The sequence below is a fragment of the Ravibacter arvi genome, assembly GCF_039540405.1.
In the GTDB taxonomy this organism is placed as follows: Bacteria; Bacteroidota; Bacteroidia; order Cytophagales; family Spirosomataceae; genus Ravibacter; species Ravibacter arvi.
In genome coordinates, this window is sequence record NZ_BAABEY010000030.1 from 1 (window position 1) to 57671 (window position 57671).

At 51.3% G+C, this 57671-nt stretch carries 53 protein-coding genes (1 of these 53 running past the window's edge); 18 read left to right on the plus strand and 35 right to left on the minus strand.

The window, feature by feature from the left end; genetic code table 11:
- Positions 1-224: 224 nt before the first annotated feature.
- A complete protein-coding gene (locus tag ABD852_RS17005) occupies positions 225-3995 on the plus strand; it encodes a hydantoinase B/oxoprolinase family protein (protein WP_345031089.1) in 3771 nt (1256 codons plus the stop codon).
- A gap of 623 nt (positions 3996-4618) precedes the next feature.
- Here ABD852_RS17005 and ABD852_RS17010 read toward each other — a convergent pair.
- The gene (locus tag ABD852_RS17010; protein ID WP_345031092.1) at positions 4619-5452 is read right to left on the minus strand and encodes a sugar phosphate isomerase/epimerase family protein; all 834 of its coding nucleotides are present in this window, start codon (positions 5450-5452) and stop codon (positions 4619-4621) included.
- A 275-nt stretch (positions 5453-5727) separates the two neighbouring features.
- Between ABD852_RS17010 and ABD852_RS17015 the strand changes: the two genes are divergently transcribed.
- On the plus strand, positions 5728-6636 hold the full coding sequence (locus tag ABD852_RS17015) for a sugar phosphate isomerase/epimerase family protein (RefSeq protein WP_345031094.1): 909 nt from the start codon (positions 5728-5730) through the stop codon (positions 6634-6636).
- A 6-nt stretch (positions 6637-6642) separates the two neighbouring features.
- Here ABD852_RS17015 and ABD852_RS17020 read toward each other — a convergent pair whose 3' ends face one another.
- The 7 genes from ABD852_RS17020 to ABD852_RS17050 form a co-directional block, all read right to left on the minus strand.
- Positions 6643-7800, minus strand: coding sequence for a tetratricopeptide repeat protein (locus ABD852_RS17020; RefSeq protein ID WP_345031096.1), 1158 nt, complete (start codon positions 7798-7800; stop codon positions 6643-6645).
- 2 nt (positions 7801-7802) lie between these two features.
- Complete coding sequence (locus ABD852_RS17025; protein WP_345031097.1) at positions 7803-8687, minus strand: RsmD family RNA methyltransferase; 885 nt, start codon at positions 8685-8687, stop codon at positions 7803-7805.
- 15 nt (positions 8688-8702) lie between these two features.
- Positions 8703-10292: a hypothetical protein gene (locus ABD852_RS17030; RefSeq protein WP_345031099.1), complete on the minus strand. Its 1590-nt coding sequence runs from the start codon at positions 10290-10292 to the stop codon at positions 8703-8705.
- On the minus strand, positions 10285-10692 hold the full coding sequence (locus tag ABD852_RS17035; protein WP_345031100.1) for an EVE domain-containing protein: 408 nt from the start codon (positions 10690-10692) through the stop codon (positions 10285-10287). Before ABD852_RS17035 ends, ABD852_RS17030 begins: the two co-directional genes overlap by 8 nt.
- A 116-nt stretch (positions 10693-10808) precedes the next feature.
- Positions 10809-11633: a 1,4-dihydroxy-2-naphthoyl-CoA synthase gene (gene menB, locus ABD852_RS17040; RefSeq protein ID WP_345031102.1), complete on the minus strand. Its 825-nt coding sequence runs from the start codon at positions 11631-11633 to the stop codon at positions 10809-10811.
- 192 nt (positions 11634-11825) lie between these two features.
- The gene (locus tag ABD852_RS17045; protein WP_345031103.1) at positions 11826-13223 is read right to left on the minus strand and encodes a sugar transferase; all 1398 of its coding nucleotides are present in this window, start codon (positions 13221-13223) and stop codon (positions 11826-11828) included.
- A 138-nt stretch (positions 13224-13361) separates the two neighbouring features.
- A complete protein-coding gene (locus ABD852_RS17050) occupies positions 13362-13667 on the minus strand; it encodes a hypothetical protein (protein WP_345031104.1) in 306 nt (101 codons plus the stop codon).
- A 10-nt stretch (positions 13668-13677) separates the two neighbouring features.
- On the opposite strand from ABD852_RS17050, the gene ABD852_RS17055 reads away from it, so the two are divergent.
- Positions 13678-14913, plus strand: coding sequence for a PQQ-dependent sugar dehydrogenase (locus ABD852_RS17055; protein WP_345031105.1), 1236 nt, complete (start codon positions 13678-13680; stop codon positions 14911-14913).
- Positions 14914-14996: 83 nt separating this feature from the next.
- Here the strand turns inward: ABD852_RS17055 and ABD852_RS17060 are convergent, their stop codons facing one another.
- The 9 genes from ABD852_RS17060 to ABD852_RS17100 form a co-directional block, all read right to left on the minus strand.
- On the minus strand, positions 14997-16574 hold the full coding sequence (locus tag ABD852_RS17060) for a DHA2 family efflux MFS transporter permease subunit (protein WP_345031106.1): 1578 nt from the start codon (positions 16572-16574) through the stop codon (positions 14997-14999).
- 38 nt (positions 16575-16612) lie between these two features.
- Positions 16613-17707, minus strand: a complete 1095-nt coding sequence (locus ABD852_RS17065; protein WP_345031107.1) for an HlyD family secretion protein — start codon at positions 17705-17707, stop codon at positions 16613-16615.
- Between the two features lie 174 nt (positions 17708-17881).
- Positions 17882-19246: a TolC family protein gene (locus ABD852_RS17070; RefSeq protein WP_345031109.1), complete on the minus strand. Its 1365-nt coding sequence runs from the start codon at positions 19244-19246 to the stop codon at positions 17882-17884.
- Entirely contained in the window at positions 19236-19880 is a 645-nt protein-coding gene (locus ABD852_RS17075) for a TetR/AcrR family transcriptional regulator (RefSeq protein ID WP_345031110.1), read from the minus strand. The genes ABD852_RS17070 and ABD852_RS17075 overlap by 11 nt, the downstream gene beginning before the upstream one ends.
- Before the next feature lie 271 nt (positions 19881-20151).
- Positions 20152-20298: a hypothetical protein gene (locus ABD852_RS17080; protein WP_345031112.1), complete on the minus strand. Its 147-nt coding sequence runs from the start codon at positions 20296-20298 to the stop codon at positions 20152-20154.
- A 25-nt stretch (positions 20299-20323) separates the two neighbouring features.
- Positions 20324-20470, minus strand: a complete 147-nt coding sequence (locus ABD852_RS17085) for a hypothetical protein (protein WP_345031113.1) — start codon at positions 20468-20470, stop codon at positions 20324-20326.
- A gap of 25 nt (positions 20471-20495) precedes the next feature.
- Complete coding sequence (locus ABD852_RS17090; RefSeq protein WP_345031116.1) at positions 20496-20711, minus strand: hypothetical protein; 216 nt, start codon at positions 20709-20711, stop codon at positions 20496-20498.
- A 183-nt stretch (positions 20712-20894) separates the two neighbouring features.
- On the minus strand, positions 20895-21755 hold the full coding sequence (locus ABD852_RS17095) for an AraC family transcriptional regulator (RefSeq protein WP_345031317.1): 861 nt from the start codon (positions 21753-21755) through the stop codon (positions 20895-20897).
- 134 nt (positions 21756-21889) lie between these two features.
- Complete coding sequence (locus ABD852_RS17100) at positions 21890-22366, minus strand: DUF4822 domain-containing protein (RefSeq protein ID WP_345031117.1); 477 nt, start codon at positions 22364-22366, stop codon at positions 21890-21892.
- A 167-nt stretch (positions 22367-22533) separates the two neighbouring features.
- Here ABD852_RS17100 and ABD852_RS17105 point away from each other — a divergent pair, with 167 nt between their 5' ends.
- Positions 22534-23085, plus strand: coding sequence for a dihydrofolate reductase family protein (locus ABD852_RS17105; RefSeq protein ID WP_345031118.1), 552 nt, complete (start codon positions 22534-22536; stop codon positions 23083-23085).
- Positions 23086-23099: 14 nt separating this feature from the next.
- On the opposite strand, the gene ABD852_RS17110 is transcribed toward ABD852_RS17105, so the two are convergent.
- The 15 genes from ABD852_RS17110 to ABD852_RS17180 form a co-directional block, all read right to left on the minus strand.
- Entirely contained in the window at positions 23100-23747 is a 648-nt protein-coding gene (locus ABD852_RS17110; RefSeq protein WP_345031120.1) for a sigma-70 family RNA polymerase sigma factor, read from the minus strand.
- 3 nt (positions 23748-23750) lie between these two features.
- Positions 23751-24134 (minus strand): hypothetical protein, encoded by a 384-nt coding sequence (locus tag ABD852_RS17115; RefSeq protein WP_345031123.1) that lies wholly within the window; start codon positions 24132-24134, stop codon positions 23751-23753.
- 72 nt (positions 24135-24206) lie between these two features.
- Positions 24207-25094 (minus strand): helix-turn-helix domain-containing protein, encoded by an 888-nt coding sequence (locus ABD852_RS17120; RefSeq protein ID WP_345031125.1) that lies wholly within the window; start codon positions 25092-25094, stop codon positions 24207-24209.
- A 72-nt stretch (positions 25095-25166) separates the two neighbouring features.
- Positions 25167-27200, minus strand: coding sequence for a TonB-dependent receptor (locus ABD852_RS17125; protein ID WP_345031126.1), 2034 nt, complete (start codon positions 27198-27200; stop codon positions 25167-25169).
- A gap of 28 nt (positions 27201-27228) precedes the next feature.
- On the minus strand, positions 27229-28125 hold the full coding sequence (locus tag ABD852_RS17130) for an urea transporter (RefSeq protein WP_345031127.1): 897 nt from the start codon (positions 28123-28125) through the stop codon (positions 27229-27231).
- A gap of 79 nt (positions 28126-28204) precedes the next feature.
- The gene (locus ABD852_RS17135; RefSeq protein WP_345031129.1) at positions 28205-28903 is read right to left on the minus strand and encodes a hypothetical protein; all 699 of its coding nucleotides are present in this window, start codon (positions 28901-28903) and stop codon (positions 28205-28207) included.
- Positions 28900-29697: an urease accessory protein UreD gene (locus tag ABD852_RS17140; RefSeq protein ID WP_345031130.1), complete on the minus strand. Its 798-nt coding sequence runs from the start codon at positions 29695-29697 to the stop codon at positions 28900-28902. The genes ABD852_RS17135 and ABD852_RS17140 overlap by 4 nt, the downstream gene beginning before the upstream one ends.
- A complete protein-coding gene (gene ureG, locus ABD852_RS17145; RefSeq protein ID WP_345031131.1) occupies positions 29697-30335 on the minus strand; it encodes an urease accessory protein UreG in 639 nt (212 codons plus the stop codon). Before ureG ends, ABD852_RS17140 begins: the two co-directional genes overlap by 1 nt.
- A gap of 34 nt (positions 30336-30369) precedes the next feature.
- Positions 30370-31065, minus strand: coding sequence for an urease accessory protein UreF (locus tag ABD852_RS17150; RefSeq protein WP_345031132.1), 696 nt, complete (start codon positions 31063-31065; stop codon positions 30370-30372).
- Positions 31065-31580: an urease accessory protein UreE gene (ureE, locus tag ABD852_RS17155; RefSeq protein ID WP_345031133.1), complete on the minus strand. Its 516-nt coding sequence runs from the start codon at positions 31578-31580 to the stop codon at positions 31065-31067. Before ureE ends, ABD852_RS17150 begins: the two co-directional genes overlap by 1 nt.
- A 12-nt stretch (positions 31581-31592) precedes the next feature.
- Positions 31593-32222 carry a hypothetical protein gene (locus ABD852_RS17160; RefSeq protein WP_345031135.1) on the minus strand — a complete coding sequence of 210 codons (630 nt, stop codon included), beginning with the start codon at positions 32220-32222 and terminating at the stop codon, positions 31593-31595.
- A 35-nt stretch (positions 32223-32257) separates the two neighbouring features.
- A complete protein-coding gene (ureC, locus tag ABD852_RS17165; protein WP_345031137.1) occupies positions 32258-33979 on the minus strand; it encodes an urease subunit alpha in 1722 nt (573 codons plus the stop codon).
- Position 33980: 1 nt separating this feature from the next.
- A complete protein-coding gene (gene ureB / locus ABD852_RS17170; protein ID WP_345031139.1) occupies positions 33981-34352 on the minus strand; it encodes an urease subunit beta in 372 nt (123 codons plus the stop codon).
- Positions 34353-34370: 18 nt separating this feature from the next.
- Positions 34371-34673 carry an urease subunit gamma gene (ureA, locus tag ABD852_RS17175; RefSeq protein WP_345031140.1) on the minus strand — a complete coding sequence of 101 codons (303 nt, stop codon included), beginning with the start codon at positions 34671-34673 and terminating at the stop codon, positions 34371-34373.
- A gap of 187 nt (positions 34674-34860) precedes the next feature.
- Positions 34861-35259, minus strand: coding sequence for a hypothetical protein (locus tag ABD852_RS17180; protein WP_345031142.1), 399 nt, complete (start codon positions 35257-35259; stop codon positions 34861-34863).
- A 795-nt stretch (positions 35260-36054) separates the two neighbouring features.
- Between ABD852_RS17180 and ABD852_RS17185 the strand changes: the two genes are divergently transcribed.
- The 4 genes from ABD852_RS17185 (at position 36055) to ABD852_RS17200 (ending at position 42956) form a co-directional block, all read left to right on the plus strand.
- Entirely contained in the window at positions 36055-39312 is a 3258-nt protein-coding gene (locus tag ABD852_RS17185; protein ID WP_345031143.1) for a SusC/RagA family TonB-linked outer membrane protein, read from the plus strand.
- 86 nt (positions 39313-39398) lie between these two features.
- Positions 39399-40907 (plus strand): RagB/SusD family nutrient uptake outer membrane protein, encoded by a 1509-nt coding sequence (locus ABD852_RS17190; protein ID WP_345031145.1) that lies wholly within the window; start codon positions 39399-39401, stop codon positions 40905-40907.
- A gap of 436 nt (positions 40908-41343) precedes the next feature.
- The gene (locus ABD852_RS17195) at positions 41344-41736 is read left to right on the plus strand and encodes a response regulator transcription factor (RefSeq protein ID WP_345031148.1); all 393 of its coding nucleotides are present in this window, start codon (positions 41344-41346) and stop codon (positions 41734-41736) included.
- 8 nt (positions 41737-41744) lie between these two features.
- Positions 41745-42956, plus strand: coding sequence for a sugar transferase (locus tag ABD852_RS17200; protein WP_345031149.1), 1212 nt, complete (start codon positions 41745-41747; stop codon positions 42954-42956).
- A 16-nt stretch (positions 42957-42972) separates the two neighbouring features.
- Here ABD852_RS17200 and ABD852_RS17205 read toward each other — a convergent pair whose 3' ends face one another.
- Entirely contained in the window at positions 42973-43587 is a 615-nt protein-coding gene (locus ABD852_RS17205) for an acyltransferase (RefSeq protein ID WP_345031150.1), read from the minus strand.
- Positions 43588-43690: 103 nt separating this feature from the next.
- On the opposite strand from ABD852_RS17205, the gene ABD852_RS17210 reads away from it, so the two are divergent.
- From ABD852_RS17210 to ABD852_RS17250, 9 genes are all read left to right on the plus strand, one after another.
- Complete coding sequence (locus ABD852_RS17210) at positions 43691-44365, plus strand: TolC family protein (RefSeq protein ID WP_345031152.1); 675 nt, start codon at positions 43691-43693, stop codon at positions 44363-44365.
- Positions 44362-46521 (plus strand): lipopolysaccharide biosynthesis protein, encoded by a 2160-nt coding sequence (locus ABD852_RS17215; RefSeq protein WP_345031154.1) that lies wholly within the window; start codon positions 44362-44364, stop codon positions 46519-46521. Before ABD852_RS17210 ends, ABD852_RS17215 begins: the two co-directional genes overlap by 4 nt.
- A gap of 3 nt (positions 46522-46524) precedes the next feature.
- Positions 46525-47727 carry a glycosyltransferase gene (locus ABD852_RS17220; protein ID WP_345031156.1) on the plus strand — a complete coding sequence of 401 codons (1203 nt, stop codon included), beginning with the start codon at positions 46525-46527 and terminating at the stop codon, positions 47725-47727.
- Between the two features lie 34 nt (positions 47728-47761).
- Positions 47762-47911 (plus strand): hypothetical protein, encoded by a 150-nt coding sequence (locus tag ABD852_RS17225; RefSeq protein ID WP_345031157.1) that lies wholly within the window; start codon positions 47762-47764, stop codon positions 47909-47911.
- On the plus strand, positions 47911-49449 hold the full coding sequence (locus ABD852_RS17230) for an O-antigen ligase family protein (protein WP_345031158.1): 1539 nt from the start codon (positions 47911-47913) through the stop codon (positions 49447-49449). The genes ABD852_RS17225 and ABD852_RS17230 overlap by 1 nt, the downstream gene beginning before the upstream one ends.
- Positions 49446-50435 (plus strand): WaaS/CpsH family glycosyltransferase, encoded by a 990-nt coding sequence (locus tag ABD852_RS17235; protein WP_345031160.1) that lies wholly within the window; start codon positions 49446-49448, stop codon positions 50433-50435. Before ABD852_RS17230 ends, ABD852_RS17235 begins: the two co-directional genes overlap by 4 nt.
- A gap of 85 nt (positions 50436-50520) precedes the next feature.
- Entirely contained in the window at positions 50521-51492 is a 972-nt protein-coding gene (locus ABD852_RS17240) for a hypothetical protein (RefSeq protein ID WP_345031162.1), read from the plus strand.
- Positions 51489-52844, plus strand: a complete 1356-nt coding sequence (locus tag ABD852_RS17245) for a flippase (RefSeq protein ID WP_345031165.1) — start codon at positions 51489-51491, stop codon at positions 52842-52844. The genes ABD852_RS17240 and ABD852_RS17245 overlap by 4 nt, the downstream gene beginning before the upstream one ends.
- A gap of 3 nt (positions 52845-52847) precedes the next feature.
- Positions 52848-53657 carry an alpha-1,2-fucosyltransferase gene (locus tag ABD852_RS17250; protein ID WP_345031167.1) on the plus strand — a complete coding sequence of 270 codons (810 nt, stop codon included), beginning with the start codon at positions 52848-52850 and terminating at the stop codon, positions 53655-53657.
- Between the two features lie 4 nt (positions 53658-53661).
- Here ABD852_RS17250 and ABD852_RS17255 read toward each other — a convergent pair whose 3' ends face one another.
- Positions 53662-54771: a glycosyltransferase family 4 protein gene (locus ABD852_RS17255; RefSeq protein ID WP_345031170.1), complete on the minus strand. Its 1110-nt coding sequence runs from the start codon at positions 54769-54771 to the stop codon at positions 53662-53664.
- An 85-nt stretch (positions 54772-54856) separates the two neighbouring features.
- On the opposite strand from ABD852_RS17255, the gene ABD852_RS17260 reads away from it, so the two are divergent.
- Positions 54857-56062, plus strand: a complete 1206-nt coding sequence (locus ABD852_RS17260) for a glycosyltransferase (RefSeq protein ID WP_345031171.1) — start codon at positions 54857-54859, stop codon at positions 56060-56062.
- Positions 56063-56065: 3 nt separating this feature from the next.
- Here ABD852_RS17260 and ABD852_RS17265 read toward each other — a convergent pair whose 3' ends face one another.
- Positions 56066-57671 carry the 3' portion of an ATP-binding protein gene (locus ABD852_RS17265; protein WP_345031172.1) on the minus strand. Its footprint extends 1010 nt past the window's final position, so 1606 of the gene's 2616 nt are visible here — the last part of the coding sequence; the start codon falls outside the window, past its right edge — the gene reads right to left on this strand; it ends in the stop codon at positions 56066-56068.

Sequence of the window (57671 nt, forward strand, 5' to 3'; positions counted from 1 at the left end):
GCTGGAGGAGATCCACAAAAAGTCTTTAAAACATAAAAAAAGGTCGGAATTTCTTCCGACCACGACTGCTTTTCCAGCTCCCTTTTTTTGTAACCGTCCTGTCCCGGTTTTCTCCAATATCCTGCAGAGTTTGGTCCCGCAATATTTTCAGCCCGCCTTTTTGAACTTCGCTAAAAGTTATAAATTGACCTGCCTTTAGTTGAAACCCCAAAAAGACCAGCCATTTGTCAGACATTTATTGGAAACTGTGGATCGATACCGGGGGGACCTTTACAGACTGTATTGCCGTTGATCCGGCCGGGAGGAAGGATAGGGTGAAAGTGCTGAGCAAGGGGTGCCTCCGGGGTAGAATTTTGCGGAAAATTAACCCGCACGTATATCATTTTGAAGCCAACTGGGTGTATCCTTCTGCCCTGCTTGAGGGGTATACTTTCAGGGTACAGGGAAGCCGTGAAAGCAGCAGGCTGGTAGCGATCAATTTTAACGATCATACGCTCGTTATCGAAGAAAACCGCTCTTCTTTTACCGGGGCTGATTTTGAACTGAGCACGGGTGAAGAGGCGCCGGTGCTGGCTGCCAGGCTGGTAACCGGTACTCCGTTAGCTGCCAAATTGCCGCCCATGGAGCTGCGCCTGGGTACTACGAAAGGTACCAATGCGCTTCTCGAGCGGAAAGGTGCGAAAACGACGCTCTTCGTGACAAAAGGGTTCAGGGACCTGCTCGCAATCGGAACGCAGCAACGGCCTGACCTGTTCCAGTTGAACATTCCAGACCCGGTCCTGCTTTACGACGAGGTCGTAGAAGTGGATGAGCGCCTGGACGCTCGCGGGGAAATTGTGAAAGCACTCCGGCTTCCCGGAGAAAAGACCGGCGGTTTTGAATCGGCCGCCGTTTCTCTGCTTCATTCGTATGTGAACCCCGTGCACGAACAGAAGCTTGCCGCCTGGATCAGAAATACAAGCGGGGCGGCGGTTTCAGTTTCTTCGGAGCTTTTTCCAGCCGTACATTATCTCCGCCGAACGCAAACCGCGCTTGTCAATGCGTATCTGGAGCCGGTGCTGGGCCAGTTTATTGCCGGCATTACCCGGTCTTTAGGGCCCGACAGCAGTTTGAAGCTGATGATGAGCGGCGGCGGTCTTACCGGGCCCGACCGTTTTAAGGCCAAGGACAGCCTGCTAAGCGGACCGGCCGGCGGCGTAACCGCGGCTGCGGCTATTGGCGCCGCTTTCGGGCTGGAAAACTTATTTGCTTTTGATATGGGTGGAACGAGCACGGATGTTGCCAGGATTAACGGCCGGCCGGAACGCAGCTATCTGACCAGAATAGAAGGGCTCGAGCTACATAATCCCACTCTTGAGATAGAAACAGTGGCGGCCGGCGGAGGATCTGTCTGCTGGTTCGACGGGTTTAATCTTCGTGTAGGCCCTGAAAGTGCCGGGGCCAGTCCCGGTCCGGCATGTTATGGCGCCGGAGGACCGCTTACCATTACCGATGTAAACCTGCTTTTAGGGAAGCTTGAACCCAACCAGTTCGGGATACCCATCAGGGCTGACGCAGCGGAGAAAGCACTTAACGAACTTAAAGATACAATTTATCAGAAAACAGGCAGTTTTCTGAGCTCAAGGCAACTGCTGAAGGGCTTCGAGGTGATTGCCAATGAGCGGATGGCCGAAGCGATCCGCCGGATTTCAGTAGCAAAAGGAATTGACCCCGAAAAATATACATTGCTTGCCTACGGCGGCGCCGGTGGCTTGCATGGCTGCCAGCTGGCAGCGGTTTTGGGCATGCAGCGCGTCCTGGTTCCGTACGATGCCGGTTTGTTCAGCGCCTTGGGAATGGGGCTGGCACGTACCAGCCACCTCGCATCGCGGCAGATTCTGCGCCTGTGGGAAGAGACTGCCGGCGGACTGCCGGATATTTTTAAAGCGCTGGAAGCCGAAGCGATGCAGGTAATGATGAATGAAGGCGCCCTTTCGCCGGAAGTGGAGTTCAGATCGGTTTACCTTCGTTTTGCAGGACAGGAGAATGCGTTGGAGGTACCTTACACGGACCCGGAATCAACGCTTGCAGCATTCAAGATCCTTTACGAGGAAAGCTTTGGCTATTTGCCCGCCGACCGGAAAGTAGAGGTAACGAGCGTCCGGCTTGGTGCGGTGGAAGGCAGTGTCCAGCCGAAAAAGAGACAGGTAGCCGATACAGGTATTGCTATCGCGGCCGGCCGTAAACTTCTGACCAGGTTTCACGCAGAAGAGGAAATGGAGATACCGGTTTACGATTGGCAGCATCTTGTTCCGGGAAGTAAAATAGAAGGGGTCGCTTTGGTCGTCAATGAGTCGTCGAGTACGTATGTACCCGAGGGGTGGACCGGCGTTGTGCAGGAAGGAAACGACCTGATGATTTTTGCCAAAAACACAACCCAAACACCTCAAAATGAGGCGCCGGAAGAAATAGCCCTTGAGCTTTATACGAACCGGTTCAAGGCAATCGCCGAAGAAATGGGAGCGCAATTGCTAAGGACGGCTTTTTCGGTAAATGTCCGGGAACGCCTCGATTTTTCCTGTGCGGTATTGGACGCCGAGGGGGAATTACTGGTAAACGCACCCCATGTGCCGGTCCATCTGGGAAGTCTGGGGGTTTGCCTCCGCCAGGTCCTGGCCTTTATTTCTATTCGTCCGGGTGACGTGGTAATTACCAATCACCCGGGTTATGGCGGCTCGCATTTGCCTGATGTGACCTTGCTGGCCGGCGTCTTCACGAAAGAAAAGGAATTGGTCGGGTATGTGGTCAACCGCGCGCACCACGCTGAAATCGGGGGAATGACACCCGGTTCGATGCCGACGCAGGCGGTTCGCCTTTCTGAAGAGGGAGTAGTGATCGAACCACAATACCTGGTCAGAAAAGGGGTAGTTCAGTGGAAGTCCGTCGAGCGGTTGTTTACCCGTTGCAGGTATCCGACCCGGTCTTACGCCGAAAACGAAGCCGATATTGCCGCGGCGCTTTCATCTCTGAGAAAAGGGCAGCGGCAGTTACTTGCGCTTGTGACGGAAAACGGGCTTGAAACGGTACATAAGTATATGCGCCTGTTAAAAGACCGGGCGAGTATCCAATTGCGATCTGCATTGCAGGTTTACGAGGGCAAGGTGCTCAAGGCGGCGGAGTACCTGGATGACGGTCATCGAATCTACCTGAAGGCGACCGTAGCAGGTGGAAAGCTTACGCTCAATTTTACGGGGTCTTCAAAAGTACATCCGGGGAACCTGAACGGCAACCTGGCGATTTTATACAGCACGGTGCTCTATGTGCTGCGGTTACTGGTCGACAGGGACCTGCCGCTGAATGAAGGGCTCCTCAGGCAGGTCGAGCTTGTTCTTCCTTCGGACAGCTTGTTAAATCCGGTATTTCACCGGAACGGAGATAAATGTCCTGCGGTTGTGGGCGGCAACACCGAGCTTAGCCAGCGTCTGGTCGATACCTTGCTGAAGGCATTCGGGCTGGCAGCGGGAAGCCAGGGGACTATGAATAATTTTCTCTTCGGAAATGACCGGTTCGGGTACTACGAGACGGTCGGAGGGGGAGCGGGCGCCGGCGACGGCTTCGACGGGCGATCGGCGGTACATCAGCATATGACCAATACCAGAATAACAGATGCCGAGGAGTTGGAACGGCGCTACCCGGTACGGCTGATGGAATTCGGGATCCGGAAAGGGTCAGGGGGAAAAGGAAAATACCGCGGCGGCGACGGCATTGTACGGGCTTTTGAATTTTTGGAGCCACTGGAGGTAACCTTGCTGGGGCAGCATCGTTTTTTCCGGCCTTATGGACTGGCAGGTGGCAGTGGCGGTGCAACCGGCAGTAATTGGTGGTTTACAGCGCAGAAAAAATGGGTGCAACTTCCGGGGATCGCCGGAGTGTCGGTTCAGAAAGGTGAGATCATGATTATTGAAACGCCGGGAGGCGGAGGTTTCGGAGAGGCAGTTTCTGAAAATCAGAGATGAGGGGTTTAAGGGGAGCCACGAATTCCAGCGGGCCGGACGACCTGATTTAGGTGTACAACAAATTCTTCAAGTGTTTGATTTTGCCTTGTTTGAACTTCCGGAGGCTGTGAGTTTGGGGCATAAAAAGGGTTCGACGGGCTCACCCACCATCCGGATGGTGTCCTCCGGATGGTGTCCTCCGGACGGTGCCCTCCGGATGGTGTCCTCCGGATGGTGTCCTCCGGACGGTGCCCTCCGGATGGTGTCCTCCGGATGGTGTCCTCCGGACGGTGCCCTCCGGATGGTGTCCTCCGGATGGTGTCCTCCGGATGGTGCCTGAGCTTGTCGAAGGCCTTTTATCCTTGAACATAAACTCAATAGAAACCCGGCGTGTGACGATCGGGCACTTGCACCTCGTTGTACAGAATTCACGAATGGGCTTTTTTCGCGAATTCTGCACGACAAATTTACCGCCGCTTAAAGTCCGGCCATTCTTAAATCGAACCGTCATTAGGACCGTAGCGGAGGAATCTCCCCCTCCCAGTACTCAATCCTTCTGCAAGATTTTTTCTGACAGCGCGAGATCCCTCGGCTCCACTGCGTTCCGCCTGGAATGGCGGCTTTTTGCAGATTGCTTCCGGGGCTTAAATAGAATCTACCACTCCTTTATAGTAGCCTACGGACTCGGCGATACCTGCCAGCGGGTCTTTCATGTCTTTCTCGTATTCAAGACTGCACATACCGCTGTACTTCACTTTTCTTAATACCCTGATCAATCCCTGGATATCAATTACGCCGCGGCTGAGCTCGCAGGTTTTTCCTTCTGCTGAGGCAGAGGTAATGTTTTTAAGATGCAGGTCGAAGATACGGTCATGATAGCGGGCAATGTCTGCGATAGGATCTTTGCCATAGCGGAGGTTGTGCCCGATGTCGAAACAAAGTCCAAGACGTTTGTCCAGGTGTTTGATGCGGCTGTAAACGGAGGTTGCGTCCGGGTAAAGCTTGTCTTCCGGTCCGTGGTTGTGAATGGCATAGTGGAAATCGTATTCCTTGCATTTGTCGCTCAGGTATTCCAGGTCTTCATGCAGGGGGATTCCTACGATCAGCTTGACGCCTACCCGTTTTGCATATTCAAAGCCATTATCAATGTCCGCCCGGGTTTTCATATAAATAGGGCCGACCGCATAGCCGGTTACGTTCGACTGTGCGAGGGTTTCATGAAAAGCCTTGATTTCTTCCGGTGTACTTGTAAAGGGTAAATGGAAGTCTTTGATACACAGGTACCGTACATCTACCTTTCGCATCATCTCAAGTGCCTGGTCCAGTTTGAAATGAACAAAGGTGTAGCCTGCCATACCAAGCTTGAAAGGATCTGCTTTTTTTTGACTCACCTTCTGACCGAAAGTGTCGGTGGTGGCTAAAACAGCGCCGGCAATTGTTCCGGCCAAACTTTTTTTGATAAACTCTCTCTTGTTCATACGGTATTGTATCACTTTAATATGGAACCCTGTACTTTCTTTCCGGAATAATCGCGGACTGGCCGGCATTGCCGGAAATCGCCGGGCGATAAAAGTAGCAATATAAGGCAATAGTACTAATGGAGCGGCGGGCTGTATCAATAAATTAGAGACCGGCGGCACTTTTTTAAGGGAGAATTCGCGTTAAATTTCCTTTTCCTGACAGGATCTACGGGAAAAAAAAAGATTGTTCGTCTATTAAGTTACCAGATCCAGATTCAAAATTCGACGCGTGTATGAACTTAGAAGATAATCGTTTATCCAGGAGAAATTTTGTGAAGTCTGCTGCGGCTCTGGCCGGTGCAGCGGCGTTTTCCACAGAGTTTTTGTGGGCGGGAATTGAAAAAAAGGGCGGAATGATACCGCTCGGCGTATGTACCGGCTACAACAATGCCGCCCTGATAAAAGGGATGGGCTACACTTTTGTTGAGGAGGGCGTCGGCCGTTTTCTAATCCCGGATGAGAAAAACGGGGGAGACGCGCAATTTGAACGAAATCTAGCGCTGGTGAAAGAAGTGGGCGTACCGGTCCGGTCGTATACTTCTTTTTTCCCGAGTGACCTGAAGTCGGTGGGGCCTGAGCTGCACCACGAACAGATTCTTCAACGGACGGAACTTGCGCTTAAGCGTGCCAAGGCTATCGGTTCTAAGAACATCGTATTCGGAAGTGGTGGGTCGCGCCGGATCCCGGATGGTTTTGACCGGGAAACTGCCAAGCAGCAACATATTGAGCTGAGCAAAAAAATGGGGCCTATTGCCGAAAAGTACGGTATTACCATCTCGATAGAACCGCTGAACCGTTCGGAGACCAATTTTGTGAATAGCCTGGCCGACGGCGCCGAGATCGTTGAAGCCGCCAATAACCCCTGGTTCAGGCTCCTCGCTGATATTTACCATATGAAGAAGGATGACGAGGGACCCGAACAGATTGTGAGGTTTGGAAAACTGATTACCCATTGTCACATTGCCGAAAAGGCGAATCGTACGCCGCCGGGCGTGGATGGGGACGACTTCAGGCCCTATTTCAAAGCACTGAAAAAGATCAGGTACAAAAACGGCTTGTCGATGGAATGCCGCTGGAAAGATTTTGAACGCGAAGCGAAGACCGCCCTTGAGGTAGTCCGTACCCAATGGCTGGACGCCTAGGGAATTCTATTTTTGAATCTTTCTCGGTTGTATAGGCGAGATATTGAGGCGGGTATCGTCGAGGGTTTTGGCCGGCTCCGGCGATTCGCCCGTTGAACCCGCGTTCAGTTCACGTTCGTTTTCAAGCTGGCTGATGCGCCAGATACCATTGCGGGCGGGAACATAGCCGGGATTGATTTCCAATTCCTGCTCGTAATAGGATTTAGCGGTGTTGAGCCGCCACATTTTTTCCTGGCAGAAACCGATCAGGTAATTTATGGCGGTGTATTCGGGCTTACGACGTTGAATCGCCTCATAGACGGTCAATGCACTGCTGTAATTGCGCGCTCTTACGTAGAGATCGGCCATTTCGGCACGAAGTTCCAGGTCATCTTCACTGAGTTTGACCGCCCGCTCATAAAAGGGTAGCGCGCTGTCCGGAAGTGCCCGTTCCGCATATAGTTTTCCCATTCCAAGGATGAGCTCCCTGTTAGCAGGGAAATGCTGCAGCCCGTTTTGAAGTATCCTGCTGCTATTGGCAAAATCACCTTGCTGCCGGTAAAGCGCCGCCGCCTTGGGATAGGCCCTTACATAGGTGGGGTTCAGGTTAATTGCTTTTTCCATGGAGGCGAGCCCGCCTATGGTGTCACCGGTTTTGGCCTGGAGCATTCCCTGCACATAGTAAACCGAGGCATCATGCGGGGCCAGTGCCAAAATGCCGTTGATGTAGCGCCGGGACTCCGCATATTTTTTATTTTCCTGAAGAATATCAGCCATCAGCACGTAGAGCTTCGGGCTTTTTTGCTGGAGCGCTTCGGCGCGTTCCGCGTCGAGTAAAGCGTCACTGAGCTGGTTTAGTTCCCGGTTAATGATCCCGCGCAGCAGGTAATATTCGCCCACGTTGTCCTTTGCTTCTATCGCGTCGGTTGCGTCGTTCAGCGCGGCTTTAAAATCACCTTTTTCAAGGTAGAGCTGTGCACGTTTGTAGTAGCTTCCCGGTGGGTCAATTCGTTTCCTGATGCAGTCGGTAAGAAATGCCAGCCGGTCAGCGTCTTTCCGCTTTTCAAAATCTTCCTGGTAAGGTGGTGGGATATGCGCGCCGTCATGATCGGTCCCGGTACACCCGGCCAAAAGAGCCAGGAAGCCAATGGGGACCAGTAGACGGAAAATGACTTGCGCAGGCATGATCAGGGGTGGTCCGAAAATCTGTAGAAAATTCCAAGCGGCAACTTATTGGTATGCCTGTCCTGTAAGAAAAGCTCGCCGAATTCCCTGTTGGGGGCATCGGGATAATGAATTTTAAACAGGTTTTCAAGAATCATCGCGGAGAATCCCAGCGAGTAAAGATTGATCACCAGGAAAAAATCTCTTTCAGCCAGGAGCTGCACCGACAACTCGATCAGTTCGTTGATGTGGGTCTCGAGCAACCACTTTTCTCCGGCAGGCCCGCGTCCATAGGCAGGCGGGTCCAGAATGATGCCGTTGTATTTCCTGTTTCTCCGAACTTCCCTTTTTACAAATTTGAGCGCGTCTTCCACCATCCACCGGATATTGTCCAGACCTGACATTTCCATGTTAGCCCTTGCCCAGCTAATTACGGGCTTGACAGAATCGACATGAGTTACGTCGGCCCCTTTCTGCCTGGCGGCCAGTGAGGCTAACCCCGTATAGGCGAAGAGATTTAAGACCGAAGGTTTCTCCAGGCGCATGGAGGAGAGCTTTTGAGCAATGTATTCCCAGTTTTCTGCCTGCTCGGGAAATAGCCCGACGTGTTTGAAGGACGAAAGGGATAGCTTGCTCCTGAGATCCAGCTGCGGGGTTTTGTAGGTGAACTCCCAGTTCTCCGGCATATTACTCCGTGTGCTCCAAAGCCCCTTTTCTTCAGAGTTCCGGTCCCGCTTAAAGATGGCGTCCGACATTTCGAGCCATTCGTCCTCGGAAAGGTGCTTCTCCCAGACGGCCTGAGGTTCGGGTCGGGTGAGGACGTATTTTCCGAATCGTTCCAGTTTTTCAAAACCGCCGGTGTCGATCAGCTCGTAATCGCGGAGTGTCGTTGGTGTAATCAGTTTCACGCTCAGGATACAGATTTATTCGACAGTAAGTTTGTTCAGGTAGAATACGTTTCTTTTTCCTCTCGCGGCAACATCGCCGGCCTGTGCGTTTGCAATTTTCTGCTGGCCCCAGGCGAGGTAGTATGGGCCGTACCAGTGGCACACTTCATCAGTGGAGGTACTGCGTACTTTGTCGCCCTCCAGTTCGGTTGGAACTGACATTCTTTTATCCTCCTGTACGACCTGGTCACGGCGGATGATTTTGCTCCACACGGCGCCTTTATTTCCGTAAACGATCTTCGTCTTGCCGTCGGGCATTTGTGTTGCCGTAACTTTCTCCCGGAGTTCGTTGCTTTTTACCTCGTTAAAAACCACGCTGTTGTCCCACAGTAGCTTTCCCGAAAAATCGATCCCGGCAACAACGGCATGGGTATAGGTGAACCCGTCGAAAACCTGGTTCCCGTTCCCGTAGTACCTGCCCCCGCCATAGTAGGGATTGAAATAGTAAGGGTTATAAAGGCCGTAGCCAAAACCCGAGCCGAAGAGCCAGGGGTTGCCCCAATAACTCCGTGCGCCATACAGGTTATTGTTGTATTTGAATTCGGGGTAAAACACTTCCGCTACTACCAGGTACTGGTTGTCGGAAGGTAGGATATCGTGCACCAGGAGACGGTAATTGAGCTTGAGGTCTTCGCCGTCGGCTTTTTTCTTCTGAATTCTCCGTTCCATTTTTTCCAGCTGCCTGTCGCTGAGAAAGTCGAAGAAATGGGTGAAATCGGTAAAGCTGTGGTAAGTGGTAAAGGTCTCTTCGTTGTCGACAAACTTCGAGATATACAGGCCCTGCGATGCTGCTGGTCCGGAAGACTGCCGGTCGCGGTGCCCATAGGTGCCGATCAGCAGTTTTTCCCGATCATTCAGCGTCTGTAGCCGGCCGTTGAGGAGTGAAAATCCGGATTGAGGAAGGCTTCCGACTTCGGATACCAGCTGCCCGAAGGTGTTATACGACCTGGCAATAATTCTGAGAGAACGGCCGTCTTTGATGCTCATAATGACGTTGGCCAGTTCATTGGTCGTGTCAATTTCGACCGACTGAATGGAAAGAATACCCTTTACTGCCGTGGGCAATACTTTCGATTGCCCGGTTTGCAGGTTGGTGTGAAGCAGAACAGGCTCGTCGCGGAGCGTGCCTGCCATAAACGCCGTATAGCCAATGGTTTTGAAATCAGTAATTTCAAAACGGTCAATGGTTTGGAAAACAAAATTTTCTACGAAGCCCGGGCCTGCGCTTGCCTTTACCACCTGGTAGGCAGAGCTTCGATACCGGTTAAAAAGCAGATAGATAGATGATCCGTCGTACGTGGACGCAACAAAGTCAAGATTGGCGGTAATGTCACCGCTGCTGGTCCACTCTTCTTCGAGATCAGAGCTGAATTTCTGTATCCGGTACTTCCTTTTTTCCGGTTTGGAAACCAGTGCGACTCCCTTACTACCAAGCGGTACAGTGTGATAGCCGTCGCTCTCCCTGGGAGGAGGGAGTTCTACCCGCATTTTGCCCTGTCCCGTCCCGGTCAGTGCGCAAAGGCTGAGGAGGAGGCAGAAGAACAGCTTAAAAAATGGTTTAATCATGGGCAAGGCTCACAATGATGTCGAATTCCGGTTTGCCGATCGGCTGTACAGAAAGCCGGGACTGGGTTACCAGCGGAATATGCTGCAATCTTTTGTCGGCTTTGACCTGCTCCAGCGTTACTGTTTTTGGAAATTTTTCTACCGGCTGCAATTCTACGACCACCCATCTCGGGTCGTCGGTAGTAGGGTCGGGGTAGTGTTCTTTTGAAACCCTGGCCAGCCCCACGACTTCTTTTCCTTCGTTGCTATGATAGAAAAGTACGAGATCGCCGACTTTCATCGACATGAGGTTGTTCCTGGCAGCATAGTTGCGGACCCCGTCCCAAACTCCTGTTTTTTCTGCCACGAGATGATCCCATGAGTATTTGAAAGGTTCGGATTTGACCAGCCAATGGTTCATTGGTAACAAAGTTTATTGTGGAAGGATATACTTCTTTGCAGAAGAACGAAAATAGGCCCGTTTCATTGGCGAAACGGCTCGGCAATCGGGCAAAATTCGTTATTTATAAAATCGGGTCAGGGGAACTTCGGAAACTTGTCAAAGTCCGGCTTCCTTTTCTCGAGAAATGAATTAAACCCTTCTTTGGCTTCATCGCTCAGGTAGTAGAGCAGGGTGGCATTTCCTGCGAGTTCCTGGATGCCGGCCTGGCCGTCGAGCTCCGCATTGAACGAGCTTTTCAGCATCCGGATGGCGAGCGGACTTTTGTCCTGGATTTTTTTGCACCACTTCACGGTTTCCTCTTCGAGTTTTTCAAGCGGTACTACCTTGTTTACCAGTCCCATATCCAGTGCTTCCGATGCATCATACTGGTCACAAAGGAACCATATTTCCCTGGCTTTCTTCTGGCCGACGATACGGGCAAGGTAAGAAGCGCCGAAACCTCCGTCAAAGCTGCCTACCATTGGGCCGGTTTGGCCGAAACGCGCATTTTCCGCAGCAATTGTAAGGTCGCAGATAACATGCAGCACATGGCCGCCGCCTATTGCCCAACCGGCAACACTCGCGATTACTGCTTTGGGGATGGAACGGATCATCTTCTGGAGGTCGAGTACGTTGAGCCTCGGCACCTGGTCTTCTCCCACATAACCTCCGTGGCCCCGTACGGACTGATCACCACCCGAACAGAAAGCTTTTCCTCCTTCGCCGGTGAGAATAATCACCTGTATACGAACGTCTTCACGGCAAATGTGCATTGCATCAATCATTTCAGTCACTGTTTGCGGACGAAATGCGTTGTGCTTGTGCGGCCGGTTGATGCTTATTCTTGCTATACCTTCGTGAAACTGGAATAAAATATCTTCATAGGACTTAAGCGTCTCCCACTGTATTTTCTCGGCCATAACCCTTTAGTTCAATTAATACTCAATTACTGGTGATCGTAGGCAAAAGTAAAGGTAATTCGTTAGAAATCGGAAATCGGAAATCAGAAATCAGCCCGACTACGTAAGCCAATTTCCAATTTCCGATCTCTGATCTCTGATCTCTGATTTCCGACCTCCGATTTCCGATCTCCGATTTCCGATTTCCGATCCCTATCTCCCTTTCTTCTGGAAAACGAGCAGCACGGTTCTTGCAATAAGCCACAGGTCGGTTCTGAGGCTGGGGTTATCGACGTAGAGAAGGTCGTAATTGAGTCTTCTGACCGATTCCTGGGCGTTGTCGGCGTATCCTACCTTGACCTGACCGATAGAAGTGATGCCCGGTTTTATGGTCAGTATGCGTTTGAATTTGGTCGGGGATTCTTTCATCAGCATTTCAACATCATACCGGGCCAGCGGCCTGGGGCCAACAATGGACATATCGCCTGCGATAACGTTGAAAAACTGGGGAAGCTCATCGAGCCGGGTTTTTCTCATAAAGCGGCCGAATTTGGTAATCCGTTTATCGTGGTCACCCATGGAGTGCTTTTGAGCGATTTTATCGGAATCGGGTACCATGCTTCTGAATTTGATGATCTTGAAGGGTTCGCCCCACCGTCCGGACCGTTCCTGCAGGAAAAAAACAGGGCCTTTGGAAGTGAACTTTACAAGCACAGCCATGATAATGAAAACAGGAGACCCCAGCGTAACGACGGTCAGAGAAAAAACCAGGTCGAAAGTTCGCTTGAGCACTTCAGTCCTCACATTGGAAAAAGCTTTGGTAGAGATATTGATTACCGGGATATAGTCGTGGTATTCAAGTGTCGCTTCGTTGGTCAGGAAGCCGCGGAAGTCGATCTGAAGCATTACCTTGATTTTGTGCTTTTCACCAAGCTGTATGATCGCCTGGATGTCCTGGTTGTCAAGGTAGGGCTGGCAGCAGTAAATATGGTCGATGCGCTCATCCATAATAAACTCTTCAAGCACAGCCAGGTTATGGTGCCATGCTTTCACAAAGGGTACAATGGAATGCTTGTCGAAATATCCTTTGAAGACGTACCCGATGTCGGGGCTCATGTCATAATAATTCTTGACCGCATCTGATAGCTCACCATAGCCTACAATGATGTAGTTGCGCCGGTTGTAACCGCTTAACCGGTATTTTTTTACCAGGTAGGTCGCGATAATGCGCCAGCCGACGCCTAAAAAAAACAGCAGGCCGGTGGCAAGAACCAAATGTCCCCTTGAAAAATAGTAGCCTTTTACAAATACCCAGAAGGCAATTACCAATGCCAGGTGGAGGGCCGCCACCTGGAAAAACCGGGACATCAGCTCGTTGAGGTTGAAGCTGTGCCTGAGAAACCGATACGGTTTCAGAACGAGTACAAGAATGATCCAGATGAGGTTGTAGACCAGCCAAAAGATGGTGTAGTGAAGTTCCGAGACAGGTAGCGCGCTTTTAGCTACTATCACGAACCTCAACCATAATGCACCCAGAAATGCAATATTGATAATCAACAGGTCGGCGACGAACTGAAGAGAGGAGAAATAATTAGAGTAGCGATGTCTCATGCCTAACGCCATGAAGGGTGGATAATACTTCTGTCACTACAAAAAGCCTGCCAGAAACAAACGATAGTATTGCCGGAATGTAAACTGATTTAAGACGGAATCCCTCGGGCCTGTAGGGTTTTGGGTTTCTTCATGCTTTTAATGGTAGTATGGACTTTGCGGAGTGATCTTTGTCTTTATTTTTCCACAAAAATAATAACTAGAAAGCGCTTTAGCTAGTGAAAAAATTGTCTTTTTGCAAATATATTTCAATAAATGTTCAAGCCCGGCGCCAGGCGCTGCGGGTATTTCCGCGAGCTCGGTTTTACCGCGTATTTTTTTTATTTGGCTCGGTTTTGGCGTGAATTTTTTAACTTTCAGAACTGTTCCCCTTAGCCCGGCCCGCGAGAGGGCAAAAGCCTTCAGGCTTTTTTGATTTTTGTTAAACCACAACATGTTAAACATTCAAAAGGAAATGAAAAGACTCAGATGGGCAGTTTTGCCCGCAGCCGCGCTGGCAATAGCATCCTGTCAGACAAATTCCATGAAAGAGACCACCGAGACAAAAGTCGACAGCACTTTCGCCCCGGTGGAAACGAAGCCCGGTAATACGGCCTATAAGCCTGCCTTTGAGGGGCAGACACGTATTAACGGCGTGAAGACAGCCACACCCCTGGAAGTAACCGTACTTACCAGTGATCTGAAGAACCCTTGGGGAATTACACCGCTCCCTGACGGCCGTTTCCTCGTAACTGAAAAAGCGGGAACGCTTAGATTGGTTACAACAGCGGGTGCGATCAGCGAACCTATAGCGGGAGTTCCCGCCGTTGATTCCGACGGGCAAGGTGGTTTGCTGGGGATCCGGACAGACCCGGCTTTCAATGAAAACAGGATGGTGTATTTTGTTTTTTCTGAAAAACAGGGAGGAGCCGGCAACCTTACCGCCGTTGGAAAAGGGAAATTGTCTGCTGATGACAAAAGACTGGAGGATGTAAAAGTCATATACCGGGCGACCCCTGCCTATAAGGGCAGGCTGCATTACGGCGGGCGTATCCTTTTTGATCCGGCCGGGAATCTGCTGGTGAGTACTGGTGAGCGCTCCGATCTGGCTACCCGTCCGCAAGCGCAGGATCTGAAATCAGGCCTGGGTAAGATCGTACGGATTGACAAGGATGGCAAGCCGGTAAGTGGCAACCCGTTTGCAGGTCGTACCGATGCGAGGCCGGAAATTTATTCATACGGACACCGTAATGTACAGGGGCTTGCATTGCACCCGGAAACCGGCGATCTCTGGGAAACCGAGTTCGGTCCGCGCGGCGGTGATGAGCTCAACCGGATTGAAGCGGGCAAGAATTACGGCTGGCCGGTTATTACCTATGGTATTGAGTACGCCGGCGGGAAAATCGGCGACAGTATCCAGCAAAAGGAAGGCATGGAACAGCCCGTGTATTACTGGGATCCCGTCCTTTCCCCGAGCGGCATCGCGTTTTATACCGGTGACCGTATACCGGAGTGGAAAAACAACCTGTTTATCGGTGGCCTGAGCGGGTCGCATATCGCCCGGATTGTAATTGAACAGAATAAGGTGAAAGGAGAGGAGCGCCTGCTTGAAAATGAAAAGCAGCGTTTCAGGGATGTGACTATGGGTACGGACGGAGCGCTTTATTCGGTTACCGACGCCGGCCGCCTGTATAAGATCGACAAAAAGTAAGTTGTGAGGGGTTAGCCTTGAGGTGTGGGGTGTGAGCGGGAACTTTATTCCCCCACACCTCAAACCTCAAGGCTAACCCTTCCTCAATGCATCGCCTCGGACATGTCTACCTTGGACTTCCCGGTTCTGATTAATAAAATAAATGGAACACAAACCAGGAACAGGATGCCGATGTACAGGAAAACATCCATATAGGTGAGTACAGTCGACTGGCCCGTAATGCTGAGGTCGATCAGTTTCAAAGCCGATGCTTTAGCCTGCTCGGGACTCAAGCCATGTGCCATAAAGTTCTGCTGCAGCCCGTTCAGTTTTTGAACCAGAAGCGGATTGTCGGGTGTAATGTTGGTCAGCAGATCGTTTCTGTGAGCCGCAGTTTGCCGGCTCATAAAAGTGGTAATCAGCGCGATGCCGAACGACCCGCCCAACTGGCGCATCATGCCGGTGAAGGCTGCTCCCTGCCCGATTTGCTGACCTTTAAGCCCGGAAAGGGATAAGGTGGTGATTGGTATGAAAAGCATACTCAGGGCAAGTCCGCGCAGCATCAGCATCCAGAAAAAGGCATCTTCGCCGGTATTGGGCGTCAGGATTTTGTAACCCCACAGACTGTAAATAAAAAACAGGAACATTCCTGTGGCGGCGATCAGTTGAGGCCGGACCCCCCGCTGGAGCAACTGGCCGATAATGGGCATCATGAACGCCGTCATAAGCGCTGCGGGGATCATAATCATACCTGCCTGCTGAGCGTTCCAGCCGAGTGAATTCTGGAGGTAGATCGGAATGACGAAAGTAGAGCCGTACAGTCCGAAGCCCAGGATAAAGGACAGCGCAGTACCGACAGCCAGGGTCTGGTTTTTGAGCACCCTCAGCTCCACGATCGGGTTCTTGCAGGTAAGCTCTCTCCAGATAAAAAAGTAAGCCGTGATTGCGGAAACAACCGTCAGCACCAGGATAGTACGGTCATTGAACCAGTCGTCCTGTTGTCCGTGTTCCAGAACATACTGGAGTGAGCCGACCGCCAGGATGAGGAAGATAATTCCCAACCAGTCAACCTCGCTTGCTTTTTTCTTTTCTGCATATTTCGGGCTGCGTATAAATTGGAGGGTGAGTGCTGCGGCAATAATCCCGATCGGGATGTTGATATAGAAAATATACGGCCAGCTGTAGTTTTCTACAATATAGCCGCCCAGCGGCGGTCCAAGGGTCGGGCCGATAATAACGCCGAGCCCGTAAATAGCCTGTGCAATTCCCCGTTTTTCCGGTGGCCATACTTCGGTGATGATGGTTTGCGAGGTAACCAGCAGCGCGCCCCCACCGATTCCCTGGAGAAAACGAAAGAGGATCATTTCCCACATAGTGGTAGCGTTTCCACACAGGAACGAGCAGATTGTGAAAATAACGACCGAAGCGGCGTAGTAATTACGCCGGCCGAACTGTTGCGATAGCCAGCTTGTCATAGGCACCACAATCACGTTCCCGATTGCATAGGCGGTGACAACCCACCCGATTTCGCTGAGCGTTACCCCCAGGTTTCCCTTCATGTCGTTCAGGGCAACGTTCACAATGGTGGTATCCACAATTTCGAGCAGAGCGCAGACAATTGCCGTCAGTGTTACAATCCAGCGCCTGCTGCCATATTCAACCAGCGAAGCTTGTTCTGTCATATTAATAAGGAATAACGGTTCGGCGGACTGAAAACCGGTTACAACTGTACTTCCACAACCGCATTCATGCCCGCTCTCAGATTGTTCAGGTAATCGTCTTTCGGGTTGCTGAAATCAATTTTGACCGGTAGGCGCTGCACTACTTTTACAAAGTTTCCGCTTGCGTTGTCCGGCGGCAGAAGGGAAAATTTGGAGCCGGTAGCCGGGCTGATAGACGAAACCGTTCCTTCAAAAGTGTGTTCCGGGTAGGCATCCACCTTGATGGTTACTTTTTGACCGGCCTTCATTTTGGTAAGCTGGGTTTCCTTGAAATTGGCGACCACCCATTTCCGGTCCTGCGGGACAATCTGGAACAGCGATTGACCGGCCTGGAGGAACTGACCGATCTGGAGGTTTATTTTCGAGACCTGGCCATCTACCGGCGCTGTAATCACCGTATAGCTCAGATTGAGCTGTGTCGCCTGAACTTCCGCTTCCCGTTGCTGAACAGCGGCATGGGCATAGGCCACCTGGCGGCTGGTAACGTTTCTTTGTGTAGCAACCGCTGCGGTTTGTTTAATGGCATTCTGCTTTTGCGCTTTGAGGATTTCGAGCTGGCGGTCTGCACTCTGTTTGGCGGCCAGTGCCTGCTCGTATTGTTGCTGCGTAATGCTGTGATCTTTTACCAGGTTCTCGAACCGTTTGAAATCGCTTTCGGCGCGCCATTGCGTAACTTTCGCCGCTTCGATCTGGGCGTCAATCGTGTTAATGGCGGATTCGGAAGTGCTTACGTTAGCGCGTACGACCGGCAGCCCGGCGTTAGCGACCGAGACGTTGTTCTCGGCGGCCGATAAAGCGGCCTGCGCTTCAAGTACCCTTATTTTCAGGTCCCTGTCATCGATGATCAGAAGGGTGTCTCCTTTTTTTACGAGTTGGTTGTCACTCACGCGAACTTCCCTGATATAGCCGGAAACGCGTGGAATTACCGGGCTGATGTTCGATTCAACCTGTGCATCATCCGTTTCTTCGTGATGTTGCGCATGCCGGTACTTGATCCAGCCAAAAGTACCGCCTACCAGGACGAGCAGCCCGAATACCAGCGCAAAACGAAGACTACTTTTGGATTTGCCGTTTTCTTTTTCTTTGTGTTCCATTTCTTTGGTGTAAATGCCACGAATTCACTAATGAATTGTTTTATTCGTTAATTCGTGGCTAATTCATTATTATACAGCATCTTATTTGATTCGTGACGGGCGCTTTTTCAAGTCCCAGCCGATTTCCGATTTCCGATTTCCGATCTCCGATCTCCAACTTCCGATCTCCATCCTTCACGGCCCCACCTTCTTTCCCAGGATCCCCGCTGTTTGATAGAGCAGGTTGTAGGCGACCTGAATATCAGCTTTGGCATACGCGTAGTTGATTTCAGATTGTAATTGGGCAACGTCGGCATCGAGCAGGTCGGTAGTGAGCGCGAGCGCATTGTCATATTTGTTTTTTGTGATCCGGTAGTTTTCCCTGGCCTGTTCAACGGCCCGGGCGTATACTTCAGATTTTTTAAGCGCTTCCGTATAATCCTGGTAGGCCTTGAACAAGGCTACCCGTATGCCGTCGTTCAGTTGTTGTTCGGCGTAGACCAGTTGCTGTTGCTGGGCTTTTGCCTGGCGGATTTTGGGTTCGGTTTTGTAAAGTGAAGCGATGTTGTAGCTTAGTCCCAGGCCGATGTTGACTGCGTTGGTAACCGTCAGCACGTGCGGAACGTAAGCGGCGATGTAGCCGCCGGTCAGGGCCAGGGCGGGGTACTTTTCACCCTTCGCAATTTCTATTCCAAGGTGGGCTGCCTCTTCGCGCTCCAGGAGGGCGAGACGGTCGTTCCGGTTCTGCAAAGCCTGGGTTTCAAGATCCTGAAGCGATTCCACGGTCCGGGATTCGTCCAGAGCGAGGGAGTCAAGTTCCAATTGTGTTCCGGGCGCCAGGCCCAGCATAATGTCCAGGTGATAGTTGGCAGTTTTTTCGTTGTTTTGGGCTTCGAGCAGCGCCAGCTCCATGTTGGATTCCTGCAATTGTGCTTTCAGCAGGTCGTTCCGGGCAAGCAGCCCGTTTCGTTCCATGTTGGAGAAGTCGGCGACCCTTTGGTGGGCCATCTTCAGGTTTTCCTGAACCAGCCTGACCGCCGATTGTAGCTTGTACAGGTTGTAGTAGGCCTCGATCAGGTTCATCGTTTCCGCCTCCCGGTCGTGCTCGCGCTCAAATTGTGCTGCCTTCCGGAGGTACTGTGCCGAAGCGATGCTGTTTTTTATGCGGAAGCCGGAAAAGAGCGGCAGGCTGGCATTAAGCGAGCCGAACATGGCGTTGTTGACTTTCAACGCGCTCAAACCGCTTTCTTCATTCGAGGGATTTTCTTCGGAAGGTTTCCCCATCGGAAACTTCAGGTTCACGTTGGGCTGCAGCAGTTGCATGTAGGTTCCTGACACTTTCAGGTCCGGGAGCTGTTTCATTCTTGCGTCCGAAACGGAAGCATCCGAAGCAACGATTTTAGAGTCGGCGGCTTTCAGCGTTTTGCTGTTGGCGAGACCGAGCCGGATAGATTCCGCAAGCGACAGCGATTTCGTGCCCTGGGCGGCAACCTCGCAAAGCGGGCTTGCCAGTACGATCAGCAAAATAACCTGGAAGCGGTGCAAAAAGTTACTTTTCATGTGGTACTACTGTAATGAGTGCTAGAATAGAGTCTTTGATGTGCTGTCCCATTTTATCGATGATTTTTTCCCGGTAGGCTTCGTCATCGTCAGGGTCCAGTCCGTTGTCTTCACATATAAAGGGTTTGTTGGAGACGATGTAGTTCAGAACGCCTACGATGGAATATACCAGCATGGAGACGTCAACATCGTTTCTGAAAACGCCTTTTTCCTGCCCTTCCCGGATGGTCTGCGCCAGAAATGCCTTGTTCGCCTTCTTCATATCGCGTATCATGATAAACACCGGCCCGGCGGGGTCCATGGCTTTTATTTCTGTGTGCAGCAGATTGCGGAAGCGGCTCTGGCTGGTGAAGACGTTGATGTAGTGGTCGACAATGCGCGTGATTTTTACGAAAGGGGAGGTGTTCGCCGAAAAAGCAATGGAAGCAAGGTGATGCTGCGTTTTTATGGAGTGGTTTTTGACAATGGCTTCGAGCAGTTTTTCTTTTGAGCCGAAGTAGTAGGAAATCATCGAGACGTTAACGTTCGCAGCTTTGGCGATGTCACGGACCGACGTTCCTTCAAACCCTTTTGCAGCAAAGATTTCCAATGCATGGTGCATGATCCACAACTGCTTTTCATTAAACTCTTCCATTGTACTTTTATTGGATTCGCATGCAAATGTAAGTGGATGTAAAAAATCAAACAAACGTTTGATTGATTTTTTTTTGAAATTTTTATGGGGGTCTGTGTTTTTGTTTAACTTGCTTGTAACTAGTTTATTGTGGGTTTATTTTGGGCGGGGGGAAGACGGAGTGAGCCAATTTTTTTGCGTATATGTACATTATTTTTCTCTGAGCCTCATTGCTGGGTTTTGAGAGGTGTTGTATTATTTTTATAATATTCTGGGTGATTCATTGGCGGCGCTACCATTGACAACAACAGGTTTGGCGCCGCTCCACCCGGAGGGTCATCCCGACCGCAGCGGAGGGATCTCCCGCTCCCGGTACCCAATCCCTTTCAGAGGGCTTTTTTCTTGCAACAGGAGATCCTTCAGTTCCACTGCGTTCCATTCAGGATGACCGTCCGGCAGATGCGCTACCATTGACAACAACAGGTTTGGCGCCGCGCCGTCCGGAGGGTCATCCCGACCGCAGTGGAGGGATCTCCCGCTCCCCGTACCCAATCCCTTTCAGAAGACTTTTTTATAGCAACAGGAGATCCTTCAGTTCCACTGCGTTCCATTCAGGATGACCATCCGGCAGATGCGCTACCATTGACAACAACAGGTTTGGAGCCACTCCAACCTCCCGGTCATCCCGACCGCAGCGGAGGGATCTCCCGCTCCCCGTACCCAATCCCTTTTAGAGGACTTTTTTCTCACAACAGGAGATCCTTCGACTCCGCTGCGCTCCGCTACAGGATGACCGTCCGGGTGATAGCCTCCGGCTACCATTGACTTCCATTGACAACATCTATTTGTCATCTCCGCTACAAGGTGTTTTCGCAAAAAAACTTTTTTCTCAGGATGACCGTCCGGCGGGACCTCCCCGGCGATCATCCTCCCGTTAGAACCGTTTACATCGAATTGTCGACCTGGCTTCGGAAATGAGGATTCCGCTTCAGTATGCATCTATTTCGGGTAAGTAGAGGGTGGCGCCCGGCGCTTTTATTTTTCCCTGAAGCCGGTAGGGGTAGCTCCGGTTTGGCTCTTGAAAAAGTTGGAAAAATAAGCGTGATCCACAAATCCTAGCTCAAATGCAATTTCCTTGATGGACAGGTCGGTGGACTGGAGCAGTCGTTTGGCTTCCAGCAATACCCTTTGCCGGATCAGCTCGGTGGCCGGCACGTTCAGGTGTCTTTTGCAGAGAATATTCAGGTAGTTGGCTGAAACATTGAGTTTTGAGGCGTAAAAACTGACTGATTTCTCCTCTTTGTAATGCTGTTCAATGAGTGTGTTGAATTTCGCCAGCCTCGGATTGGAGAGGTATACTTTAAAATCGTCGAAAAGATTTTCGGCCTCTTTGCTTACAATTGCAGCGATGACCGCTGCCCTTGCGCTGATCAGGTCTTTGAGCGAATTGGCCGCGCTAAGTTCATCCCTGATGGCATCAAATTCGTATTTCAGCAATTTGAAGCTGCTTTCCGTACATGGAATCAGGGGGTGGTTCATGTAATTGGCAATGGAAAACCGGAAGTAGGGAGCGAAGCGTTCAAAAAATATGCGGTCTATCATGAGCTGGTAGCCGATTGTTTCGGGGCCAATGTCCCACCGGTGTACCTGGCCGGGGAAGAGGATGTGTATTTGCCGGTCTCCTATGGGGTAATCCCGGAAGTCTATGGTGTGAACTCCCTGCGCACGCTCAAATAAATTGATAATAAAAAAATCGTGCTTGTGAGGCCGGTCTATGTGTTTTACGCCCAATAATTCATTGAACAACAGCTCGTCGCGGCCTACCAGCTGGTCCTTTCGGAATTCCTGTATGCCGATTAGCGGTACATAAACATTACTACCCTGCTGCCTAGTCATCAATGAGACGTTGTGTTTTGCAGGGGAAAATAATAAAAAAACACGATTGAGGCGGAAAAGTAAAATCCGCTCAATCATGTTTTGCCAATTGGCTCCTATATACAGGGATACGGTTTCGTGCCCGGAAGCGACCGTTATTTCGGTTCTTCGTGGGTGGTAGGCGTGTGCACGATGTCGAAATAGATTGATTTGTCGTCGTTGTTCGGATAAATCCTGTAAGTAAATTCATCCTTTGTAAGTACGGTGATGTCCACAACCCGGGTAAATAAAGTTGCACCGGCGGCGTCTTTTGCTACGATCGTGCGCGTTTTTCCGTCGGCCGAAACGGTCCAGTCGCCGTGCATTTTGGGAGAATCGTCGAGGTTGTACATCGTGAAGGTACCATCCGTCTTGAAATAGGCAAAGCCGACAAAATTGGCCACGTTGACGTCCGTAAGCACTACGTTTTCTCCTTTGTTGTTTTTTGCATTTGTAGTTTTCCAGGCAACACTGGCGAGTACTTCACTGGGCGTCAGTGCTTTTTGCGGCTCGTCGTCTTTGTTACAACCGGCCAGCATGGCCAGGCCAAGAACTGCAGCGAAACTCAATACAATCTTCTTGAAATGATTCATATCTCATAAAATTTATTACGCTGCAAAAGTACCTGCGCCCAATGTCAAAGACTTTGCGGTTATTATGTCGATGCTTGAAAGATTTATAACAGTCGCTGCAGTCCGGGGAAATCCAATCTTTTATCTTTGAAAAGAAAATGGATGAGTTAAACGCAAAAGCTATTTAAATGCGAAACGTTGTCTACGGAATTAACCTCACTGCGGATGGTTGCTGCGACCATACCAAAGGCAATGGCACTGAAGATGTTCATGAATACTTCACCAACCTCTTCAAGGACGCCGACCTGGTTGTTTACGGCCGAAAGACGTACGAATTAATGGTTCCTTATTGGCCGGAACGGGCAAAAAGCCTGTCTGAATCGGTTTCGGAGAATGAATTTGCCAAAGCATTCGATGCCATTGACAAAGTCGTGTTTTCCACTACTTTAGTAGCTGCAGGGGAGAAAACAACCATTTTTAGGGGAAACCTGGCGGAGGAAATGACAAAACTGAAGCGGCTGCCGGGTAAAAAAATTTCAGTAGGTGGTGTAAATCTCCCGTCCCAACTGATCGCGCTGGGGCTCGTGGATGAATTTCATTTTGTGATCCATCCGACATTTGCGGGCGAAGGAAGGCGTTTGATGGACGATACGAAGTTCCTGAAGCAACCTGAGTTAAAACTAGTGGAGTCAAAAGTACTCGTATCCGGGGCAATAGCCCTTCACTATGTTAAACAGTAAGTGCGAGAAGAGTTTTATAGCTCGCTGATTTTTCTCTTTACCCTTTCAACCATTTCATCGCAATAAATCAGGTTGAACTCAAACAAGTCTACCGCCGAGTAGGTTTTTTCGATTTCGTTTCGGAGCATTGACTTCGCCCGGTTAAGCCGCACTTTCACATTAGATTCGGAGATGTTCAGCAGGCCGGCAGTTTCCGAGACGTTCAACCCGTTGATTTCCCGCAGCGAAAACACCATTCGGTAATCGAGTGGAATTCCGGCGAGGGCTCTTTCGAGGATATTTCCCAATTCCCGGTTTTGAATGATCCGATCCGTATCATTGCCCGGAAGGGTGAACATTGGTTTTGAGTTTTCTTTCACGTCCTGTACGATCTCATTTTTAAAACCGGGCTTTTCTTTACCCCTGTAGCAATTGTTGAGCATGATGCGGATGATCCAGGTCTTGAACCCGGACCGGCCTTCAAATGCGGCCAGGTTCCTGTATGCATCAATAAAAGTATCCTGCATCAGGTCCAGTGTGTCCTCATGGGTGTAATGGTAGGACCGCCCTACCTTATACAGAAAGGGGTTAAACCGCCTTACAATGAGCTCGTAAAGCGATTTTTCTCCTGCCAGAATGCGTTTGATTATTTCCGTTTCGTTAAAGTCTTCCGTCCGGGTCATGATTTATGAAACAATCCTGGATATTTTAGCCATTGAGAAGGCCGAAATGGCCATGACAAGGTCGCGTACCGCCACGTCGATGTAAATGAAGCCCAGTAACAGCGTCAGCGCAATGGAGGTAAGCCATGCCGCCACGATGTACCCGCCAATTTCGGCATTTTTCAGAACAACAATACCCGCAATGATTTCAATTACACCGACTATCATCATAAATGTAGCGGCCGGAAATGGCAGCAACGATGCGATGGCGGGGTTGAGGTACTGGTCCCAGTGGGTGAGCAGATTGGTGAATTTGTCAGCTCCCGCCACGATAGGAACGATCACAAAGGTAAATTTCAGTAGATTGAAAACCCGGTTCAATGCCTGCTGCGAACTTCTCTCTTCCATTTTCTTCTCGGTTAGATGGTTATACCTAATTGGAGTAGACGGGAAATGGAAAGGTTACAAAATCTTTCCGGGTCAGGATAGTTTTTTGCGGTAAAGTGAAGGTGGGATGCCGGTTATTTTCTTGAATAACCTGGTGAAATGTGACACCGATTGGAAGTTGAGCTCGAATGCAATGGTCGAAATGTCCTTCGCCGCATTCTGGAGGAGCACCTGGCTATGCAGCACCGTCGTTTCGTTTACCCATTGTTTAGGTGCTTTACCAGTCGTTTCCTTTATGCATTTGCATAGGTAGTTTTCAGAAATAGCCAGTTCATCGGCATAAAACTGAACTTCTTTGTGTGCCTGGTGATGGACCTGTACCAGCTCCTTGAAACGATAGGTAATTTGCGACTTTCGCGAGACCAGTACCGTTTTGGAATGCAGGTTGTCAAGGTACCCCAGCGTATTTAATATCGCCTGGAAAGCCATGCAGGCAATTTCTATGTCGCTGTTTTTTACCCTTCTCAACTCCTCTTCAAGGAGGTTGAAAAGCTTTAGCAACCAGGCGTAATAATCGCCTTCCAGCGAAAGCTGCGGCGAGGTCGGGTTAAAAAAGGCAGGTGTGATTTTGAGCGGTACGTGATCGAGTATGGTGTTCTCGCATGCCAGGAAAAAGCCTTCCGCATCTTCTGAAATTTCGAGCGTTGCCGTAATACTTCCCTGCTTGATAAGGAGGATAGATCCGGCGTCCAGCCTGAAGCGCGACACACCGAGCTGCTGACGGATATATCCCCTGGTTACGAGCAACATGAAGTTGAAGGTTGTTTTGTAAGGCAAAACCGGGATTACGATATTCCGCAGGTAGTTTTCAATCCGGTAGAGCTGGAGCTCCATGTCATTGAACAGTACCTCTTTCGACAGCCCCGGAAGAAAGAGCTTCTTGTAGTCGAAATTGGAAATGATTTTAACGGGTGTGCTCATATCCGGTTATTGATGCTATACAAAAATAAGACTTCCGGCTAAATTCGGTTTGTCTTTATTATGGAGTTTATTTCAGAATTTCAGGCTGAAGGCAAGCTTGGCAAACAGGGGTGTGCCCGGGGTAAAAGTAAGCTGTTCAAACCCTGTCGGGCGTTCACCTTTCAGCCGCGTGGTCTCGGCAAACATGGCCTCGTTCCAGACTACGTCAAACAAGTTCTGTACCTGCACATTTACGGCCCACGACCTGCGTTCATACCCTATCAGCAGGTCATTGACCAGGTAGCCGTCGGCGACAATACTGTTATCGTCCCTGGCCGGCCGGTCGTGCATATAGCGGTACCGGAAATTGGCGCTAAGACCGTTAGGGAGCTGGACGGAAATCCCGCCGGTACTGGTAAATACCGGCGCCAGTTCCAGGTAGTTTTGTCCCCGGGGAGCGTCTGCGAGTCTCGGATGGGCATAGTTGGCATCCAAATCGAGGTACAGCCAGTCAACAGGCTGGTAGCGCGCGGTAAGGTCAGCCCCATAGCGGCGTGTTCTGCCGGCTTCCGAAACGCCGTAGCTGTCGCCGTTCCATACGAATTCGTTCTCCATAAACGAATACCAGAGCGCCGGCTGTAGCAGCAGTCGCTCAAACGGCTGCCAGGCCAGCCCGAGGTCAGTGCCGTAGGAAGCTGGCAATACCTGTTTTCCGTGCCGGATTACGGCATCGCGGACGTCATTGGAATGGAACCCTTTCCCGGCTTTCAGAAACAGGCGCAGGTTGCGCCCGGGATCAAAATAGAATGCCAGCTTTGGGCTGACTCGCATGGTTTCGGCGCCTTGCTGCCCTTTGGCGGGTTCGAGGCGGTCGTAGTAGCCGAATGCAAACCAGTCGGCCCTTATGCCTGAACTGACGGTCCACCGTTTCATTTTCCAGTCTACGGAGGTAAAGGCGTTGAGGTTGGCTTCGGTAGCCGCTCCCGACGCCAGTTGTTCGGTTACTTCTTCCCGGTGTGCAACGTAGCTCAATCCCAGGTCATGGATGTCGTCATACCTGAACCCTGCCCCCGATTTCCAGGTGACATTGTTCCCGGTACTGCCGAAGTAGCGTGTATAGGTATGGTCCATGCCGTATACATCGCGGTCATCGGTTTGCCTGATGGCGTCGCCCGTGTCGGGGTGTTCCAGGAAAAAGGTGAAATTGGAATAGAGGGTAAATTTATATTTTGAGTAATAGAAGTTGCTGTTCAGCGAGGCGCCGTGGCCTAATTCGCGGGCATAGTTAACCACCAGGTTGGTCCTTGTCGTGTTGCCGCCCTCGGTAGAGTCGATTGAGCCGAAACGCCCTATCATGCCTTCGCTGACAGCCCTTTCCGGGATTTGCCCGGAAGCATTCCAGCCGGATGAAAAGGTGGACGCCTGTACGTTGACGTAGGAGTGAGCATCCAGTCTCTGGTTGTATTTAGCGAACAGGTTCAGCCGGTTGAAGCGCTGTTTGACGTCAAACGGGCCATTGGTGAAATGATATTCCGAGGCCAGGTAGGCATTTTTATCCCGTGCTTCGTCGTGGAGCAGGCTGAAGATTCCCACCATGCGCAGGGTAGTAAAATTGCCGCCTTCCAGTTTCAGCAGGTTATGATCTACCGAGCGACGGGTGTGGAAATCCACGAAACCGGCTGTATTGAAATCCCCTTTGTCGGCATAGTAGCTTCCCTTCCCGAAGTCTATGTTCCCGATTGTTTCCGGTATCAGGAAATGAAGGTCGGAATACCCCTGTCCATGCGCGTGTGACACCATATTGACGGGCATGCCGTCGGCCGAGATCCGGATGTCGGTCCCGTGGTCGTTGTCATAGCCACGCAGGAAAATCTGCTCGGCTTTCCCGCCGCCGGCATGTTGTGCGATAAATAGTCCCGGGACCTTGCGGAGAATGTCCTGTGAGGTGTTAACCGGAATTTTGCCGAGGTCGACGCGGATGATCTGCCCTTCGGCATTTTGTCCGGCCACCACCACGTCTTTCAGGTGGATTACCGTGACCGTGTCGCTTCGGCCAGGTTCACTTTGCGCCGGTACGGCGGGAAAATGGATAGAAATCAGCAGACCTGCAAGTGTGGTTATTTTCATTACAATCGGATTCGTCGGGAGGAAGTCATCAGGATTTCCACACGCTGTTCAATAGTTTTTTGAGGGGAAGGGTTAGCCAGGTTCCCAGCACAAACGGGAAAGTAAGCACGCCGCCGGCCTTCGTCAGCAGGGCGGAATCGGATTTCAGCATGTAGATGTCGACCAGGGTGGCCAGTACTACAGCAATCAGTACGAGAAGGCCGTCCCTGCGCCTGGTACCGGAAAAGGTAATGGCGCACAATACGGCATTGAAGCTGAAAAGGCCCATGCGGATCTGCACAACCGGCTCCGCGAACTGGGCAGAAATCGCGGCTGCGATGATCGATCCCGCCAGCCCGTAAAGTGCGGCAACCGGGTTGCTCAGGAACACTGCGATAAAAAACAGAATCCCGGCAAAAAAGCTTCCCTGGAAAATTACTTCGCCGAAACCGTTGGTTGACGTTGTGAAATCGCTTGAGTCAGACAGGTCCACGGGGACGGCCAGGGCGGTTGAGGGGGGGATTGAAGTGTATTGGTGAACGATCAGCACGATGATCCAGGTGATGAGAATGAAGGGGAACGTGAAAGCGGGAATTTTTCGTTCGATGAAAAAATGCTGCAGCAGTGCGGCTGCAACCGCTCCCACGACTACCAGTATCCAGATCAGCCAGTTGGCTTCAAACATAAACGTAAGCGCCACACCAACCAGGGCAGGGCTGAAGCCGTAGAGGCCGGATTCTATCTCCCGCTGGTCAAAATGGAGCAGCCGCGCCGTTATGGTCCCGGCAACGGTGGCTGCGAGTGCCCCAATCCCCATGTCGACGTCACCGTAAAAAATCCCGACGAGAAACAACAAGCCCGTCCATTGGTTTTCCTGCAACATGATCTGCCCGATACCCTTGAGCAGGGCAGGCACATATTCGAATTTTTGGTCTAATTTTTTCATTTGAGTTGTGAGGTTTGAGGCGTGAGCCCGCCCGGCTGATTTCCGATTTCCGACTTCCGACTTCCGATTTCCACCCCTTCTACCAATCCAGGAAAGTCATCCCGATGCCGCAGAGCGTCACGACGGCTCCGCCAATGGCGTGCATGTAGCGCTCCAGCCTGGCGGTATTCAGTGAGTTGATACCATAGAGGCCGATCATCACCATTGAGAGCATGGTCACGACGGTGCTGACAGTGAAAACCGAAATGAGTACTACGATTTCAATGGTCGATCGGCGGGCGCCCGAATAGAAAAGCAGGGGTACCAGGGGTTCGCTCGGTCCCATTACAAAAATTGCAAACAGCACCCACGGCGTTACTTTTACCCGGTTTTCGGGCATGACCAGCTCGCCGTGACGATGCTCGTACACATATACATCCTCACCCATTACATCGAAATGCTTGTGAGGCCGGTTGAGGTAAACGTGCCTGAGCCCGTACAGCAGGTAAATAATCCCGAATACCAGCAGGGCCCAGCCGGCGGTATTTCCCCGCAAGCCCTGGAAGAGCTCTATTTTGTCGAGCTGCCAGCCCAGGTATACCCCCACCAGTCCCAGCAGGACAGAACTCAGGACATGGCCCAGACCACACACGATCACCAGGAAGACGGTGTAAAGGCGGCTCCATTTTCTTGACCTGGCAAGCACTATAAAAGGCAGGTAATGGTCGGGTCCGGTAGCGGTGTGCACAAAACTGATGACGATGGCAGTGAGGGCCAATGCAAAAAGGGTTGCGGTCATAAGTGGCTGTTTTTTGTTTCCCAAATCAGGTTTTTTGCCTCTTCGAAGCAGCGGTACAATTGCTCTCCGCCGCCCCCGAGCACGCGGAGCACGAAGCCGGGGTGACGGGTTTTCGATATACCGTATACGATATCTTCCTCCGTGCCCAGCTTTTCATGCAGGTTTTCGATGAGCGGTTCGACCGTTTCACCGGCCTTTGCCAGGTAAACCAGCGTCCCCTGGTGCGTATGTCCTTCAAGCAGCCCGATGCCCGAAAGGGGCATAAGCGAGGGTACCAGCATTACGTTATCTTTCAAAAGCAGGCGCCCTTCGTGGTTATGTACTTCCACCAGGTTTTGAAAATGGGCATATTCAAATACCTCGCCGGAAAGTCTTCTGCCACAGGTAATGATTTCGCCAACGAGGAAAGATGCTTCGGGGTGGAGTACGACGCTGGTTTTGCTGACGAATGTCGAGTTTTTGTGTGGGACGACGGGGTAGGGGATAAAGGAAAAATCCGATCCCCGTGCCAGCGTGACTACCATTTGCTGTGTGGCCCGGCCGTTCATGTGATAGATGCGCTGGTAAGATTGCGCCTCAAGCTGCAGCCGGGCGTCTTCTTCCAGGCTGATCCGGATATCGTAGTGGTCCCCGTCGAGAATTCCCGGGGAGACGCTCATCAGCATCAGGTGCAGCGCATTATCGGTCGCATACTGCCCTACCGAAACTACTCTGAAAGGTTTGCCGGCATATACGTCCCTCGCATACGACCGGCCCTCCCGGCAGCTTACCGTCAGATCGAGTTTACATTCCATTATCTCAGCAACAGGGGTTCCTCTACGTCTTCGAGCAGCGCATATTTTTTGATCCAGCCGACCACACTGTCGAGGCCTTCCAGGCTCATGAGGTTCGAGAATACGAAAGGTTGTCCTTTCCGCATCCGGCGGGCGTCGTTTTCCATTATTTCGAGGCTGGCTCCGACATAGGGTGCCAGGTCTATTTTGTTGATCAGCAACAGATCCGAACGGGTAATACCCGGTCCGCCTTTCCGCGGAATCTTCTCGCCTTCGGCCACATCAATGACAAAAATCGTAACATCGGCCAAGTCGGGACTGAAAGTTGCCGAAAGGTTGTCTCCGCCGCTTTCGATTAGGATCAGCTCCACATCCGGGAAGCGCCGTACCAACTCGTCGACCGCCTCAAGATTCATGCTGGCATCCTCGCGGATGGCCGTATGGGGACATCCGCCTGTTTCGACGCCGATGATGCGCTCGCGAGGCAGCAGGCTGTTTTTTGCCATGAATTCGGCGTCTTCCTTGGTATAAATATCATTGGTAATGACCGCCAGGTTATAGTCGTTCAGCATGCGGCGCGATAACCGCTCGAGCAGGGCCGTCTTCCCGGATCCTACAGGACCTGCTACTCCTATTTTTACATAACTTCTGTCTTTCATTTGAATATTGTTTTAGTGGTTTTTGATTGCCCCCTCAAGACATATAGAGCCGCGAGTAAAGGCGCTCGTGCTGCATGCAGCGGATATCGAAGGCGATATTGCAAATGCCCCGGAGCGCGGGATCGAGCACAATGGTTTCGGCGGTAAGCTGCCGCAGCAGGGGCTGCAGATCGAACATAATGTCCTGCCCGTCGAGCTGTCCCAGCGGTACGAGTTTTACTCCGTTGGTAATCATACCCACCGACGCGTTGTAGTAAAAAGCGAACAATGTGTCATAGAGCGGGATGCCGAGCTGTTGCGCATACATGCCGAACATTATACAGTAATGGCCTTCTACTTCCTGCCCGATACCGGCGGCAAAGGCCCCGATTATACCGGACTGTACTTTACGCGAGAATATTTTATGCAGCCGCACCCCGAGTTTCTGGCTGGCCTCCCTGATTTCCCGTGCGCACTTCAGCGCCGAGCATTCCTGGTCCAGCAGGGTCAGAAGTTTCTGATCGCCTGCAGCAGCAGCCTCATAAGCCAGCCGCATAAAAATTCCGTCGTTGTACTTGAGGTTATAGCTGAGCATATGCCTTGTGAACATCGAAACCGAGGCGGAATCTTTTACTATACCCTCCTGGACGTAGGTTTCCAATCCATTAGAGTGTGTATACCCGCCGATCGGCAACGTAGGGTCGGACAGGTGAAGCAGGCTCCCCAGGAAAAAGACGCTTTCTTCCCGCATTACGATTCCTGTTTTGATCCCGCCAGGTTCATGATCCGGGTAAATAGCGAGGGGCCGCTGTTCCCGTGTGAATGTGGCTCTACGTTCGATTTTAATAGGTTTTTCAGCTGTCTCTCCCCCTTTTCAGGTCTGTAGCCTGCGGCTTCCAGCCAACGGAACATCGGGGCCTCAAAGGGCATCAGCACCTCTTGATCCTGGATAAAAAGCGGAAGGTGCTTGTTCCCGATTTCATAGCAGACTGTACCCATTTCCAGCATGGAAAGCGGCCGCAGCACTATGGCATCGCACGGCTTTACGTATACCACCACTATTTTATTCCCGTCGTGGTACAGCACATCATCCTGGCGGAGCCGCTGACCCTCGCGCAGGAGCCTGATGGCGATTTCCATGCCGCTATTGGTTTTTTTTCGCTGGATCCGCCGGGTGGTTTCATACCATTCCAGTTCGAGCAGATCGGTTTCGGTTCCCGGATCGGAAAAGTCCGTCCGGGAGCCGATTACTTCTTCTATTATCATTGCCTGGAGTTCCTATTTAGCATGTTTTCGGAAAGTGAAGTTTTTGGAGATACCGGTTCCGAAGGTGGCTCCGCTCAACCCCGCCACGTAGTTGTTGACGGTGCCTTGCCCTTTTGCCTTGGTGGAAAGCAGTGAAAGCTCGCCGAATTTGAACTTGAGCGCCCACCCTTTTCCCAGCAGGATCCCGAGCATGGGATAGGCCCTGAGCCGGTAACCGGTATAGGGGGTAAGCGCTGCAGCTCCGGCCGGAGATTTTCCCCAAACATAATGCGCGTCTACCTGCGCGATCAGCAAAAAGTGCTCACCGATAGTCATGGACGGGCTATACCAGAGGCCCAGCTCCTGGTGCCGGAGGGCCAGGTTGCCGTCTGCGTCTTTATTACGGGCAAATGCAGCATTGATCCCGATCAGGCTGTTGTTGTTAAAAAAATAACCGATCCCGATCGGGATGCCCGCATTGGGGCTTGTGCTGAAGCTGCTGCTCTTGTCATGAGGAGCGCTCGTCTTCGAATAATCGAGTGAGCCGTAAATCATCAACTGCCCCTTGGGGCCGTCGCCGGGAGCTTCCTGCGCTGCTGCCGCCCCTGCGGACAGGCACAGCAGCAACGCAGCTAAAACCGGTTTGGCTTTAATTAAACACATACACCAAAAATTTTGTGGTTGAAATTCACCAGGTTTTAAAAGAGGTAGTACCGTTGTGCAAGCGGAAGCTCGGTCGCCGGTTCGCACGTGATATGTTCCCCGTCGACGGTCACCTTGTAATTTTCCGGGTTTACCTCGATCACCGGTGTCTTGTCATTGTGGATCAGGCTTTGTTTTGAAATATTGCGACAGCCCTCAACCGGAAGTACTATTTTTTCAAGCCCGTATTCCGTCACGATGCCTTTGTCGATGGAGGCTGCCGAAACAAAAGTGGCGCAGGTTTTAAACCGTGCTTTCCCGAGAGCGGCAAACATATTCCGGTAGATAATGGGTTGCGGCGTGGGAATGGAAGCGTTCGCGTCGCCCATTTTGCTGGCAATGATCATGCCGCCTTTAACGATCATTTCGGGCTTTACTCCGAAAAGTGCGGGTTTCCACAAAACAAGATCGGCTATCTTGCCTTTTTCGACTGACCCTACATACCTCGAGATTCCGTGGGCGATGGCCGGGTTGATGGTGTATTTGGCGACATACCTTTTGGCCCGGAAATTGTCGTTTTCAGCCTCTTTTTCCTCCGGTAAATGGCCGCGCTGCCTGCGCATTTTGCTGGCGGTCTGCCAGGTGCGGGTAATTACTTCACCAACGCGTCCCATCGCCTGTGAGTCGGAACTCATGATCGCGAACACACCCATATCCTGGAGGATGTCTTCGGCGGCAATCGTTTCCGGCCTGATCCTTGAATCGGCAAATTTCACGTCTTCCGGGATATCTTTGCTCAGGTGATGGCAGACCATAAGCATGTCAAGGTGCTCGTCAATGGTATTGACCGTATAGGGACGGGTGGGATTGGTAGAGGCCGGCAACACATTTTTGTACATGGCCGCCTTGATGATGTCAGGGGCATGACCGCCGCCGGCGCCTTCTGTATGGAAGGTGTGGATCACCCGGCCATCGATAGCTGCCATGGTGTCTTCGAGAAAGCCCGCTTCATTCAGGGTGTCGGTATGAATGGCGACCTGCACATCGTACTGGTCGGCAACTTTGAGCGATGCATCGATTACGGCGGGTGTGGCTCCCCAGTCCTCGTGGATTTTCAGGCCCAGCGCGCCGGCTTCAATTTGTTCGGCCAGCGGTCCGGTTGAAGAGCAATTCCCTTTTCCGAAAAAGCCGATGTTCATGGGGAGGTCTTCGGCGGCTTCCAGCATCTTCTGGATATTCCATTTACCCGGAGTGACCGTGGTTGCGTTTGTACCGTCCGCAGGCCCTGTCCCGCCTCCGATCATGGTGGTTACGCCACTGTAAAGGGCAGTTTCAACTTGCTGCGGACAGATAAAGTGGATGTGGGTGTCGATTCCCCCGGCGGTCACAATATAGCCGTTTCCACCATGAACTTCGGTGGCTGCGCCGATAATCATATCCGGGTCAATGTCATCCATGATGTCGGGGTTACCGGCGCGGCCGATCCCTACAATTTTGCCGTCCTTGATACCGATATCGGCTTTTACAATCCCCCAGTGGTCGATGACGATCACGCCGGTGATGCAAAGGTCCAGCACGCCGTGATCGCGCAAGGCGGTGGTATTCTGGCCCATCCCGTCGCGGATCGTTTTACCGCCTCCGAATTTTACTTCGTCGCCGGGTTTGGCGAAATCTTTCTCGATTTCGACGATCAGATCGGTGTCGCCGAGCCGGATTTTATCTCCTGCGGTAGGTCCGAGGATGTTGGCGTATCTGTTTCTGTTTATTTTAAGACTCATCTCATTTGGCGTTTTTAAAGTTGCGTACTTCCGCTTTGTGCAGGGCTGTTTCCCGGTTGCCGGTCACGTCGGTCGAGCCGTCGACCAGGTTATTGAATCCCAATGTCCTGCGTGCTCCGCCGAATGCTACCAGCTCGACTTCTTTTTCTTCGCCCGGCTCAAAGCGGACGGCGGTGCTGGAGACGATATTGAGGCGTTTACCGAAGGCCAGTGCACGGTTGAACTGCATCATTTTGTTGACCTCGAAAAAGTGAAAATGAGAGCCTACCTGTACCGGCCGGTCACCGGTGTTGACGACTTTTAATTTTACGGTTTCACGACCCTCGTTGCAGATAATTTCACCTGCTTTTACAAAAATTTCACCTGGTATCATGGTTTCGGTGTTAAAAAGTTATCGGATAGGGTCGTGTACAGTTACCAGTTTTGTGCCGTCGGGAAAGGTGGCTTCTACCTGGATGTCATGGATCATTTCGGGGATTCCCTCCATGACATCTTCTCTTTTCAGGCAATTGGCGCCTGATTGCATGAGTTCGGCAACGGTACGGCCGTCGCGGGCGCCTTCCAGCACGTGGCTGCTGATCAGGGCAATTGCTTCGGGGTAATTGAGTTTCAGGCCCCGGTCCCGGCGTTTCTGTGCCAGCTCCCCCGCAAGGTGCAGCATCAGTTTCTCCATTTCTCTGGGAGTTAAATGCATCGTCAATAGAGATTAATTGTGAAAGGAAAATGACAAACCTGTCTGTCCGCGTGATTTCGGGCACGAATGGTCCTCCTGCGGTTTATTTCACGCAAAAAGAAGGGCACGCGACGTTTCAACGCATAGCATATACGTATGCTGCGGACAGAATGAGTTTAAAAAAACTGCAGTAAAAAATAAGGACGGTTCAAGCCAGTGCGTGGGGGACACGAATGGATCGGAACAGGATGTAGAAGGGTACAGGGGGGCTATGCGGCGCCTGTGAACGGCCGCCGATTTCTGAATGCGCTGCCGAGGTGGCGGCCAGGAATTGCTCAGGGGAAAAAGCTACCGGAACCGAAGGTTCCTGCAGGGATTGTTTCTTCAGTACCTGGACCTGTTCGGTTTCTCCTACGATCGCAAATTCCAGGAGGCTGAGCGGTTCTTTCCGCTTGTCAGCGTCGTTGAGTTCAGTATGGCAGTCGGCGAGTTGCGAAAGATGTATATGGCTTTGTTCCGCAGCAAAACCCACCTGGTTTCCTTTTGCCAGCCAGTAGCAAAAGGTCAGCAGGAAAAACATCAGGGCGCGTGCAGCGGGTGTGCTCATACAGGTAGAAGATCGGTTCCGGGCCTACTTTCGGGAGGCCTCCGGGAACGGTCAAAATTACCATTACGCTTTTTTGCCTGTTTTCAAAAAACATGACTATTGTTTCAAAAAACTTGCATGGGAGGGACATCTGCCACGTCAAAAGAGGGTAAGACGCTGTCGGGTAATTGATGTAAATGTCCTGTCTATGAACAAAAACGCAAGTGGTAAAAAAGAAAATGTTCAATTGACAGCTGCTATATGCGCCCGATTTGACAGTCGTATTGTCGGGGGGCGGATTTTATAGCCAAGGTGCTGTTCAGTAGGCCGAAGATTAGCTTCGGCGCAGAATTCCGGTGTAGAATCCTCCCCTGAAAAGTAGATTATTAATTTTTTTAATAATCAGGTACTATTTAATTATAAAATAAAATTTTCCCATTAAATTGGCATAAGAACAATTTCATCTTTATTAACCGACAATGGTACTATGAATAAAATAACTTGCTTTTGTCCTATTTATATCAAAGAGACACACGCCAGATACAATGCCTGTTCCCGCTAATACCTGAAATTTAATCACTATTCAACTACCGAATGTCTATGAAAGATACAACGACGCTTCCCGACTTAACCTGCCCTTACGATCGTTTGCCCCGGCCACGCTAATTAACCCGGCCGCACCCCTTTTTTGAAATCCGGTTTCATAGCCGTTCTGTACCCTGCGCGCTAAAGCGGATGCGGAGGATTTTCCTGTGCATCCGGTCGCCGGACTGTTTTTCTTTTGCTCACCCATTACACCATTGTAAATATCAGAACATGCGACCTAAATTATCCGTAAACAAATGGCTGACAGCCGGGCTGATTGTGATGACGCAGTCCTCATTAATCGCGAATTCCCGTCCTGTCTCTCTTTCACTTATCCCCGAAAGTGGTAAGACAGAGAGCGTTGAATTAAAGTTGGAGCCCCGTTTTGCCGGCAAAAAGACCGGTAGTCGTCTATTGACCGGCATCGGGAAGACGGCCGACAGAACCGTCACCGGTAAAATACACAGTGAAACCGGAGAAGCCCTGCCCGGGGTAAACATATTGCTGAAAGGTACAGTGCGTGGTACCGTCACCGATGTAGACGGTAATTTCAAGTTTGACATACCTGATGCCCAGCTTGAAGGCGCGGTGTTAGTGTTCAGCTATGTGGGGTATAAAACCCAGGAAGTGACGCTCGGGAACCAGACCAGCATTACGCTTAACCTGGTGCCGGACCAGAATGCGCTCGGGGAAGTGGTCGTGGTCGGTTACGGAACTGTCAGGAAGTCGGATCTGACCGGTGCTGTCGGAACTGTAAAAGCCGATGCGCTGCAGGAGCGCCCCGCCTCTTCCCTCAGCCAGGGGCTGTCGGGACGGCTCTCAGGGGTCAATGTGTCGTCCAATTCGGGGAGACCGGGCGGCAGGACTACCATCCGGATCAGGGGAATAAGTTCGTTGAGCGTGTCCAATGACCCGCTTTATGTGATCGATGGCGTTATTATCAGCACTCCCGTCGAGAACGCCGGAACCGGCAGAAGCGGGATGGTCAATGGCAGCAGCCCGATTGACTTTCTCAACCCGAATGATATCGCTTCTATAGAAGTGCTGAAAGATGCTTCCTCAACGGCTATTTACGGGGCCCGCGGCGCCAATGGTGTCATCATAGTGACGACCAAACGCGGTACGTCGGGCGCCGGAAGGGTTACCTACGATTCCGATTTCAGCCTCGGAGTCTTGCCGCGCAAGCTCGAGCTGCTCAACTCAAAGGAGTTTCTGGCAACGGAGGATCTTGCCTTCCAGAATGCCCGGAAGTTCGATCCGGACGCCTTCGATGCGCAGGGCAACAGCACCAAATATAAAGACCCGAAACTAAAAAGAAACAACCCGCTTCTGTTTGACGCGCAGGGCAACCCCCTATATGATACCGATTGGCAGGACGAGACTTTTAAACCTGCCTTTACGCAAAACCATCAGCTCGGGTTTACAGGTGGTACCGAAAAAGGGACTTTCGGCGCATTCATGAACTATCGCAACGAGGACGGGCTCGCAGCCGGCTCCTGGCAAAAAAGATTTGCGGGCCGCTTTGTGTTTGATACCCAGATCAAGAGCTGGCTGAAAGTGGGCGGCACGCTGGGCTATACCGACCAGAACGAAAAGATGATCGACATACTGGGCGGCGGCGGTATCACCATGATGCGCCAGGTAATTGAAGCGTTGCCGATTATCCCGGTTAAATATCCTGACGGTACCTGGGCCAGCAACCGTGACTACCCGGAAATGGAAGGGGGCGATAGCCCGCTCCGCGTATCGGCTGACGTACGGAATTTGCTGAAAACACAAACGGTGCTGGGAAATATGTACGCAGCCATCCGGTTGGGCGAGGGCCTGGAGTTGAGATCTACGCTGGGGACCAATATTATCAACCAGAGAAACGATTACTTCGCCCCCAGGGGGATGAAATATATTTCAGACAATGGCGATGCCTATGTAGATAACAACCGGTTTAACTCGTGGCAATTTGAGAATTACCTCACATACAGCAAGGAATTTGGGAGCATCCACCACATCAATGCGATGGCCGGCTTGTCCTGGCAGCACATGGATCAATTCAGGAACAGGGCCAGGACACAAGGCTTTACGGATTCATTTTTCGAGTACAACAACCTCGAAGTAGGGTCGAGCCCGCAAGCGCCTACTTCCTATTCGCTGGCTTATGGATTGAACTCGTATTTCGGCCGCCTGAACTACACCCTGATGAACAAATACCTGGTCACTTTTACGGGACGGGTTGACGGCTCATCCAAATTCGGGGGGAACAACCAGTATGCCTTTTTCCCGTCGGCGGCAGTTGCCTGGCGGATTAACGAAGAGAACTTTATGAGCGGTATCCCGGCTATTTCCAACCTGAAACTCAGAGCCAGCTACGGGGCAACAGGTAATTCGGAAATCCCTGCATACCGCGCGTTGGCAGGAATGGGTAACTATACGGTGATTTTCGGCGGTAGCCGCAACACCGGCATCGGTACCGGCCGGATCGCCAATCCTGACCTGGCCTGGGAGAGAACGGAGCAGGTCGATTTCGGAGTAGAGCTGGGTTTGTTTTCCAACCGGGTTAATTTCGAGTTGGATCTGTATAGGAGAAAAGTGAAGGACATGCTGCTGGATGCGCCACTGCCTTATACAAGCGGATATTCCAGCATATTTTCGAACGTCGGCAGCATGCAGAATACAGGGGTTGAATTTGCTTTGAATACCACGAATATTCAAACCGACAACTTCTCCTGGGGGACCATGTTCAATATTTCTGTCAATAAAAACGAAGTGCTTGCTTTGGCCAACGCCAACAGCGAAATACTCAGGGGCAACGGCATTATTAAAGTAGGAGAGCCCGTGGGATCTTTCTTCGGAAGGGTAACCCTGGGAACGTGGGGATCCGACGAAGCGGAAGAAGCCAGGAAATACGGCAGGGAAACCGGCGATATTAAATTCAAAGACCTGAATGGTGACGGTACGATCAACGATCTTGACCGGACCATTATCGGCCGTGGTGTTCCCAAGGGATTCGGTACATTCCTGAACACCTTCCAGTATAAATCCCTTTCCCTGACGGTGGACCTGCAGTTTATGTACGGTAACGACGTGCTGAACCGGAGTATTCACTCGGCCGAAGACCGCCAGGGTCAGGCCAACAGCTACCGGACCGTGCTGAATGCCTGGACGGAGAGCAATCAAAATACCGAAATTGCGCAGATTCGCCCGTTAATTGCCGGCTACGACACCTTCAATGATACCCATAAGGTAACCGACGGTTCTTTTATACGGGGGCGCAACCTGTTGCTGGCTTATACTTTCCCTTCGGAGCTTACTTCGCGGCTGAAGCTTGACCGCCTGAGGGTGTACGGATCGGTACAGAACTTTTTCCTGGCAACTAAGTACAAGGGATATGATCCGGAAGTTTCCAACTCCGGCGATTTCCTGGAGCAGGGTGTAGCCCTGTACGACTATCCGCGGCCAAGGGTATTTATGGTGGGCCTGAACGTCGGATTTTAACGAATTGCGATGAGGTATGAGGGGTCAGCCGTAAGCGGGCTTCGCACCACACAGCTCACACCTCACCACTCAAACCTAATACACAGATGAACCAGATCATGAAAAAATACAGGCTTTTGATCGTCGCTTTCGGCGCGTTGTTGATAACGGGGTGTTCGGACTTTCTGAATGAGTCTGATCCGAGTAACTTTACCGAAGGTACTTACTTTACCCGCCCCGAGCATGCCAGGGCATCGGTAAATGCCATTTATGCGCCGCTGCGCGAGATCACGGCCAGCGGTTTCGGGGGCGGTCCGTGGGTGATGACTGAATTTGCAACCGGGCAGGCCGGAACTGATCTCGGGCAGGCGGCCAGCAGCTATTTCGTCAAGGACCTGGTCAATACGGCCGAGAATTCATACGGCACCAGTTATTGGCAGCAGTATTACAAGGGGATCGGGAATGCTAATCTCTCCATAGCGAAAATACCGGGTATCCAGATGGATGCCGCAGAATCCAGGAAGCTTCTCGGTGAGGCGTATTTTCTCAGAGCATGGTACTACTTCACGCTCGTACAGCTCTTCGGGAATATCCCCCTGATTACAGAACCCGTAAAACTGGATTCGGACCAGCTCAGACCGTCCCAGGCCAAACCGGAGGACGTATATGCGCTGATCGTGGACGATTTGAAAAAAGCAGAGGAGGCCGGTCTTCCCTGGACCGACGTTTCGGGAAAGGTAAGCCTGGGAGCGGTGAAGTCGCTTCTGGCCAAGGTTTACCTTACTATGGCCGGTTATCCGCTGCAAAAAGGGGCGGCCTACTATGATCTGGCGGCCAAAAAAGCGGAAGAGGTGGTTGATTCACAGCAATTTAAATTGTTTTCCAGCTACTATGACCTGCATGATCCTGCGAAAAAGAATATAGAGGAGAATATTTTTATGGTACAGTTCAAAACCCAGATTATTCCCGGCAACTGGCAGGAGCTGATCATCCCGTACAACAAGGGTATCTCCGCCTATTCGGCTGAAACGGGCGGTATTTATGCGACCAATGAATTCGTGAAGTCTTATGACGCAGCAGATCTCCGGGCGCAGGAAGGACAGTTTTTCTTTACCAAATTTACACACGAAGCCGACCGTAAAAAGGAGGTGGACCTGGGTGGCTATTTCGTCTATAAGCTCTTCGATGTAGCAGCCCAGACTTCGACGGCCAACAGCGATCTGAACTGGTCGCTTATCCGCTATGCCGATATATTGCTTGTTTTTGCCGAGGCGTCAAATGAAGTTGCCGGGCCGACTGCCAAAGCCTATAGTGCGGTAAACGCGATCCGGAAGAGGGCTAAATTGCCGGACCTGACCGGATTGTCAAAAGACCAGCTGCGTGAGGCGATATGGAAGGAGCGTTGGCACGAGCTGTGCTTTGAAAATATTACCTGGTTTGACATGGCCCGGCTGCGTAAGGCATTTGACCTTACCACGAAACGGTTTAACGAGTTTGTCGGTCATAAATTTACCTATGGAAACAACCTTGTTTTGAAAGAAAGGGAGCTGTTGTTCCCGATTCCCGCCTATGAATTAAAAAATAATTCCAACCTGGAGCGGACTCCCGGTTACTAAGAGGTATCCCGGGACGCTTGCGCAAAGTTTGGCCGTTTTTTTTGCAGCTTCGTCATTTGCTTTTGCAGATGACGGGGCTGCAAATTTATTGTTCTAATGATGGCACGCTTTGGTTATAGAATTCTATCGTGCGAGAGGCGGAAAATTTTGTAACTGATTTTGCGAAAATGCTACATTTTGTTTCGAATTTTTTAAGATTAATAATCGATCTTATTCGGAGCAATGCGTGTTTCCCCTCTATGCTCCGCTACATAATTTTTCGTCTTTTCTGCTTTTTACTTTGGAATATACAGTCAACTGAATATATTTTTGCCTGTGTCATAACCGGGAATGGCGGGGAGCGCCCGCAGGTACCCCGAGGGGGACCGGCTGTCCCCGGTTATTTTCAATTGTCAACGTTATAGAAAATTGATTCTCCGGGATCTGGATTGTAATCATGTGTTCAGCACGCGCTAAAAAGAATCTCCTGATCATGGACGATGAGCAGGGTATTCAGAAAATACTGGAGCACTTTCTGAAGAATGAGTTCGAGGTGGTTATCAAGGACGATGGATTGGCGGGAATGCAGTGGCTGGAAGAGGGTAATGTCGCAGACCTGATCATTGCTGATCTGAATATGCCGAACCTGGATGGGAAAGAGTTCCTGAAACAGCTCCGGGCAGGTAATATGTACTCGGATATCCCGGTGATTATTTTGTCTGGTTCGGACGACAGCAAGGAAAAAATTCAATGCCTGAATGCAGGAGCGGACGATTTTATGATCAAGCCTTTTAATCCCATGGAGGTGTTGGCAAAAATCAATGCCATATTCAGAAGGACACAACGCTGACCGGAACTATGGAAGAGGTCAATACAGTGGCGGTAGTTTCTCCCGGTGCACCTTCTCCCAAGGGATCGGGAATCGTTTTCCTGTATCATGACTATGAACAGTGTCTGCTGGTGGCAGAAAAACTGGATAAGTCGCTTGAAATCAGCTACTGCTACAATATGCAGGAAGCTATGGAAGTTATCTGGGCCGGGGGCAATACCGATGTAGTCCTGGCTGATGAACGAAACGGTGGCTGGGATCTGCTGGTTCAGCTGCGTCAAAGCACCCATTTCAAAAATATCCCGTTCATCATCCTGGCCGCTGAGCTTACTCCCGATTCTGTCAGGCGAGCGCGGGAGCTGAAGGCAAACGATATTTTCCAGGTAGACATAAGCAAGGGAGATCTTGGACTCCGGGTTAATTTTTTAGCCGGGCAGAAGAGACGGCTGGCCGGCAGCGTCGCCCGGAAACTGGGGCACCTGCACTTTAAAACTCCTTTCTGGAAGCGGGCGCTCGACCTTATCGTGGTGGGAACAGCCATGATCGGGCTTATACCGGTTTACCTGCTCGTCGGGATTGTCATTCGGGTTGACTCACGGGGCCCTGTATTCTATAAATCGAGGCGGGTAGGCAGCGGGTACCGTATTTTTGATCTCTATAAATTCCGGACGATGCGCGTGGATGCCGACAAGCTGATCAAAGACATGAGCGCGTTCAACACTTACAGTAAAAAGAACGGCGACTCAGACAATAATGACCAGGCCTCCCTTTGTGCCGACTGCAAGGCGCTCGGGCTGTCGCAGTGCGAGCAAATGCTGTTTCTCGACGGCAGGCAGATTTGCGAAAGGGTGTACCACCGGCAAAAGGAGAATGAAGTAGCGTTTATGAAGTTCCAGAATGACCCGCGCATCACCAGGGTGGGAACCTTCCTGAGAAATACCAGCCTGGACGAGCTGCCACAGTTTATCAATATTATAAAAGGTGATATGTCGCTGGTAGGCAATCGCCCGCTGCCGCTCTATGAAGCCGAAAAGCTGACCACCGACGACAAGATTATACGCTTTGCCGGGCCCGCAGGCCTGACCGGGTTGTGGCAGGTAACCAAACGGGGAAAAAGCGACATGTCGGAGGAGGAACGAATCCGGTTAGACGTCGAATACGCCAGGAATTTCTCTTTCCGGATGGATCTGAGGATCATACTCAAAACATTTCCGGCTTTATTTCAATCCGAGAACGTATGAGAAAAATACTGAAATCTTACAGGCGTAGCCAGGTACCTGACCCGGTATCAAACCGTTTCACGGGTCTGGCGGGGTTGCCGGCGACTACTGAAAAGGGCGGGACGTCCCTTGTCACGACCGACCCCGCGGCTACCACCGAATGTTTCCCGACGGTGACCCCGGAAGTGATAACGGCATTGGCGCCGATCCAGCAATCGTCTTCGATCACGACGGCTTTGACGGACACGCCCTGGCGGCTGATCGGTAACGCCGGATCGGTATAATTATGATTTAAACCGCTGACCACCACGTGCTGAGCCATTATAACATTATCGCCGATGGTAACCGGGCCAATCACCACGTTGCTCATACCGATGAGGCTGTGTGCGCCGATTACGACATGGCCAACGCCGTTGTTAATCGTGGAAAAATCCTCTATTACCGAGCCGGTGCCTATCCTGAAGTCGTTAAAGGGCAGGAGGTCCATCCGGGTCCGGCGACGGATGATCACTTGCCGGCCTCTGTGTTGAAAGAAGGGGTTAACAAACCACCTTACCCATCGCCTGGGGCGGGCTTCATTCCCGGGTATCAGTAAAAAATGGATCCACTTTTTGAGGGTGGGTTTGCTTTTGATCAGGTCTGAAAGCGACATAAACGTTGAGGAAATAGACGAAAGACAAGCAACCTGCAGATTACAAAAATAGCCTTTTGACGGAAATAACCTTTGTAGCGTTCCAAAATTGACATTGCGGTTTATGAAAAAAATCTTGTTTCTGTTTTGCTGTCTGATGCAGGCGGTGATATCCGGGGCCCAAACCGGGATCTCGGTCCGGGATGAGCTTTCGGAAGAATACCTGCAGCGGCTGATAGAGACGGCGCGGACCAATTATCCGAAGCTTAAAGTATTGGATTCGCGGATTGAGGGAGCAGGATATGCCGTAAAAAAGGCCCGGCTCTCCTACTTTGATATTTTCTCCTTCTCCTACCTTTTTATGCCGGGCTGGCAGCAGGCGACCGTAAATCCATTGATGCAAACCAGCTACCAGTTCGGCTTTTTTGCCAATGTGGGCAGCCTGATCCAGAAGCCGGCGCAGGTTCGCCAGGCAAGAAGCGAGCAGAATGCGATTGGCCACGAAAAGGCGGCTTTTGAACTCAACCTGGAAGCGGAAGTGCGCCAGCGCTACTATACCTACATCCAGAAAAAAACTTTGCTGCGCGTAGTGGCCGAGTCGCTTCTTGACCTTGAAAGCATACGCAAATCGGTGCGGTATAAATTTGAAAAAGGAGAGGAGACGCTTGAAAATTATAACAAAGCGCTCCTGGCGTGCTCGAACCAGATGCAGGCGAAAGTCACCATAGAAGGCGAAATACTGATCGCTAAGAGCGCGCTTGAGGAGCTGCTCGGGCAAAAAATGGAGGGTATAAAATGAGAGAACTTATTAGATTCGGGTTATACCTGAAACAGCGGTGGTTCATTTGGGTACTGGTGCCGCTGGTTACCCTGGTGCTGTGTTATTTCCTGGCCTCACGGTTACCAGACGTATATCGTTCGAAAGGCAGTATTGCGACCGGCCTGGTGGACAAGACCGGGCAGATTCTTTCCCTGAATGAGAACGTTGAACAGGATTCTGAGCTGAACCGGAAATTTGAGAATCTCATTCAGCTGATCAAGCTGAAGAAAGTATTGGACCAGGTTTCCTACCGCCTGGTTATCCATGACCTTACTGCCCGGCCGGGGCAGGCATTCAGAGAGGTGCCGGATGATGCCGACCAGGGTTTCCGGGAGAAGGCTGTTGTGCTTCTACGCAGGAAATTATCGGGTTCCGAAGCGTTTTACCCCTCGGGAAAGGAGGAGCAGCGGGTAGCCGCATTAATCGAAGATATGGGATATGATGCCGGTTCGATCCTTGAAAAACTCCGGGTAGAGCGCATTTCGAATAGTGACTACATAGAAGTGGAGTTTGAGGCGGAACACCCCGGGCTTTCTGCTTACCTGGTGAATACGCTTATTTCCGAATTCCTGAAGGTTTATGCGGAGCGCATAAAAGGCAGCAGTGAAAAGTCGTTGGACTTTCTTGAAAAATTTATGCTGCAAAAGCTTGCTGCGCTTAACCAGAAGATGGAAGAGTTGAAAGATTTCAAGATCCGTAACCGTGTGCTTAACCTGAACGAACAGGCCAGGAGCCTGTATGGCCATATCATCGATTTTGAAACCCGCAGGGAGATAACCAAAAAAGACATCATCGCCTACGGGGCCGCCCTCAAGAATATCGACGCCCGGTTCAATCCTGCCGACAGGCAGTACCTCGAAGGGTCCATGGCCCTGATCAACCAGCACATTGCAGAAACCAGGGAAGAGTTGAAGGCCGTCAATGACCTGTATATCCGGAGCAATTTTAACCCTGCTTACAAAGCCCGGGTAGATTCGGTCCAGAAAGTGCTGAGCGCCAGGATTATGGAGTCTTCCGACAAGTACATCTATAACCCGCTGAACGTAAAGGAGAACCTGGTCAACCATAAGCTCGAGCTCGAAATTTCTCTTGAGCTTGCCCGGAACAGTATCAAAACGATTGAGGATGAGATCCGGCGGCTTAACGGCAAGTTCGACGGGATGGTCCCGAGCGAGGCCAGTATTCAGCAATATGAGACGAGCATAGACATAGCCGGGAAGGAATACATAGAAGCGCTGCAGCGCTATAATTCTGCCCGGTTGGAGTCATTCAACCCGATCGCGCTCAAGCAGGTGGAAAAAGCCTCGGACGGGATAAAGCTCCCTTCCAAAAAGAGAATACTGGTCTTGTTATCCGGGCTGGTAAGCCTTATTGTCTGTCTGTTCGTCCTGTTCGTATTGTATTACCTCGACAATGCCATCCGTATCCCGCAACAACTGGCAGACCAGACCGGAGCGCCGGTTCTGGGCCATCTGAACCGGGTAAGAGACTTTACGGACCCGGGGCAACTCGACGGGGCGAAGCCGGAGGGGCCGATCGCCCGGTTCCGCAGCCTGGTACGGTCGGTCAGGTTCGAAATCGATAGTGAAGGATATGGTCCCAAAATAATTGCTGTAACCTCATTGACGGAGGGCAGCGGGAAAACCCTGGTGGTCAACGGGCTGGCATGGGCTTACCGCCGGATCAACCGGCGCGTGCTGGTTATTGACGGGAATTTTGGCAATCCCGATCTCACAAAAGAGCGACGAAATATGGTTTACCTGGAGGACTTCCTGGCGGGAAAGGAGCTGCACCCGGACAGCGCAAACCCGGCGGTTCTCGGCACACGCGGGGGAGACGTTTCGCTTCTGGAGCTGGTGGACGAGAAGCAGCTTCAAAGCAAGCTGGCGACGCTGCGGGCGCAGTTTGATGTGGTCATAGTCGAAACCGGTTCCTTAAGAAGCCTTCATAAAGCGAAGGAATGGCTTACTTATGCCGATCGGGTAATAGGTGTGTTCCCGGCTGGCCGCCCGCTGGGTGAACGTGACGAGGAGAACGTCAGGTACCTGCGCAACCGCGGCGCCGTATTCGCGGGATGGGTCCTGACGCAGGCGGACGCGTCGGTCTGGGGTGGCAGTACGAATGAAGAGAAATAGGAAATGAATATTCTTTTGGCCCTATATGTGATTTTCCAGGTCCTGGTCGGCTTTAACCTGGTTTTTCCACTGGGTTTACTGGGGCTGTCCGCCGTTTTGAAGACGGTTGGAAAAAAAGAGAAAGGCCATGCGCCCGAAAGCCGGCAGGCTGAACCGGACTACGCCATTGTTATTACTGCCTACGGCCAGGCGGATACCGTACCGGCTGCGCTGGAATCGGTGAAGCGGTTGCAATATGAACATTACCTGGTATACGTGGTGGCCGATCACTGCGACGTCCCTGAGCTTCGGGAAAAAGACGACCGTGTGATCATCCTACGCCCGGAAAAAGTGCTTGCCAATAATGTCAAATCACATTTTTATGCAATTGAACGGTTCCGGCGCAGGCACGACCGGCTGGTGATTGTTGACAGCGACAACCTGGTACATCCCGGTCTTCTTCGAGCGCTCAACCAATGGTTTGAGAGGGGTTACAGGGCCGTGCAGGGGGTGAGGGAAGCTAAGAACCTCGATACGGTATTTGCGTGCCTGGATGCTGCACGTGACATTTACTATCATTTCTACGACGGGAAGGCTTTGTTCGGAGCAGGCTCATCGGCAACTCTAAGCGGGTCGGGGATGGCTTTTGACGTTGCGCTTTACAGAGAATGCCTCGGAGGGAAAGAAGTTCCCGGAGCTGGTTTTGACAAGGTGTTGCAGGCAGAGATTGTTTCCCGCGACCTTCGCATCGCCTATGCCCCCGAAGCCATTGTCTACGACGAAAAAACTGCGGCCGGCGCGCAATTGGTCAAACAAAGAGCGAGGTGGATCAATACCTGGTTCCGGTATTTTAAGCTCGGGTTTGGCATTGCCGGACAGGGAGTCAGAAATGCTTCGTCCAACCAGTTGCTGTTCGGGCTGGTGTTACTGAGACCGCCGCTTTTTATTTTCTTACTGCTTTCGCTGGGGTTTACCATACTGAACCTGGTGTTTTTCCCGGCGGCGGGTTATGCCTGGCTGGCCGGCCTATTCTGTTTTGTCATGGGGTTTGCAATAGCAATGGCGCGGTCTTCGGCCGATCCGAGGATTATCAGGTCCTTGTATGCCATACCCAGCTTTGTTTACTACCAGGTTCGTGCGCTGCTCAAAACAGGCAGAGCCGGCAAGCTTTCGGTTGCTACCAGGGAGGGAGCTGCCGATCTGAATCATAATAGTGAAAATCCATGAGCTTTATATCGAAGATCAACCCTTGTTTGTCCAAATGAAAACTTACCCCAGGTCATCCGAGAAGCGGGAAGATACACGGAGTTTCAGTCACCTGAGCCTTTTGCAGCGCGCTATGCGCCTGCTTTCTATATTGCTGGTTGGCGGGATACTGGTGTTCATCTTTTTTAAAATTCTCTTTTTCTGATGACAAGAGAGCCGCGACCTGCTGACCGGGGCCTGCCGGCCTGGAAAAACCGTGGAGCTTTCCAGGGAAAAATCAGGCAGTGGTTTTGGGACGAGAAGCTGAATAATGTTCCTGGTGCAGTGTTCCTGGCACTTCTGACCGGGTTGCTCGGCTGGCTTACGGTAGACAACGGTGTCGTAGCGGGTCTCCTGGTTATTGCGGCCTGCGTTGCCATACCGGTTGTGTATGCAATTGTGGCCTACCCGCGTTTCGGCATTGCTTTGCTGCTCGGGGTGGTTTACCTGTTGTTTTATATCATGCGCCTCGGCATCAATTTCCCGCTGGGCACCCTGATCGACGGCATGCTGGCGCTGCTCGTTCTCGGTTTTTTTATCAGCCAGAAGAAGCGTCCCGACTGGGCGATCTACCGGAACCCGGTCAGTGTGGTCATCCTGGTCTGGTTGCTGTACAACCTGCTGCAGGTGGCTAATCCATGGGCCGAATCGCGTATGGCCTGGCTGTATACCGTCCGCACTACGGGGACTATTGTGTTGATTTACTTCATATTCCTGTATCAGGTAGACTCTTTCCGGTACCTCAGGTTTTTGATCGGTTATTGGCTGGCCCTGGCTACGGTTGGGGCGCTTTATGCATACCGGCAGGAATATTTTGGTTTTGCCGGTACCGAATTCGAAAATATGGTCGCCGATCCGCTTATGGCCAGCCTGCTTTTTATAGACGGACATTGGCGCAAGTATTCCGTGTTTTCAGATCCGGTGGCTTTTTCCTACAACATGGTGATTGCCTTTTTTGTTTGCCTCAGCCTTCTGACGGCGCGGGGGGCTTTTTCCCGGAAGGTGATAATAGGGGGCGTCGGTCTGCTATGCGTAAGCAGCATGTTTTTTGCCGGCACACGAGGGGCGTATGTGCTCATACCGGCGGGACTTGTGTTGTTCACGTTGCTCCGGTTCCAAAAAAAGCTGATTCCCTTTGCCGTTGCGGCCGGCTTCCTGCTGGGCGTAATGATATTTATTCCCACGTCGAACCCTACGCTTTACCGGTTTCAAACCGCGTTTAAGCCCTCGATCGACGCTTCCTACAGTGTCCGGGCCGCCAACCAGAAACGGATTCAGCCCTACTTGCAAAGTCACCCTTTCGGCGGCGGGCTGGGCGCAACCGGGGCGTGGGGAGTTCGGTTTGCGCCTCATTCCTACCTGGCCGGCTTTCCACCCGACAGCGGGTTTATGCGGACGGCCGCGGAGCTGGGTTGGGTAGGACTTATGCTTCAGTGCCTGATGATTTTCCTGATTCTGAAAACCGGGATCGATAACTACTACAAAATCAGGAATGACAAGCTCAAAACCTGCTGCCTCGCTATGACCCTGGTTGTCTTTGTGTTATGTGTGGGTAATTTTCCGCAGGAAGCCTTTGTACAGTTTCCCGCGAATATTCTTTTTTACCTGGCAGCGGCTATCATACAGGTCACGTACCGGCTGGATACCCGGCTGGACTTCACGGCAAATTCTCTACCGCCAGCAAACAAAACCCGACAGAAATGACCGGAACCGATCTTAGAAACCTCTTTGAGAACCGTAAAATCCTGATGATTGGGGTGAAATTCTATCACTACAACGAGGAGATCATTCGCAAAATGGAGGCATACGGGGCCAGCGTTTCCTTTTTTTATGAACGCGATACTTCTCCACGGTTTGGCCTGGTCAAGTTTCTCCGGAAGGGAAATACGGAAGCCATACAACGGAAGCACTACGCGGGTATCCTGGAAAAAATAGAAGGCAGGCAGTTTGATTACCTGTTGGTGATCAGGGGCTACAAGCTGGAAGGGGCCTTCGTGGAGGCCGTCAGGAAGATTAGCCCCGGTATCCGGACCATTTTGTACCAGTGGGATGCCTATACGACCTGGGACTGCGATTACCGTCCGCTTATTCCTTTTTTTGATTCGGTTTCGACCTTTGATTACGATGATTCCGAGGAGCTTGATTTGCCTTATGTGCCGACTTTCAGCACCGATGAATTCCGGAGTCTGACCCATAAAACTCCCGATTACGACCTCTTTTTCTGCGGCAATTACACGTACCCGAGGTACCTGTTCCTGGAAAAGCTTATAAAATTTGCTGCAAGGCGAGGGTACAGACTCAGGACAAAGCTGGTGATGACCTGGAAATATTATCTCCAGGAAAGGTGGCAGGGCGTCAGGCTGGATCCCGCCCTCATCTCATTCCGTAAGTTGAGCAAGGACGAGTACGTGGATCATTTCAGCAGATCGCTGGTCATTGTTGATTTTACAAGCGAGGGGCAGGCCGGGCTGACCATGCGGTCGCTGGACGCGCTCAGCGCAGGCAAAAAGCTGCTTACGAATAACCATAATATTTTCAGGGAGGCCGGGGTAGGGGAAGGCCAGGTAGCAGTCTACGACCCTGAAACGCTCGATATAGACCCGGCCTTTATGATGCCGCAGCAGTATAAACGCCTCGACTATTCGGTGGACCGGTGGCTGTTTTCAGTTTTTAATATTGATGACAGGTAGGGAAAGCCGCGCGGGGCTTCGAAAAGACGAACCGACTTTTGTAACTTGTGTTTTGAAGGATATCTCAACGTTTTGAAAGAAATTTATGCTGGATTTTTTGTCCGGAAAGCTCCTGGGACTGTTTGTCAGGATCAGGTACCCGAAGGTGCCGCCCGAGCTCCGAAGCTTTTATAAAGACACCTATCGCTGTCGCATCAGGCAACTCAGGTATTTTGTGCGGGATTATGTGATCCGTAAGCCCTACAAGGAGTTGAGTTTCCAGGGAGAATTTGCTCCCGAATTGCTGTTTGTACTGCCTTTTGCTTACTGGCACTATCGCAACGGCACGCTTAAGTCGACAGTGGCGTCCAGGTATACTGCCCAGCTTTACTTTTTCTCGCCGGATCATACCGAAGTATTCGACACCCGGACCAACGAGGGGAACTATAACTTCGAGATGCCGCGGATCCTGTACAGCCATGACTATGATATGGCCAAATGGACGCAGGTACCGCTGAAAGCCGTATACCGCAACCCGGTTTATGTGTACGACAAACCGATGCTGATCATAGCCAACCGTTTTAATATGGAATGGGACGGTCCGCCGGTCAGCTTTTTCAGTATACCGGTATTGGACTTCCTGATCGAAACGCTCAGTCCCGCCTATACCATTCTCTATAATCGCCCCGGACCGGGGCATATCACGATGGACAACAGTGATATCTATGAGCTGAATGACTATGAATGGCTGCGGGAAAAGCACCCCGAAGTTATCCTGCTGGAAGATTTGTACCGGGAAAACAAAGCGGGCGCCTTAAATTACAACCACCTTCAGATGCTGGTGTATGCAAATGCCGACCATTTTATATCCATTCATGGCGGAACGGCTACCCTGGCCAGCTATTTCGGCGGGCAAAACCTGATTTTATCCAAGAAGGGACCGGAGCACTACTTTCATTGCTTCAGCAAGTTGTACACTAAACTTTCTGATGCCGAAATTTATCATGCCCGCGATGACGATGAGCTGAAGGAAATGGTGATCAGGCATTATCTCAACCCGGCAGCAGCACCAAAATGACGGCAAAAAGACATTACTGGATTGAGTCGGGGTTCCTGAGTGTCCTCCAGAACTTTTCAGGGGTATTTTTCGGGTTTGCCAGCTTTTTCCTGCTCGTCCGGTCGCTTGACAACCACAGCTTCGGGGCATGGGTACTATTTATGTCCACCACTACCATTGTGGAGGCAATCCGGAACGGGCTTATACAGTCGGCGCTGATTCGGTATGTGTCGTCGGGGAGAAAGGAAGAGCATCCCCGTATTGTTGCGGCTTCGCTTTTACTGGGCGGAAGTGTTACGCTTCTTACGGTAGGAGCCGCCCACCTCGGGGCGCCTTACCTGAGCGCGTTGTGGAAGACTCCCGAGCTTACCAATTTATTCCGGGTTTATACCATAGGATTTTCGGTGTCGCTTTTTCTTTCTTTGTTTAATTGTGTCGAGCAGGCAAACCTGCGTTTCAGAGGAGTATTTGTGACGGGACTTATCCGCCAGTTCCTCTTTTTTGCTTTCGTTGCCGCCAGTTTTTTTCTTCACCACCGGATAGAATTATCGGAGCTGGCGTGGGTGCAGGTGGTAAGTATTGTCGTCAGCACAGTCTTTGCCTATCTCTACACCCGGGATCATTTCAAGCTGAGTTTTGACAACACCGGATACTGGATCAGGAAGCTTTTCGGCTACGGGAAATACGGGTTTGGCACTTCCGTCAGCTCGTTGCTGTCCGGTACAATTGACCAGATGATGCTGGGCGCCATGTTGTCGCCGGCGGCATCGGGCGCCTTCAATATTGCGGTGCGCATTACCAACCTGATTGACATTCCTACCAATGCCATGGCGGCGATAGTTTTTCCTCAAAGTGCAAAAAGAATGGAGGAAGAGGGCAGCAGTGCCGTCAAGTATCTCTACGAAAAATCGGTGGGCACCACGCTGGCCATCCTGCTGCCGGGCGTATTGTTTCTATATTTCTTTGCCGATTGGGTAATCTGGGCCGTTGCAGGCCAGAAATATGCAGACTCCATCCCGCTCCTGAAGATAACGCTGTTGTATTGCCTGCTTATTCCTTTCGGCAGACAATTCGGGACGATACTTGATTCGGTAGGAAAGACCCGGATTACATTTCTGGTCGTGTTGTTCACTGCCACTCTAAACCTGGGACTGAATTTTATACTGATCCGGAAAATGGGCGTAATGGGCGCGGCGTACGCAACACTTTGTTCCAATATTGTCGGTTTTACGGTAGCGCAATATATCCTGAGACGTGAGATCGGCGTAGAGCTTAAAAATACAATAATTTATATGTACCGGTTTTACCCGGAATTCTATAACCGGCATGTCCTGCCCGCTTGGAGCAGGAAGTCGAATATTGACAATCAATAAGTAATGACAGGCGTAAGATTTATCGGCAGGTTGGGCAACCAGTTATTTCAGTACCATTTCCTGATGTACCTGAAGTCGCGAAGGCCGGGCGGGTTTTATTTCTTTCCGAACCCGCACCATGCCTACCTGGCCAGGTACTTTGATCTGGGGTGGTACCACAACCTGACGCTGGGGTCCAGGCTATATTCGGTAATTATGCGGTGTATCCCGAAGATACTGCGTTTTCGCTATATACAGGTACATAATTTTGTGGCTCCGCGCGACTTTATACCCCAAAGCCGGTGTATTTACGACGGCTATTTTCAGTCGGATTACTATTTGAAAAACACGGATATCCCTGTAAAAATCCGGATCCGGCAGCAGTATGTGGCACAGTTCAGGGCGCTGTACGGAGATTTATTCGATCAGCACCGGGTAGTGGTTGTGCACATACGCAGGACCGACTATCTCAGCTACGGCAAACGTGACATTGCGCTGCCTATGTCCTATTTCAAGCGCGAACTGGCCAATATTCCGGACCTGGAACAGTATAAAGTGATACTGGTAAGCGACGACATAGCTTTTGTAAAACAGGCTTTCGACCATCACCCCGACTACCTGTTTGTGTCCAATTCTGAGATCGTCGATTTTCAACTGATCAGCAATGCCGATATCGCCATCATTTCAAACAGTACCTTCAGCTGGTGGGCGGCTTACCTGTCGACGCGGAATAAACGGGTAATCGCCCCGGCAAACTGGCTGGGATTCAGGATTGGCCGTGAGCACCCGAAAGGCATCATGACCGATCGTTTCGAATGGGTTGAGGTATTTTAACCGATCATACCAGCGATTTGTACAGCTCGAAGGTTTTCCTGACACAATCTTCGATCGGGAAATCCTGGAGCCGGGTTTTACCGGCGGCTACCAGTTTTCTGCGGGTGTCTTCCGAACCTATAATCCTGTAAACCTCTGAGACGAGCGCTTCTTTGGACGTTGCTTCAAAATAATGTACGGCATCCGCGCCTATTTCCCTGAAGCAGCGGGTGTCGCTCAGCAGCACCGGACACCCGGCCCGGAACGCTTCGAGGATCGGCAACCCGAACCCTTCGTGGAGCGACGGGTAGACAAATACCAGGGCACGGCTGAAAAGATAGTTCAGCTCCGAATCTGACGCATTGATATGGTGGACCCTGCCGGCCAGCCGGTTCCTGAACAGATACTCTTTTTCTGCAATTCCCAGGCCGCCGCCGCCGGTAAGCACCACCGACAGGGAAGGCTGCGCGTTGAGAATTTCCCGGCACGCGTCCATGAAAAGGAAAAAGTTTTTATAGCCGCTGCGGTCGCCGACGTATAGGATATAGGCTTCAGGTAGTGGGGAAACGGGTTGGCAGCGCGCTTCGGACAAAGTGTCAATGCCGTGATAAATGACTTTTATCTTATCGGGATCCGAAATATTCCCGTATTCGATCAGGTCTGATTTGGTGGTTTCAGAGATGGCAATAATTGCGTCCGCGCGTTCGATGTTCTTCCGCTTGAATTCGGTCAGCGGGTCATGCGCCCAGAAATATTCGGGGAGTATTTCATAGGTCATGTCATGTATAGTGGTAACAAACGGCTTTTTGAGATCAGAAAGAAAATAGAGGTCGTAGTAGGTGGGGTGAAAAATATCGAAGCGTTTTTCCCGGATGAGTTTCGAGGAGTAATACTGGTTCAGCTTATAAAGCCCGCTTTTCCCCGCCTTTGTTCTGAAGAATGGCCGGCAGAAGCGGTTGTTGAGCAGTTGGGAAGCCCCGGGCAGGTATTGGTTTTCCGTGTACAATACGCCGGTTTTAGAGGAGAAAGCTCCCCCGGAATCTTCAATTGCGTCAATCAGCGTGGCAAAATACCGGCTGATTCCACCATACCGCTGTGTGGTGAATTTCTGATGGTCAAATAAAATTTTAATCATGCGATCCGTTGCCGTGTAGACGCTGAGTAAGTATATTCGTTGAGTATATCAATTATCGGCTAAAAAGCTTTCCGCTCTGGTTTGAATGAATTTATGGGGTCAAAATATTGTCGTTTTCAGCTTATTTCGTTTTGATGCCGACATTGAATCAACCGCATATACCGTAGCCTCCAAACTGGCTGAGCACAACCGGGTTTTCTATGTCGACAACCCGTATACCCTCAGAGATTGGTGGGTAAACAAAAATAGCATGTCTTTTAAGAAAAGGCGGCGTTTTTTTTCATTGTTTTCCCGGGAGGTCATTGATACCGGAAACCCCAATTTCAAGGTAGTGATCCCACCCTTAGTGTTGTCTCTTCACTTTTTGCCGGAAGGATTTCTGTACCGGTTGCTACTGGGCCTGAATGAGTTCCTGATACGATTCAGGATCAGGCGTATACTCCGTAGGTTCGGCGTGACCGATTATATATTTATAAATGCTTTCAACTTTCATTACCCGACCGTTGCGCGGAAACTGTCGCCGTCGCTCCGGGTGTATTACTGCCTGGACCCTGTAGCGGGAAATTTTGACGGGAAACACGGCATTAAGTCCGAAGCGATGCTTGTCGGTGATGCCGACCTGGTGATTTGCAGCAGCAAGAACCTCTACGCGCACAAGCTGGAAATGAACCCGAACAGTTACCTGGTTCCGAATGCCGCGGATATTTTTCATAGCGGCAAGGCAACAAGGCCGGAAACCGCAGTTTCTGAAGCCCTCGTCGGGATACCCCGGCCGGTTATCGGTTATTTCGGGAGCATAGAGCACCGATTCGATTTTGAACTGGTGTACAAGGTCGCTTCGGCCCGCCCTGAATGGAGCTTTGTTTTGGCAGGCCCTGTTTTTGCGGAAGACCTGGCTGGGCTCGATAAATTAAAGAATGTTCATTTTACAGGGCGCATTCCTTATGCCGGGATGCCGGCTGTGATCAAGGGTTTTGACGTAGCAGTCATACCGTTTCGGAAGGACGAAGGGAGCGCAGCCGTTTTTCCGCTCAAGCTTTTTGAATACCTGGGTGCGGGAAAGCCGGTCGTGGCTACCGATTTTAACCCGGACCTCGCCGAGTATACGGAGGACATGGTGGCCTACTGTAAGGATGCAGCATCATTTGAAGCGGCGATATCGCGGGAGATGGAAACTGACAGTCCTGAACGGGTTGCCGAGCGCACGCGGCTGGCGGCGCAGCATACCTGGGACAGAAGGGTGGAAACTATCTCGTCGCTGCTCTCACAGACGCTTGCCGGCCGTACCTGACGCTCAGGAGGGATACAGCCGCCCGAACTCTTCAAATCCCTTGTTTACCTCTTTTTCCAGGTTCGACAGCCTTTCTGCGGGGCCGGCGGCGGCAACCGGACCGGTACCCAGCTCGTTCTCGATTTTCTGATAGGCGGCCGCCGTTTCAATGAGCCCGATGCTCATCAGGGACGAGCGGAATTTGTGGATTGCCTTTTTTAATACAGCGTAATCCTTTTCCGCAGCCGCTTGGCCGATGTTTTCGAGCTGCTGCCGGTAATCCTGCCCGAAAATGGATCGGAGCTCGCCTATGAGCTCAGAGTCTCCGTTGGTGATTTCGTTGACATATTTTTGATCCACGTACATCGAGCCCGGCACCTCGTCAATTTGGGCGGGTTCGGGTGCGCGACCGGGCACCTCATCTCCCCCCGTAAGCCTGAAAATTTCCGAAACCAGCTCACATTCCTTAAATGGTTTTGAGATATAGCTGTTGGCGCCAATCCTGAGACATTCTTCTTTTTCCCCGATCATGGCGTGCGCAGTCATCGTGATAATCGGGGTGGTAAGCTGCAGCTTGTTCCTGATGTTCCTGATGGCTGTATAGCCGTCCATTACCGGCATCTGCACATCCATCAGTATCAGGTCGAAGTGTTCTTTTTCCAGTGCCTCCAATGCTTCCTGCCCGTTGTTAACGATTACGACCGGCAGGTTGATCCGCTTGAGAACGGCCGCCAGCAGTTTCTGATTGAGCAGGTTGTCTTCGGCGGCCAGGATCCGGAGCGAGTCCGGCCTGATATGAATCGGCTGGGTATGGTCTTGAAATTCTTTCCGTACCGGTACGTCCAGGATTTCAAAAGGGAACTCCAGGATAAATTGTGTGCCTTTCCCGAGGGTGCTCTCCAGGCTGAGCGTGCCGTTCAGCAGCGTCACAAGCGACCTCGCAATACTGAGTCCCAACCCGGTTCCGCCAAACTCCCTGGTGGTGCTTTCGGAAGCCTGTACAAAGCGGTCGAATATTTTTGTGGTCTTCTCTTTCGCAATACCAATTCCCGTGTCGGTAATGGTAAACCTGATGGTTTGCAGCGAGCCAACCGCCGGTGCAACGGGCTCGACGCGCATGGTGACGCTTCCCTTTTCGGTGAATTTCACGGCGTTGCCGCAGATATTCAGCAGGACCTGGGTAAGGCGCAGCTTGTCGGTCAGGACCTGGGCCGGAAGACCTTCCGGCAGGATCTGCTGATAAACAATCCCTTTCTGGGAGGCCTTCTGGCTCAACAGAATGGCTACGGAGTCGACCAGCTCGATAAGGGAAGTCGGCTGCATATCAAGGTGTACTTCCCCTACTTCTATCTTAGAAATATCGAGCAGGTCGTTAATAAGGCTGAGCAGGTTTTTCCCGGCTACCTGGATATAGCTGATGTATTCGCCGGCCGGGGCTGCGAGGTGCTCGTTTTCCAATAAATAGGTGAAACCCAGGATGGCATTAAGCGGGGTACGGATTTCGTGGCTGATGTTGGCCAGGAATACGTCCTTGATGACCGCTGATCGTTCCGCATTATCGCGCTCGGTCTGAAGAGACTTGGAATAGACCTCGCTGTCGGTAATATCCCTGAAAACCGAGATTGCCCCG

Coding starts and splice junctions, on each gene's coding strand:
- ABD852_RS17065 (WP_345031107.1), bottom strand. CDS start 17,707: ATGGAACACAAAGAAAAAGAAAACGGCAAATCCAAAAGTAGTCTTCGT.
- ABD852_RS17185 (WP_345031143.1), top strand. CDS start 36,055: ATGCGACCTAAATTATCCGTAAACAAATGGCTGACAGCCGGGCTGATT.
- ABD852_RS17235 (WP_345031160.1), top strand. CDS start 49,446: ATGACCGGAACCGATCTTAGAAACCTCTTTGAGAACCGTAAAATCCTG.
- ABD852_RS17020 (WP_345031096.1), bottom strand. CDS start 7,800: ATGCCTGCGCAAGTCATTTTCCGTCTACTGGTCCCCATTGGCTTCCTG.
- ABD852_RS17220 (WP_345031156.1), top strand. CDS start 46,525: ATGAATATTCTTTTGGCCCTATATGTGATTTTCCAGGTCCTGGTCGGC.
- menB (WP_345031102.1), bottom strand. CDS start 11,633: ATGGCCGAGAAAATACAGTGGGAGACGCTTAAGTCCTATGAAGATATT.
- ABD852_RS17050 (WP_345031104.1), bottom strand. CDS start 13,667: ATGTTTAACATGTTGTGGTTTAACAAAAATCAAAAAAGCCTGAAGGCT.
- ureB (WP_345031139.1), bottom strand. CDS start 34,352: ATGATACCAGGTGAAATTTTTGTAAAAGCAGGTGAAATTATCTGCAAC.
- ABD852_RS17045 (WP_345031103.1), bottom strand. CDS start 13,223: ATGAGACATCGCTACTCTAATTATTTCTCCTCTCTTCAGTTCGTCGCC.
- ABD852_RS17115 (WP_345031123.1), bottom strand. CDS start 24,134: ATGGAAGAGAGAAGTTCGCAGCAGGCATTGAACCGGGTTTTCAATCTA.
- ureG (WP_345031131.1), bottom strand. CDS start 30,335: ATGAAAGACAGAAGTTATGTAAAAATAGGAGTAGCAGGTCCTGTAGGA.
- ABD852_RS17110 (WP_345031120.1), bottom strand. CDS start 23,747: ATGACCCGGACGGAAGACTTTAACGAAACGGAAATAATCAAACGCATT.
- ABD852_RS17075 (WP_345031110.1), bottom strand. CDS start 19,880: ATGGAAGAGTTTAATGAAAAGCAGTTGTGGATCATGCACCATGCATTG.
- ABD852_RS17225 (WP_345031157.1), top strand. CDS start 47,762: ATGAAAACTTACCCCAGGTCATCCGAGAAGCGGGAAGATACACGGAGT.
- ABD852_RS17190 (WP_345031145.1), top strand. CDS start 39,399: ATGAACCAGATCATGAAAAAATACAGGCTTTTGATCGTCGCTTTCGGC.
- ABD852_RS17070 (WP_345031109.1), bottom strand. CDS start 19,246: ATGAAAAGTAACTTTTTGCACCGCTTCCAGGTTATTTTGCTGATCGTA.
- ureC (WP_345031137.1), bottom strand. CDS start 33,979: ATGAGTCTTAAAATAAACAGAAACAGATACGCCAACATCCTCGGACCT.
- ABD852_RS17140 (WP_345031130.1), bottom strand. CDS start 29,697: ATGGAATGTAAACTCGATCTGACGGTAAGCTGCCGGGAGGGCCGGTCG.
- ureE (WP_345031133.1), bottom strand. CDS start 31,580: ATGATAATAGAAGAAGTAATCGGCTCCCGGACGGACTTTTCCGATCCG.
- ABD852_RS17150 (WP_345031132.1), bottom strand. CDS start 31,065: ATGCGGGAAGAAAGCGTCTTTTTCCTGGGGAGCCTGCTTCACCTGTCC.
- ABD852_RS17010 (WP_345031092.1), bottom strand. CDS start 5,452: ATGAACAAGAGAGAGTTTATCAAAAAAAGTTTGGCCGGAACAATTGCC.
- ABD852_RS17250 (WP_345031167.1), top strand. CDS start 52,848: ATGACAGGCGTAAGATTTATCGGCAGGTTGGGCAACCAGTTATTTCAG.
- ABD852_RS17245 (WP_345031165.1), top strand. CDS start 51,489: ATGACGGCAAAAAGACATTACTGGATTGAGTCGGGGTTCCTGAGTGTC.
- ABD852_RS17260 (WP_345031171.1), top strand. CDS start 54,857: ATGAATTTATGGGGTCAAAATATTGTCGTTTTCAGCTTATTTCGTTTT.
- ABD852_RS17205 (WP_345031150.1), bottom strand. CDS start 43,587: ATGTCGCTTTCAGACCTGATCAAAAGCAAACCCACCCTCAAAAAGTGG.
- ABD852_RS17160 (WP_345031135.1), bottom strand. CDS start 32,222: ATGTGTTTAATTAAAGCCAAACCGGTTTTAGCTGCGTTGCTGCTGTGC.
- ABD852_RS17180 (WP_345031142.1), bottom strand. CDS start 35,259: ATGAGCACACCCGCTGCACGCGCCCTGATGTTTTTCCTGCTGACCTTT.
- ABD852_RS17095 (WP_345031317.1), bottom strand. CDS start 21,755: ATGACTAGGCAGCAGGGTAGTAATGTTTATGTACCGCTAATCGGCATA.
- ABD852_RS17055 (WP_345031105.1), top strand. CDS start 13,678: ATGAAAAGACTCAGATGGGCAGTTTTGCCCGCAGCCGCGCTGGCAATA.
- ABD852_RS17255 (WP_345031170.1), bottom strand. CDS start 54,771: ATGATTAAAATTTTATTTGACCATCAGAAATTCACCACACAGCGGTAT.
- ABD852_RS17080 (WP_345031112.1), bottom strand. CDS start 20,298: ATGGAACGCAGTGGAACTGAAGGATCTCCTGTTGCAAGAAAAAAGCCC.
- ABD852_RS17240 (WP_345031162.1), top strand. CDS start 50,521: ATGCTGGATTTTTTGTCCGGAAAGCTCCTGGGACTGTTTGTCAGGATC.
- ureA (WP_345031140.1), bottom strand. CDS start 34,673: ATGCATTTAACTCCCAGAGAAATGGAGAAACTGATGCTGCACCTTGCG.
- ABD852_RS17195 (WP_345031148.1), top strand. CDS start 41,344: ATGTGTTCAGCACGCGCTAAAAAGAATCTCCTGATCATGGACGATGAG.
- ABD852_RS17060 (WP_345031106.1), bottom strand. CDS start 16,574: ATGACAGAACAAGCTTCGCTGGTTGAATATGGCAGCAGGCGCTGGATT.
- ABD852_RS17200 (WP_345031149.1), top strand. CDS start 41,745: ATGGAAGAGGTCAATACAGTGGCGGTAGTTTCTCCCGGTGCACCTTCT.
- ABD852_RS17210 (WP_345031152.1), top strand. CDS start 43,691: ATGAAAAAAATCTTGTTTCTGTTTTGCTGTCTGATGCAGGCGGTGATA.
- ABD852_RS17125 (WP_345031126.1), bottom strand. CDS start 27,200: ATGAAAATAACCACACTTGCAGGTCTGCTGATTTCTATCCATTTTCCC.
- ABD852_RS17135 (WP_345031129.1), bottom strand. CDS start 28,903: ATGACCGCAACCCTTTTTGCATTGGCCCTCACTGCCATCGTCATCAGT.
- ABD852_RS17105 (WP_345031118.1), top strand. CDS start 22,534: ATGCGAAACGTTGTCTACGGAATTAACCTCACTGCGGATGGTTGCTGC.
- ABD852_RS17085 (WP_345031113.1), bottom strand. CDS start 20,470: ATGGAACGCAGTGGAACTGAAGGATCTCCTGTTGCTATAAAAAAGTCT.
- ABD852_RS17100 (WP_345031117.1), bottom strand. CDS start 22,366: ATGAATCATTTCAAGAAGATTGTATTGAGTTTCGCTGCAGTTCTTGGC.
- ABD852_RS17090 (WP_345031116.1), bottom strand. CDS start 20,711: ATGACAAATAGATGTTGTCAATGGAAGTCAATGGTAGCCGGAGGCTAT.
- ABD852_RS17215 (WP_345031154.1), top strand. CDS start 44,362: ATGAGAGAACTTATTAGATTCGGGTTATACCTGAAACAGCGGTGGTTC.
- ABD852_RS17230 (WP_345031158.1), top strand. CDS start 47,911: ATGACAAGAGAGCCGCGACCTGCTGACCGGGGCCTGCCGGCCTGGAAA.
- ABD852_RS17035 (WP_345031100.1), bottom strand. CDS start 10,692: ATGAACCATTGGCTGGTCAAATCCGAACCTTTCAAATACTCATGGGAT.
- ABD852_RS17015 (WP_345031094.1), top strand. CDS start 5,728: ATGAACTTAGAAGATAATCGTTTATCCAGGAGAAATTTTGTGAAGTCT.
- ABD852_RS17130 (WP_345031127.1), bottom strand. CDS start 28,125: ATGAAAAAATTAGACCAAAAATTCGAATATGTGCCTGCCCTGCTCAAG.
- ABD852_RS17030 (WP_345031099.1), bottom strand. CDS start 10,292: ATGATTAAACCATTTTTTAAGCTGTTCTTCTGCCTCCTCCTCAGCCTT.
- ABD852_RS17120 (WP_345031125.1), bottom strand. CDS start 25,094: ATGAGCACACCCGTTAAAATCATTTCCAATTTCGACTACAAGAAGCTC.